The sequence below is a fragment of the Actinomyces sp. oral taxon 448 str. F0400 genome (assembly GCF_000220835.1).
Classification (GTDB): Bacteria; Actinomycetota; Actinomycetes; order Actinomycetales; family Actinomycetaceae; genus Actinomyces.
This window is the reverse complement of sequence record NZ_GL985606.1, coordinates 2543304-2600974: the sequence shown is the minus strand read 5'-3', so window position 1 is coordinate 2600974 and position 57671 is coordinate 2543304. Positions and strand designations below refer to the sequence as shown.

General features: G+C 70.4%; 44 protein-coding genes (1 of these 44 only partly in view). 27 read left to right on the top strand and 17 right to left on the bottom strand.

Annotated elements, in window-relative coordinates:
* The 7 genes from HMPREF9062_RS10950 to HMPREF9062_RS10915 form a co-directional block, all read left to right on the top strand.
* On the top strand, positions 1 to 1242 hold the 3' portion of the coding sequence (locus HMPREF9062_RS10950) for an SCO6880 family protein (protein ID WP_009750213.1). 264 nt of this gene lie to the left of the window's left edge; 1242 of the gene's 1506 nt are visible here — the last part of the coding sequence; its start codon lies beyond the left edge, outside the window; its stop codon occupies positions 1240 to 1242.
* Positions 1242 to 2945, top strand: a complete 1704-nt coding sequence (locus HMPREF9062_RS10945; protein WP_009750212.1) for an ATP/GTP-binding protein — start codon at positions 1242 to 1244, stop codon at positions 2943 to 2945. Before HMPREF9062_RS10950 ends, HMPREF9062_RS10945 begins: the two co-directional genes overlap by 1 nt.
* On the top strand, positions 2942 to 4738 hold the full coding sequence (locus tag HMPREF9062_RS10940) for a type IV secretory system conjugative DNA transfer family protein (protein ID WP_009750211.1): 1797 nt from the start codon (positions 2942 to 2944) through the stop codon (positions 4736 to 4738). The genes HMPREF9062_RS10945 and HMPREF9062_RS10940 overlap by 4 nt, the downstream gene beginning before the upstream one ends.
* Positions 4735 to 5295: a DUF4913 domain-containing protein gene (locus HMPREF9062_RS12675; RefSeq protein ID WP_009750210.1), complete on the top strand. Its 561-nt coding sequence runs from the start codon at positions 4735 to 4737 to the stop codon at positions 5293 to 5295. The genes HMPREF9062_RS10940 and HMPREF9062_RS12675 overlap by 4 nt, the downstream gene beginning before the upstream one ends.
* Positions 5296 to 5431: 136 nt before the next feature.
* A complete protein-coding gene (locus HMPREF9062_RS10925) occupies positions 5432 to 6088 on the top strand; it encodes a glycosyltransferase (RefSeq protein ID WP_009750209.1) in 657 nt (218 codons plus the stop codon).
* A gap of 232 nt (positions 6089 to 6320) precedes the next feature.
* Positions 6321 to 8315, top strand: a complete 1995-nt coding sequence (locus HMPREF9062_RS10920) for a DUF6541 family protein (RefSeq protein WP_009750207.1) — start codon at positions 6321 to 6323, stop codon at positions 8313 to 8315.
* A 70-nt stretch (positions 8316 to 8385) separates the two neighbouring features.
* Positions 8386 to 10245 (top strand): glycosyltransferase, encoded by a 1860-nt coding sequence (locus HMPREF9062_RS10915; protein ID WP_009750206.1) that lies wholly within the window; start codon positions 8386 to 8388, stop codon positions 10243 to 10245.
* 48 nt (positions 10246 to 10293) lie between these two features.
* Here the strand turns inward: HMPREF9062_RS10915 and HMPREF9062_RS10910 are convergent, their stop codons facing one another.
* Positions 10294 to 12255 (bottom strand): DUF6541 family protein, encoded by a 1962-nt coding sequence (locus HMPREF9062_RS10910; RefSeq protein WP_009750205.1) that lies wholly within the window; start codon positions 12253 to 12255, stop codon positions 10294 to 10296.
* Between the two features lie 81 nt (positions 12256 to 12336).
* Positions 12337 to 14319 carry a DUF6541 family protein gene (locus HMPREF9062_RS10905; protein WP_009750204.1) on the bottom strand — a complete coding sequence of 661 codons (1983 nt, stop codon included), beginning with the start codon at positions 14317 to 14319 and terminating at the stop codon, positions 12337 to 12339.
* A gap of 184 nt (positions 14320 to 14503) precedes the next feature.
* Here HMPREF9062_RS10905 and glf point away from each other — a divergent pair, with 184 nt between their 5' ends.
* From glf to HMPREF9062_RS13700, 6 genes are all read left to right on the top strand, one after another.
* The gene (glf, locus tag HMPREF9062_RS10900; RefSeq protein WP_009750203.1) at positions 14504 to 15691 is read left to right on the top strand and encodes a UDP-galactopyranose mutase; all 1188 of its coding nucleotides are present in this window, start codon (positions 14504 to 14506) and stop codon (positions 15689 to 15691) included.
* Complete coding sequence (locus HMPREF9062_RS10895) at positions 15688 to 17685, top strand: glycosyltransferase (RefSeq protein WP_009750202.1); 1998 nt, start codon at positions 15688 to 15690, stop codon at positions 17683 to 17685. Before glf ends, HMPREF9062_RS10895 begins: the two co-directional genes overlap by 4 nt.
* Positions 17682 to 18551, top strand: a complete 870-nt coding sequence (locus tag HMPREF9062_RS10890; RefSeq protein WP_009750201.1) for an ABC transporter permease — start codon at positions 17682 to 17684, stop codon at positions 18549 to 18551. Before HMPREF9062_RS10895 ends, HMPREF9062_RS10890 begins: the two co-directional genes overlap by 4 nt.
* Entirely contained in the window at positions 18551 to 19276 is a 726-nt protein-coding gene (locus HMPREF9062_RS10885) for an ABC transporter ATP-binding protein (protein WP_009750200.1), read from the top strand. Before HMPREF9062_RS10890 ends, HMPREF9062_RS10885 begins: the two co-directional genes overlap by 1 nt.
* Positions 19277 to 19440: 164 nt before the next feature.
* Positions 19441 to 21612 (top strand): acyltransferase family protein, encoded by a 2172-nt coding sequence (locus tag HMPREF9062_RS10880; protein WP_009750198.1) that lies wholly within the window; start codon positions 19441 to 19443, stop codon positions 21610 to 21612.
* 141 nt (positions 21613 to 21753) lie between these two features.
* Positions 21754 to 24174, top strand: coding sequence for an N-acetylmuramoyl-L-alanine amidase (locus HMPREF9062_RS13700; RefSeq protein WP_009750197.1), 2421 nt, complete (start codon positions 21754 to 21756; stop codon positions 24172 to 24174).
* A 177-nt stretch (positions 24175 to 24351) separates the two neighbouring features.
* Here the strand turns inward: HMPREF9062_RS13700 and rfbB are convergent, their stop codons facing one another.
* Positions 24352 to 25347, bottom strand: a complete 996-nt coding sequence (gene rfbB / locus HMPREF9062_RS10870) for a dTDP-glucose 4,6-dehydratase (protein WP_034254994.1) — start codon at positions 25345 to 25347, stop codon at positions 24352 to 24354.
* A 153-nt stretch (positions 25348 to 25500) separates the two neighbouring features.
* On the opposite strand from rfbB, the gene HMPREF9062_RS10865 reads away from it, so the two are divergent.
* Entirely contained in the window at positions 25501 to 26226 is a 726-nt protein-coding gene (locus tag HMPREF9062_RS10865; RefSeq protein ID WP_009750195.1) for a glycosyltransferase family 2 protein, read from the top strand.
* Positions 26227 to 26230: 4 nt separating this feature from the next.
* Entirely contained in the window at positions 26231 to 26596 is a 366-nt protein-coding gene (locus tag HMPREF9062_RS10860) for a DUF2304 domain-containing protein (RefSeq protein ID WP_009750194.1), read from the top strand.
* Here the strand turns inward: HMPREF9062_RS10860 and HMPREF9062_RS10855 are convergent.
* Positions 26582 to 27691 carry a glycosyltransferase family 2 protein gene (locus HMPREF9062_RS10855; protein WP_009750193.1) on the bottom strand — a complete coding sequence of 370 codons (1110 nt, stop codon included), beginning with the start codon at positions 27689 to 27691 and terminating at the stop codon, positions 26582 to 26584. The two genes, HMPREF9062_RS10860 and HMPREF9062_RS10855, sit on opposite strands and share 15 nt — an antisense overlap.
* Positions 27692 to 27730: 39 nt before the next feature.
* Complete coding sequence (locus tag HMPREF9062_RS10850; protein WP_009750192.1) at positions 27731 to 29062, bottom strand: hypothetical protein; 1332 nt, start codon at positions 29060 to 29062, stop codon at positions 27731 to 27733.
* Between the two features lie 183 nt (positions 29063 to 29245).
* On the opposite strand from HMPREF9062_RS10850, the gene HMPREF9062_RS10845 reads away from it, so the two are divergent.
* Both HMPREF9062_RS10845 and HMPREF9062_RS10840 read left to right on the top strand, forming a co-directional pair.
* On the top strand, positions 29246 to 30127 hold the full coding sequence (locus HMPREF9062_RS10845) for a glycosyltransferase family 2 protein (protein ID WP_009750191.1): 882 nt from the start codon (positions 29246 to 29248) through the stop codon (positions 30125 to 30127).
* Complete coding sequence (locus HMPREF9062_RS10840) at positions 30124 to 31578, top strand: sugar nucleotide-binding protein (protein WP_009750190.1); 1455 nt, start codon at positions 30124 to 30126, stop codon at positions 31576 to 31578. The genes HMPREF9062_RS10845 and HMPREF9062_RS10840 overlap by 4 nt, the downstream gene beginning before the upstream one ends.
* A 45-nt stretch (positions 31579 to 31623) precedes the next feature.
* On the opposite strand, the gene HMPREF9062_RS10835 is transcribed toward HMPREF9062_RS10840, so the two are convergent.
* The 5 genes from HMPREF9062_RS10835 to rfbA form a co-directional block, all read right to left on the bottom strand.
* On the bottom strand, positions 31624 to 32904 hold the full coding sequence (locus tag HMPREF9062_RS10835; RefSeq protein ID WP_009750189.1) for a lipopolysaccharide biosynthesis protein: 1281 nt from the start codon (positions 32902 to 32904) through the stop codon (positions 31624 to 31626).
* Between the two features lie 102 nt (positions 32905 to 33006).
* Complete coding sequence (locus HMPREF9062_RS10830; RefSeq protein WP_009750188.1) at positions 33007 to 33879, bottom strand: LicD family protein; 873 nt, start codon at positions 33877 to 33879, stop codon at positions 33007 to 33009.
* A 142-nt stretch (positions 33880 to 34021) separates the two neighbouring features.
* Entirely contained in the window at positions 34022 to 35011 is a 990-nt protein-coding gene (locus HMPREF9062_RS10825; protein ID WP_009750187.1) for a DMT family transporter, read from the bottom strand.
* A 10-nt stretch (positions 35012 to 35021) separates the two neighbouring features.
* Positions 35022 to 36848, bottom strand: coding sequence for a phosphotransferase (locus tag HMPREF9062_RS10820; RefSeq protein ID WP_009750186.1), 1827 nt, complete (start codon positions 36846 to 36848; stop codon positions 35022 to 35024).
* Positions 36849 to 36941: 93 nt separating this feature from the next.
* Entirely contained in the window at positions 36942 to 37814 is an 873-nt protein-coding gene (rfbA, locus tag HMPREF9062_RS10815) for a glucose-1-phosphate thymidylyltransferase RfbA (protein ID WP_034254991.1), read from the bottom strand.
* A gap of 97 nt (positions 37815 to 37911) precedes the next feature.
* On the opposite strand from rfbA, the gene manA reads away from it, so the two are divergent.
* Positions 37912 to 39105, top strand: coding sequence for a mannose-6-phosphate isomerase, class I (manA, locus tag HMPREF9062_RS10810; RefSeq protein ID WP_009750184.1), 1194 nt, complete (start codon positions 37912 to 37914; stop codon positions 39103 to 39105).
* Positions 39106 to 39144: 39 nt separating this feature from the next.
* Here manA and HMPREF9062_RS10805 read toward each other — a convergent pair whose 3' ends face one another.
* Positions 39145 to 39888, bottom strand: coding sequence for a TIGR03089 family protein (locus tag HMPREF9062_RS10805; protein ID WP_009750183.1), 744 nt, complete (start codon positions 39886 to 39888; stop codon positions 39145 to 39147).
* A gap of 422 nt (positions 39889 to 40310) precedes the next feature.
* On the opposite strand from HMPREF9062_RS10805, the gene HMPREF9062_RS10800 reads away from it, so the two are divergent.
* The 6 genes from HMPREF9062_RS10800 (at position 40311) to HMPREF9062_RS10775 (ending at position 47465) form a co-directional block, all read left to right on the top strand.
* Entirely contained in the window at positions 40311 to 40565 is a 255-nt protein-coding gene (locus HMPREF9062_RS10800) for a WhiB family transcriptional regulator (protein WP_172634881.1), read from the top strand.
* Positions 40562 to 44620: a glycosyltransferase family 2 protein gene (locus HMPREF9062_RS10795; protein WP_009750181.1), complete on the top strand. Its 4059-nt coding sequence runs from the start codon at positions 40562 to 40564 to the stop codon at positions 44618 to 44620. Before HMPREF9062_RS10800 ends, HMPREF9062_RS10795 begins: the two co-directional genes overlap by 4 nt.
* Positions 44617 to 46152 (top strand): DUF5719 family protein, encoded by a 1536-nt coding sequence (locus HMPREF9062_RS10790; RefSeq protein ID WP_034254222.1) that lies wholly within the window; start codon positions 44617 to 44619, stop codon positions 46150 to 46152. The genes HMPREF9062_RS10795 and HMPREF9062_RS10790 overlap by 4 nt, the downstream gene beginning before the upstream one ends.
* A 138-nt stretch (positions 46153 to 46290) precedes the next feature.
* Positions 46291 to 46734 carry a metallopeptidase family protein gene (locus HMPREF9062_RS10785; protein WP_083820064.1) on the top strand — a complete coding sequence of 148 codons (444 nt, stop codon included), beginning with the start codon at positions 46291 to 46293 and terminating at the stop codon, positions 46732 to 46734.
* An 85-nt stretch (positions 46735 to 46819) separates the two neighbouring features.
* Positions 46820 to 47266, top strand: coding sequence for a DUF3499 domain-containing protein (locus HMPREF9062_RS10780; protein ID WP_009750178.1), 447 nt, complete (start codon positions 46820 to 46822; stop codon positions 47264 to 47266).
* A 4-nt stretch (positions 47267 to 47270) separates the two neighbouring features.
* Positions 47271 to 47465, top strand: coding sequence for a Trm112 family protein (locus HMPREF9062_RS10775; protein WP_009750177.1), 195 nt, complete (start codon positions 47271 to 47273; stop codon positions 47463 to 47465).
* A 50-nt stretch (positions 47466 to 47515) separates the two neighbouring features.
* On the opposite strand, the gene HMPREF9062_RS10770 is transcribed toward HMPREF9062_RS10775, so the two are convergent.
* Entirely contained in the window at positions 47516 to 48334 is an 819-nt protein-coding gene (locus tag HMPREF9062_RS10770) for an RDD family protein (protein ID WP_009750176.1), read from the bottom strand.
* Between the two features lie 14 nt (positions 48335 to 48348).
* On the opposite strand from HMPREF9062_RS10770, the gene HMPREF9062_RS10765 reads away from it, so the two are divergent.
* A complete protein-coding gene (locus HMPREF9062_RS10765) occupies positions 48349 to 49344 on the top strand; it encodes a stage II sporulation protein M (RefSeq protein ID WP_009750175.1) in 996 nt (331 codons plus the stop codon).
* Positions 49345 to 49406: 62 nt separating this feature from the next.
* Here the strand turns inward: HMPREF9062_RS10765 and HMPREF9062_RS10760 are convergent, their stop codons facing one another.
* From HMPREF9062_RS10760 to HMPREF9062_RS10740, 5 genes are all read right to left on the bottom strand, one after another.
* Positions 49407 to 50699 (bottom strand): DUF58 domain-containing protein, encoded by a 1293-nt coding sequence (locus HMPREF9062_RS10760; protein ID WP_009750174.1) that lies wholly within the window; start codon positions 50697 to 50699, stop codon positions 49407 to 49409.
* 100 nt (positions 50700 to 50799) lie between these two features.
* Positions 50800 to 51810, bottom strand: coding sequence for an AAA family ATPase (locus tag HMPREF9062_RS10755; RefSeq protein WP_009750173.1), 1011 nt, complete (start codon positions 51808 to 51810; stop codon positions 50800 to 50802).
* Positions 51807 to 53030: a DUF4350 domain-containing protein gene (locus HMPREF9062_RS10750; protein ID WP_009750172.1), complete on the bottom strand. Its 1224-nt coding sequence runs from the start codon at positions 53028 to 53030 to the stop codon at positions 51807 to 51809. Before HMPREF9062_RS10750 ends, HMPREF9062_RS10755 begins: the two co-directional genes overlap by 4 nt.
* A complete protein-coding gene (locus HMPREF9062_RS10745; RefSeq protein ID WP_034254989.1) occupies positions 53027 to 53746 on the bottom strand; it encodes a DUF4129 domain-containing protein in 720 nt (239 codons plus the stop codon). Before HMPREF9062_RS10745 ends, HMPREF9062_RS10750 begins: the two co-directional genes overlap by 4 nt.
* An 80-nt stretch (positions 53747 to 53826) precedes the next feature.
* Positions 53827 to 55038 carry a glycerophosphoryl diester phosphodiesterase membrane domain-containing protein gene (locus HMPREF9062_RS10740; RefSeq protein WP_009750170.1) on the bottom strand — a complete coding sequence of 404 codons (1212 nt, stop codon included), beginning with the start codon at positions 55036 to 55038 and terminating at the stop codon, positions 53827 to 53829.
* 187 nt (positions 55039 to 55225) lie between these two features.
* On the opposite strand from HMPREF9062_RS10740, the gene mtrA reads away from it, so the two are divergent.
* Together mtrA and mtrB are read left to right on the top strand one after the other, a co-directional pair.
* Positions 55226 to 55909: an MtrAB system response regulator MtrA gene (gene mtrA / locus HMPREF9062_RS10735; RefSeq protein ID WP_009750169.1), complete on the top strand. Its 684-nt coding sequence runs from the start codon at positions 55226 to 55228 to the stop codon at positions 55907 to 55909.
* 99 nt (positions 55910 to 56008) lie between these two features.
* Positions 56009 to 57671: MtrAB system histidine kinase MtrB (mtrB, locus tag HMPREF9062_RS10730; RefSeq protein ID WP_034254219.1), on the top strand; the 1663-nt coding region annotated here is incomplete at its 3' end.

Below are 57671 nucleotides of genomic sequence, written 5' to 3'. Positions count from 1 at the left end.
TGGGCGCGCTCGCAGCGCACCAACGTCTACCGCTCCGGGCCGCTCGGCCGCTCGCTGTGGGGCACCTTCCAACTCCCCGGACTGGCGGCGTCCACCCGGTTGAGCGAGCACGAGGACTCCTACGGGCGCCTATTCGGCATGCTGTACACCCCGGCGACCAGCTCCTACTCGGTGGTCATCGGGACGGAGCCCGACGGCGCCGCACTGGTGGATGAGGAACAGATCGACGCCTGGGTGGCCGACTGGGGGCACTGGTTGGCCAACCTCGGGGACGAGCCCGGTATCGAATCCGCCTCGGTCACCATCGAGACGGCGCCCGACACCGGTACCCGACTGCACCGCGAGGTGATGCACAACCTGGATCCGGACGCGCCCGCGTTCGCCCAGGCCATGCTCGAACAGGTCGTCGACGCCTACCCGTCCGGCTCCTCGACGGTCAAGGCCTATGTGGCCATCACCTTCGGTGCGGCCAACCGCAAGGGCTCCAAGAAGCGTCAGGCCGAGGAGATGGGGCACGAGCTGGCCACTCGCCTGCCCGGTCTGACGGCCGCGCTCCAGGCCACCGGCGCCGGGGCCGCCCACCCGCTGACCGCCCAGGACCTGTGCGAGGTCGTGCGCGTGGCCTACGACCCCGCCTCCGCCGTGCTCATCGACGAGGCCCACTCGCTCGGGCAGCACGTGGAGCTGACGTGGCCCGATGTGGGCCCCGTGTCCGCGGAGGCCGCCTGGGACAGCTACCGGCACGACTCGGGCTACTCGGTCACCTGGGAGATGACCGAGGCCCCGCGCGGCACCGTCCAGTCCGGGATCCTGGCCCGCCTGCTGACCCCGCACCAGGAGATCGCCCGTAAGCGCGTCTCCCTGCTGTACCGGCCCATCGACGCCGCCCGTGCCGCGGCCATCGTCGAGGCGGACTTGCGCGCCGCCGAATTCCGCATGACCTCCTCCAACAAGCCCGCCGCTCGCGACACCCTGGCCGTGCGCGCCGCCTCGGCGACCGCCAACGAGGAGGCCACCGGAGCGGGCCTGGTGCAGTTCGGGATGCTGGTGACGGCCACGGTCATGGATCCGGCTCAGGCCGCGGACGCGCGCGCCGCCGTCGACAACCTGGCGGCCACGGCCCGCTTGCGGCTGCGCACCGTTTACGGCTCCCAGGACAGCGCCTTCGCCGCGGCGCTGCCCCTGGGCCTCAACATGTCCAAGCACCTGCGCGTGCCCTCCGAATTCAGGGAGAAGTTCTGATGCTGCTGCGCAACAAGCGCGTACCGGGCGGACGGGACGGGACGCGGGAGGATACGAGCCACTCCCCGTCGTCGGCCCCCCGCCCCTCCCTCCCCGACTCGCCCTCGACGCGCGGAGGCGCGAAGAAGAACGCGAAGAAGAAGGGGAGAGCCCGGCGCTCACGCGCCCGGGGGAGCGGCGGGCGCGAGGAACGGGACGAGTCCCAGCCCATCCGTCCCAGGCGGCCGCCCGCACGGGGCTGGCTGGGGCCCGGGCGGGGCTCGTCCACCTACATCCAGGCCCCGGGGGAATGGCGCGGCACGACCGTCCAGGTGTGCGGGCTGTGGCCTTTCGCGGTCGGCACCGGCACCCCCATGGTCGGGGTGCCGCTGGGCCGGCACATTCAGACCAGCGCCACCCTGTGCTGCGACCCGATCAGCTGGTTCCAGCGGGCCAAGCTGATCTCCAACCCCTCCTGCTTCGTCCTGGGCAAACCGGGCCTGGGCAAGTCCACCTGCGTGCGGCGCATGGCCCTGGGCCTGACCGGCTACGGAGTGATGCCGCTGGTGCTCGGCGACCTCAAGCCGGACTACGTCGATCTCATCGAAGCGCTCGGGGGACAGGTCATCACTCTGGGGCGCGGTCGCGGCTACCTCAACATCCTCGACCCGGGCGAGGCCGTCATGGCGGCCGAGAAGCTGCGCCGGGCGGGCGATGACCGCAGGGCCGTGGAGGTCCTCGCCGACGCCCACGGGCGCAGACTCACCATGGTCTCGGCCCTCCTGACGATCCTGCGCTCGTCGCCGCCCACCGACCGCGAGGAGACCATCCTCGACCGCGCCCTGAAGGTGCTCGACGAGCGCTTCACCCCTCAGGGGAAGGTACCCGTCCTGGGAGACCTGCTGGCCATCATCCACGAGGGTCCGGCGCAGGTGCGCGCCGTCGCCCTGGACCGCGGGAACGCAGAGCGCTACCGGGTCATCACCGAGGAGCTGGAGGCCTCGCTCATCGGACTGACTCAAGGCGGTCGGCTCGGGGAGACCTTCTCCCGGCCGACGACCAACCCGATGCGCCGCGACGCCCCCGTGGTCTACGACGTCTCCTCCATCGATGACTCCGAGATGGACCTTCAGGCGGCGGTTCTGCTGGCCTGCTGGTCCAATGGATTCGGGACCATCAACGTCGCCAACGCGCTGGCCGACGCCGGCCTGGAGGCGCGCCGGCACTACTTCGTCGTCCTCGACGAGCTCTGGCGCGCTCTGCGCGCGGGCCACGGCATGGTGGACAGGATCGACGCGCTCACCCGCCTCAACCGTCAGCGCGGCACCGGCATGGCGATGATCTCGCACACCATGAGCGACCTGCTCGCCCTGGCCGGCGAGGAGGACCGGATGAAGGCCCGCGGCTTCGTGGAGCGCTCGGGCATGGTGATCTGCGGAGGCCTGCCCAGCGCCGAGATGCCCCAGCTGACCTCCGCCGTCCCCCTCTCCCGCGCCGAGCAGCAGCTCCTCATCGGGTGGCAGGACCCGCCGGCCTGGGACCCGGCGACCGGGCGCGAGGCGGAGCCGCCCGGACGCGGCAAGTTCCTGGTCAAGGTCGGGGGGCGGCCGGGCATCCCCGTCTCCGTCCAGCTGACCGAGGCCGAGCTCGCCGTCAACGACACCAACCGCCTGTGGCATCAGAGGTCCCGCATCGGCGGGGCGTCGGAGGAGGAGAGCAGATGAGCACGTCGGCCAGCAACCGTCGTCGCGATCCGGGGGGCGTCAGCGAGGAGCTGATCCTCCTGTGGCTGGTCATCGGGCTGGTGATCGTCGTGGGCGCGCCCGTCTACGTCGCCATGCACGTGGGCCACGCGATCGCCGACGACGGCGTGAGCGTTCCGGCCAACCCCTTCGCGGTGCTGTTCGGTCTCATAAGTGGGAGCCTGCCCTGGCCGGGCGCTCCCGGCTGGGTGGGGCTGGGTCTCGCCGTGGCGCTCATGGCGGCATTGATCGGGCTGGTCGTCATGGCCGTGCGATGGCGCCGGGCGCGGCGCTCGCGCGTCGACGTCAGGGCCTCCTACCTGGGCCGCGGCGGCGAGGTCGTCGACCTCGGCCGCACAGCGGCCTCCGCCAAGGCCCAGCGGATGGGCGTGGACTCGCCCGGCGTGCCGATCGGGCGCACCGTCGCCGGCGACCAGCCGCTGTACGGGTCGTGGGAGGACATGCACACCGACATCTGGGGGCCGCGGACCGGGAAGACCACGAGCCGGGCGATTCCCGCCGTCCTGGACGCCCCCGGATCGGTTCTGGTCACCTCCAACAAGCGCGACATCGTCGACGCCACCCGCGACCCGCGCGCTCGAGCCGGTCAGGTATGGGTCTTCGACCCTCAGGGCATCGCCATGGAGAGGGCGAGCTGGTGGTGGAACCCGCTGTCCTACGTCACCGACGAGGTCAGGGCCGCCAAGCTCGCCGAGCACTTCGCCTCCGGCTCGCGCGATCCGGGCGCTCGTACCGACGCCTACTTCGACCCCGCCGGCCAGGACCTGCTGGCCGGGTTACTGCTGGCCGCCGCCGTGGACCGCCGGCCGATCACGGACGTCTACACCTGGCTGACCCGACCCACCGACGAGACCGCGGTCGATATTCTGCGCGACGGCGGCTTCCCCCTGATCGCCGACCAGGTGGCCGGCGTCGTCTCCGCCCCCGATAAGCAGCGCGGCGGCGTGTTCGGCACGGCCCAGCAGATGGCCTCGTGCCTGATCAACCGTCAGATCGTCGACTGGGTGACGCCCCAGGGCGCCGCGGACCCCCGCCCCCAGCTGCGTCCGGAGGCCTTCGTCCAGGTGCCCGGGGGCACCCTCTACAGTCTGTCCAAGGAGGGGCGGGGCACTGCCGGCCCGCTGGTGACCGCCCTGACGGTCGCCGTCGTCGAAGCCGCCGAGGATCTCGCCGCGCGCTCCCCCGGAGGCCGCCTGCCGACGCCTCTGCTCGGGGTGCTCGACGAGGCGGCCAATGTGTGCCGGTGGCGCGAGCTGCCCAACCTCTACAGCCACTACGGCTCGCGGGGGATCGTGCTGATGACCATTCTCCAGTCCTGGTCTCAGGGCGTCGAGGTGTGGGGGGAATCCGGCATGAAGAAGCTGTGGAGCGCCTCCAATGTGCGCGTCTACGGCGGGGGCGTCTCCGAGGCGGCGTTCCTGGAGGACATATCCCGCATGATCGGCGACTACGACCGGCTGTCCTCGTCCACCTCCCGTGACGGGCGCGGTCACCGGTCCGTCTCCAGGCAGCTTCAGCGCGAGCGCATCCTCGATGTCGCCGACCTGGCGGCTCTACCCCGGGGCCGCGCCGTGGTCATGGGATCCGGGTCGCGGCCCACTCTGATCCGAACCGTTCCGTGGATGAGTGGGCCGCACGCCACCGAGGTGGAGGCCTCCATCAAGGCGCACGACCCGGGCGCCGCGGAGACGATCCGCGGTGCGCACGACGATCTGGTCGTCGCGCAGGCGGCTCTGAGTGAGAGGAAGAGATGAGCAACGGACTCATGGATGACAAGGGCATGGGCGAGAGGGCCGCGGATGACAGCAGCGGCTCCGTCCACGATGCGGATGGGATCGTAGGAGGCTCGAGCGGTTCGGCCGGATTCGGCGGCCCGGAGGACTTCAGCAGCACCGAGGTCGCCGGCGGCGGGCTCGACGAGGCCGAGGCACGGGAGGGCGCTGGCGGTGTCAGGCTCGTCGGACCGCATTTCGCCAATGTCAATGAGTTCCTGCGCGACTACCTGCGTTTCGCCTACCGGCGTCGTATTGATGGGCGGAACCGGGTGTGGGCGGGGCGGTGGTGGCTGTATGACGAGGCCGTGCTGCGTCTGGACAGCATATGGCGGGCGTGGGAGAGCCTGCGGCTCGACCCGGATACCGGTATGAGTGTGTGGTTCCGTGATCATGCCGACCCGCACATGGCCGTTCTCATGGACCCGGACGGCCCCTTCGCCGGTGCCACGAGCGAGGAGGACGTCAATCGGCGGGGGGATCCGCTTCCGTACATGGAACCGCCGGAGGATATGTTCTTCGACTGGTCCGCCGGATGACCGGGTAGCCGGATAGGACGTCGGCGGGCCGGCCGGGGCGCCGACGTCCCGTGCGGCGCCCGCTCCGAGTGCGACAATATCCACGAACGGGGTGACGCGCCCCGTCCTGCACTAGTGACGACGTCGGGAGCCACCCATGCACATCCTCTTCCTCTCGTCCGGCTGGCCCGAACCCTCCATCGGCGGCTCCGGCCGTCCCCTTCCCGAGCTCGCCGCCATGCTGCGGCACGCCGGTCACGAGGTCGGTGCCATCATCCTGCGGCCGGTGCCCTTCACCACGCGCCGTGACAGGCTCTCCACCCGTCAGGAGGACGGCGTTACGGTCGTGGAGGGCAACGCCCCGACCTTCCGCGTGGGCGGCATGCCCGGCTCGCGCGCCCTCATCCGCCGTCGCACTCAGGCGGCCCTGCGCGCCTATCTGCGCGCTACGGGCAGACGGCCCGACGTCGTCCACGTCCACGGGGCCTTCCCCGGCCTGCATATGGGCGGGTACGCGACCGGATTCTTCGACTGCGGCTTCGTCTACACCGTCCACGACACCTCCGCCCTTCTCGGGGAGGTCGCCGGGTTCCGCAACTCCGAGCTGCGCGCGGACATGTACAAAGTCTCCGTGCGCAGCGCCATCGATGAGCCGTTGCGCGACCGCCTGTCCCGTTACTGGCGCGTGGGCGTGTGGTACCTGCTGCCGCTCGATGACGAGGAGATGTTCGTCAAGACGGCCGTGCGCTACTACGACCTCGCCAACGGGGCCGTGCAGACCAAGAAGATCCAGACCGACCTCATCGACTGCTGAGGCCCGGCGTGCGGCCCGCCCGACGCACCGGTGACATACGATGACCTCCTGAGTCGGCCGTGGCGGAAGGAGCCTGCATGCGCATGGAGGCCGTCGCCGTGCGAGCCGACCCCGATCCTCATGCGCCGGCCCCGACGGACCGGTCCGGCACCGGGGCGCCCCCCGACGGACGCCGAGCCGCCGGCCGGGTCCCACGAGCCGGGGCGCCGCACCATGTCGTCCGCGAGGTCCGGTGATTCACATCGTCGCCGACCTCCTCCTCGCCGCCGCCCTCCTGTTCGCCCCCGGGCTGCTTCTGGCCCGAGTGGGGGGCGTGCGCGGCTGGGGCGCGGTGAGCGCCGCGGTGCCGCTGAGCTGCGCCGTCATCGGCACCGCGGAGCTCATTGCCGCGGCCGTCGGGCGGGCCTGGGTCCCCTGGGGATGGGCCGTTGCCGCGACCTCGACCGCCGCGGCCGCCTGCGTGCTCGCCGTCGCCCGCAGTCTGCGCCGCGGGGATCGGCCCGGCGTCAGGCAGCGGCCCGGCACCAGGCGCATCGACCTGCGCGTGCTCGCCGGGGCGGCGACGGCCTGCCTCCTCCTGGCCGCCGGGATGCTGGCCGGCACGGGCTCGATGTCCGCCCCGGCCCAGGCCTTCGACATCGTCTTCCACCTCAACGCCGTCCAGGCCATTCGCCAGGGGGGGAACGCCTCCAGCCTCGGGGGCGTGGCGGCGCTCTATCAGGGGACGCCGGTCTACTACCCGACCGTGTGGCACGGGACGGTTGCGCTGCTGCCCGCCGGAGCGGCCCTCGCCTCGAACGCGATGGTGCTGGTCGTCGGCGCTCTGGCCTGGCCGCTCGGCGTCGCCGGCCTGCTCGTCGAGACCCTCGACGGCGGTGAGCCCTCCCGCCCCGACCCCCGCCGCCGTACCGCGGCCGCCCTGGGAACGGTTCTCAGCGCCGCCACGGTCGGCGTTCCGACAGTGCTGCTGGGCACGCTGGCCGTGTGGCCCTACGCCCTGAGTGTGACCTGCCTCCCCGGCGTCCTCGTCCTGGCCCTGCGTCTGCTTCGGGCCCTGCCCGCCGGCGCCACTGACGCCACTGACACCGCCGACGACGGCGAACGGGAACGGACGGCCTCGGCCCCCGGCCCGCTCGCCGGAACCCTGCTGCTCGTCGGCGCCGCGGGCGGGGCTGTTCTGGCCCACGGGGCGGAGGCCTTCAACCTCATGGTGCTCCTCGTGCCGCTGGCCGCCGTCCTTATCGCGCGTGCGGTGCGCGCGGGGGGGCGACGTCGGAGGACTGCGCTCGCCTCTCTGACAGCGGTCGCCGTCGTCGTCCTGGCCGGGGCGTGGATCATGCGCGAGGCCCTGGCCGGGGTTCTCGGCTACGACCGTCCCGGTGGGAGCCTTCCGGGAACCTTGGGGCAGGCGCTGCTCGACCTGCCGCAGTACGGGCCGCTCGCCTCTCACGGGCTGCCCGTCGGCGTCGTGGTGTGCGCGCTGGCCGTGGTGGCGGCGGCGCGCGTTCCGCGGGCCCGCCCGTGGCTGGCGGCGGCGGCGCTGGCCCTGTGCCTCGTCGTGGTCGTCGGCGGGCCGCAGTGGTGGGGGCGTCAGCTCGGCGGCCCGTGGTACCTGCAGAAGGCGCGCGTGCAGCCGCTCCTGATCGTCCCCGCCCTCGTGCTGGCCGCCACGGGGCTCGATCATCTGCTGCGTGTGCGGCCCGGGCGCAGGACGCTCGCCGTTCTCACCGCGCTCGTGTGCGCTGCCGCCGTCGGGCGCCTGCCGTTGCAAGCGGATCTGGTGAGATCGGTCCACGACGCCGACCGGATCGCCTACGGCACGCTCGTCACCCCCGAGGAGGCTGATTTCTACGCGAGCCTGGGCGATCGGCTCCCCGAGGACGCGGTGGTCGTGGGAGCCCCCTCCCGGGGCGCGAGCTACCTGCTCTCGCTCGGGGGCGTCGACGTCGTCTACCCGCTGCGATCGGACCCGACGACCGGGTCGGCCGCCGACCTGCTCGCCGAGCGGGCACCCGATCTGCGTCCGGGCTCAACGACCTGCGAACTGCTGGACGAGGTCGGAGCCGAGTACTACCTGCGGGTCGACCGCGCTGGAACCGTGTGGGAGGAGCGGCAGGCGCCCGTGCGTTGGGATCGGCTCGTGGCCGACTGGCCCACTGACGGCATGGAGCCGGTGGCCTCCACGGGCACGGCCTCCCTGTGGCGGATCACCGCGTGCGGGAGCTGACGCGGCTCGGCCACCGGCGGTCCGCGCCCCGGATGGGGCACACTTGAGCTCAGTCCACGGAAGGATCCCAGTGAGCCGTACGAACGTCGTCGCCGTCGTCGTCGCCTACAACCGCCAGGAACTGCTGCGCCGATGCCTGGACGGCCTGGCCGGGCAGACCGCCCCGCCGGCCGGCACGGTGGTGGTCGACAACGCGTCCACCGACGCCTCCGCCCGAGTCGCCGCGGGTCATCCGCTGGGGGCCCACGTCGTCTCCCTGCCGGTCAACACCGGTGGCGCCGGCGGATTCGCCGCCGGCATCGCCCGCGCCCTGACCCGCTTCCCTCAGGCGGAGTGGATCTGGCTCATGGACGACGACACCATCCCCACCGCCACCGCCCTGGAAGCGCTCGTCGGGGCCGCAGTGGCCTACCCGGGCAGCCCGGCGCTGCTCGCCTCCCGGGCCGTGTGGGCCGATGGCACCGAGCATCCCATGAACCGTCCGCGCACCCGGCCCGGACTGCCGGCGCTGCTGCACCGGCATGCGGCGCTGGCTGGTGCCCGTCAGATCCGCACCGCCTCCTTCGTGTCGATCCTGATCGACGCGCGCGCCGTACGCGAGGTCGGTCTGCCGCGCGCCTCCTACTTCCTGTGGAACGACGACTTCGAGTACACCTCCCGGATCCTGCGGGGCCGCATCGGCCTGTACGTACCGGACTCGGTGGTCCGCCACCTCACCAGGGCGCTGGGCTCCTCGGACGCCGACCCGGGGGAGCGGTTCCGCTTCGAGGTGCGCAACAAGATCTGGACCTTCCGCGACTGCGAGGGGCTCGGGCCCATCGAGCGGGCCGCCTACGAGGCGGCCACGGCCCGCCGATGGCTGCGCGCGGCCGCGAGCTCGGCGGACCGCGCCACCCTGTGGCGGGCGGGCCGGGAGGGCCTGCGCGAGGGTCTGGCGCGTCCGGCCGACAATATGACGATCTTCCTGGGCACGCCCGTCCAGGACGACGTCGCCGCCGTCGAGGCGGCTGCGAGAGCCTCGGCGGGACCGACGTCGCCGTCGCCGGGTCCGCCCTCGCCGGCGACAGCGGATCCGGCGGGGACGCCAGCGCCGCCGTTCAGCGTGCTGCTGCCCGTCTACCGGGGTGATCGCGCCGACTTCCTGCGCCGCTCCCTGGCCTCGGTCACCGTCGAGCAGACCCTGCCCCCCGACGAGGTCCTCATCGTGCGGGACGGGCCCGTGCCCGGTGAACTGGATGATGTCCTCGCCGCGGCCCGCCGGGGCGAGCTGAGCGGGGGAGTGCCCGTGCGGGTGCTCGAGCTGGCCGAGAACGCCGGGCTGGCCCTCGCCCTGGATGCCGGGTTGGAGCACGTGGCCCACGAGGTGGTCGCCCGCCAGGACGCGGACGACATCTCCGTGCCCGAGCGCTTCGCCACCCAGCTGCCGCTCCTCGCGGCCGGGTACGATCTGATCGGTTCGGCCATCCGGGAATTCTCCGAGGAGACCGACACCGGCGGCGTCGTGCGCCGTCAGCCGGCCGACCCCGAGCGGATCCGCCGTGCCATGACCCTGCGCGACCCGTTCAACCACCCGTCGGTCGTCTACCGGGCGTCGGCCGTTCGAGCGGCCGGCGGGTACGAGCCCCTCGACCTCATGGAGGACTACTGGCTGTTCGCCCGTATGATTCGCGACGGCGTGCGCGCCACCAATGTGCCGGACGTCCTTGTGCGCTACCGGGTGGGCGCCGGGGCGTACGCCAGACGCGGGGGCGGACGCCTGCTGCACAGTGAACTGGAGCTGCAGGCCAGGATGCACCGCGCCGGCATCACCACGACCGCCCAGTACGTGCGCAACATCGCGGTGCGGGCCGGCTACCGCCTGGTGCCGACCGGCGTCCGGCGGACCGCCTACCGCACCGCCCAGAGAGCCCTGCTTAAGCGCACGCGCTGAGGCCGACGTCCGATAGGCCGGTGCCCGCTCGGCCTCGGGCCGCGGGACCTACCCGCAGGCGGTGATGCGGTAGAGGGCCGCCCGCCCCTGGTTGGCGACGAGCTCGAAGCCGGGGGCGGTATTCAGGGAGGCGAATCCGGGGTAGGGCCTCACATCGGAGATCGATTTGCCCGGGAAGTAGAGCGCGTAGTCGGCGCCGAGGTCGGCCAGCGCCGGGCAGACCGCCGGGTCCGTCTCCGCCCGGTTGAGCTTGGCCTGGACGATGTCGAGGTCGGTGTCGTCGCGGTGGAAGAGGTGCTTGATGGTCGTGTCGGTGCCGGAGAGCGCGTAGGCGAGCGCCGCACCGGATGCGGGGTCGACGGCCACTACCGCGTCGTCGCCGATCAGGGACGGCAGCTCGTCGATCAGGGCGCGCTCGTCGGGCGTGAGCGACGGGGAGTCGGCGGCGATCAGATAGGCCCGCTCCATGGGTTTGACGCAGGCCGACATCGCTCCTGACAGCGGTCCGGTCAGGGCCAGGATGAGGACGATGACGGGGTAGGCGGCCCACCGCGCCCACGGCTGCTGCGAGGAGGCGCGGAGACGATCGATCGAAGTGAGGCGCTCGCGCCCCCATCGGGCGATCGCCTCCGCGCCGAGCACGGCCAGCGGCACCCCCGTCAGCGGGAGCAGGGCGGCCAGGCGGCTGGCGTCGGTGTACCAGATACCGGTCAGGAAGTGACGCAGGTCGCCCGTCGGGGTGGACCGGGCCACGACGTAGAGGGCGCACGTGCTCAGATGAAGCACCGCCAACCATCTGTACCGGGCGACGCGCAGGGCGACGACGAAGCCGAGGAGGGCCAGGAGGGCCGGCACCCAGATGACGGAGAATTGCACGGGCGTGCTGGTCACGGCCTCGCCGACGGCGCCGCTGGTCGCATAGCTCGGGCCCCAGGTGGCGGCTCCGCGGGGCGGCCGCATGGCGAACCACGTGATGACGAAGACGAGGAGCATCCCGCCCGTGGTGAGACCGCATCGGCGGACGGCGTTTACGGGGCGCTCGTCGGGCGGAGTGCGCACGGTTGCGATGAGTCTTCCCGCGCTCAGGATGACGAGGGCGATCAGCAGGGTGACGACGGCGTTCGGCTGGGCCAGCCCGGCACCTCCCGCGGCGATGATTCCGGCGGGCAGGAGCAGACCGGTCCGCCGGCCGCCGGCGCCGGACGGCACCAGTTCGCGGGCTGCGGCCAGCAGTGAGGGGAGCAGGCAGATGGCGAGGTAGTTGGAGTAGAGGACGCCCCAGGACAGGAGGTTGAAGGGGAAGGCGACGAAGCCGCCGGCCAGGGCGGCGGCCGTCAGCAGGGCGAGGGGGCGGGCACGGAACAGGACATGGGCCAGCGTCAGGCAGCCGGAGGTCCATACGAGACCGCCTGCGGCGAACACCGTCGCATTGACGGCCGCGGGCACGTCGCTCGCCCCGCACACCCTCATGACCAGGGCGACCAGTGTGTGCCACCCGACCGGGTAGACGCTTCCGCTCGGGGCCTCCAAGAGGAAGTGCAGGGAGGAGGCGTTGCCCGTCCGCAGGATCCATTCGACGGCGTTGAGGTGGAAGACCGCGTCGAAGGTCTGCGAGATCGCGTCGGGCGTGTTCAGGATGCGTCCAATGGTCAGCGCGGTCAGGACGGCGGACAGGGGCCATGAGATGCACCAGGCGGCGATGGCGGCGGGCTGGAGCCGGGGCCGTGCCCACGGTCCGCCGTCCTCGGGGTGCCGTCTGGCGGCCAGGAGTCTGGCCGCCAGGGCCGCGCCGGCCAGGAGCACGACCGCCGCCGCGATCGGGACGGGGCCCCAGGAGATTCCGAGCATGGGCGCGACGACCCCGGTCCCGGCGATGACGGCCACGGAGAGCGCTGGCGCCAGCCCGACGATGAGGGGCACCCGCAGCCCTGCGGCGGCGGCGAGGAGAGCGCCCGGGATGAACAGCAGCGCTGTCGCCGCGAGGAGGACCGGGATGAGAGAGGACCACACGGGGGCAGAGCCTACCCGCGCGTGCGGTGCGGACGGCCCAGCCTCGCGGCGGGGCGCCGCTCGAGCGCTCCGCCGCTCGCATCACCCGCAGGCAGTGACGCGGTAGAGGGCCGCCCGCCCGTACTGGGCGACGAGTTCGAAGCCCCCGGCGGTGGGCAGGTTCACGAACCCGCTGAACGGACGCCTGTTGTGCAGGGTCCGCCCCGGGAAGTAAAGGACGTAGCGGATGCCGAGATTGTTGACGGCCTCGCACACCTGCGGGTCCTTCCCGGCCAGACGGAGCTTCTTGTCGACGACCTCCAGGTCCGGCGTGTCGTGGTAGAAGATGTGCTTGATCGTGGTGCTGGTTCCCGCCAGGGAGTAGGCCAGGGCGGCGCCGGTGGACGGGTCGATGGCGACGGTGTCGTCCTCGCCCACCAGCCCCGGGAGCATCCTGATCAGTCCCAGCTCGTCGGGCGTGAGCAGCTCAGAGCCGGCGTTCATCGTGTACGGGGCCTCGAGCTTGTGCAGGGCCTGGGAGGTCGCCGTACTCGCGGGACCCAGGAGGACGAGGTTCGCCACGAGGACGGCGTAGGCGATCCGTCTGCGCGCGCCGGGCTCGTGCAGCCGCAGGGTCGTCAGGCGCTGCGCGGCCCGATCCGCGATGACGCAGGTGCCCAGCGCCGCCAGCGGTATCGCTCCCAGGGGGATGAGGGCCGCGAGCCGGTTGGTGTCGGAGTACCAGGTGCCCACCACGTAGTAGCGCAGATCCCCCATGGGCATCGTCTTGGACGCGAGGTAGAGGAGGCAGCCGACGGCGTGGAAGATGACGAGCCACCGCAGCCGTCGCCGCCTCCAGGCGGCGACGGCGCCGACGATCGCGGGGACGGCCACCACCCAGGCGATGGGCAGCCCTTGGGGAGTGGAGGTGAGGATCTCGCCGATAACCGCGCTCATGACGTTGTTGGGCCCCCACGTGGCCGAACGCTGCGGGGGTCGCACCCCGATCCACACCCCGACCGTCGCGAGCGTCGTGATGGCGCAGACGATGATGCGCGTGCGGATCTGACGGGCGGGTCCGCCGCGTTTGGCGCCGTTGACGGCGCGCATGATCCACGCGCCCATGAGGATGATCAGGGTGATGAGGAAGGTGACGATGGCGTTGGGCTGGGCCAGTCCCAGACCCGCGACGGCCAGGACCAGCGCCGGGATGAGCAGCGGCGGCGCGGACGGCTCGTCGTGGGCGGGGAAGAGGTCCAGCAGGCTCGCGATCATCCCCGGCAGCAGGGCCAGGGCCAGGAAGTTGGGGTAGAGCACGCCGAAGCTGATCACCAGCAGGGGGAAGGACGCCGTCGCCGTGCACAGGAGGGCCGTGGCGATCATGGCGAGCCGGCGCCCGTTGAAGAGCCGACTGGCCAGGGCCAGGCATCCGCCCGGCCACACGAGAGCCGATACGGCGATCGTGGTGGCGTTGGTCGCCAGCGGGATGCTGGTCGAGTGCGCGACCTTCATAGTCAGCGCCACTAGCGTGTGCCAGCCCATGGGGTAGACGCCCCCCTCGGGGGACTCCAGGTGGCACTTGATGGAGGATGCGTTGCCGGTCCGCAGGATCCACTCGACGGCGTTGAGATGGAACACGGCGTCGAAGGTCTGGGAGATGGCGTCGGGGGTGTTGAGCTCGCGCGCCACCAGCCATGTCATGATTAGGGCCGAGAATCCCAGCAGCACCAGGCCGGTCAGGACGTCGGCGCGCGATGGGCGAGAGGTCGGCGCCCGCGTCGCGGCACCGTCCGCCGACCCCGCGCGACGGGCGCGGACGCGGGAGACGATCAGACGCGCGAGAGCGGCGGCGAGCGTGAGGATCGCGGTGAGGGCCGCCACGAGGGGGACGCCCCAGGGCACGCGGACCAGTGGCGCCACCACGCCCGCGCCGGCGATGATCGCGACGGACGCGGCGGGCGCTAGCGGCGCGGCCGTGCGCAGCGGCAGGCCCGACGCCGCGGTGGTCAGCAGACCCGGCAGGATGAGGAGCCCGCAGACCGTCACGATCAGGGGAACGAGTGATATCCACACGAATCGCCACATTATCAGGTGATGAGGCGGGCGCCGCGGGGACGCGGGAGTATGGTGCGCCCGCCCGTCGCCGATCCGCGGTCGCGCCGTCCGGCCGGCCCTGGAGCGGGAGGCGAGCAGGATGGGACGGACCGGCCGCGCAGGGCCGGCGCGCGATCGGTTACGATCGAGCTACTGCCTACGGAGGGACAATACGGTGAACCACGACCTCGTCATCGTCGGCTCGGGCTTCTTCGGCCTGACGATCGCGGAGCGCTGTGCGAACGAGCTCGGACTCGAGGTGCTCGTCATCGACAAGCGCGACCACATCGGCGGAAACGCCTACTCCGAGCCGGACCCGCGCACCGGCATCGAGATCCACAAGTACGGCGCTCACCTGTTCCACACCTCGAACGAACGGGTGTGGAGGTATGTTAACCGCTTCACGTCCTTCACACCCTACGTGCACCACGTCTACACCACCCATGACGGTGTGGTGTATCCCATGCCGATCAACCTGGGTACGATCAACCAGTTCTTCTCCGCGGCCTACAGCCCCGACGAGGCCCGTGCCCTCATCGCCGAGCAGGCCGGCGAGCTCGCCGGCAAGGACCCGGCCAACCTCAACGACAAGGGCATCAGCCTCATCGGGCGCCCGCTGTACGAGGCCTTCATCAAGGACTACACCGGCAAGCAATGGCAGACCGACCCCAAGGACCTGCCCGCCTCGATCATCTCGCGCCTGCCCGTGCGCTACACCTACGACAATCGCTACTTCAACGACACGTACGAGGGTCTGCCGACGGACGGCTACACCGCCTGGTTGGAGAGGATGGTCGAGAGCCCCGCCATCGAGGTCGTCCTCGGCACCGACTTCTTCGACCAGTCCCAGCCGTACAACAAGGCGGCGCTGCGGGGCCGGGTTCCGATCGTCTACACCGGCCCGCTGGACCGTTACTTCGATTACTCGGCCGGGGCGCTGAGCTGGCGCACCCTCGATTTCACCACCGAGTACCCCGCCACCGGCGACTTCCAGGGCACGAGCGTCATGAACTACCCCGACGTCGATCGCGACTACACTCGCATCATCGAGCCGCGCCACTTCCACCCCGAGCGCGACTATCCCGAGGACAAGACCGTCATCATGAAGGAGTACTCGCGCTTCGCCGATGAGGGCGATGAGCCGTACTACCCGGTCAACACCCCGGAGGACCGGTCCAGACTGCTCGCCTACCGCGAGCTCGCCGCCAGCGAGGGCGGCGTCGTCTTCGGCGGCCGCCTGGGCACCTACAAGTACTTGGACATGCACATGGCCATCGGCTCGGCCCTGTCCGTGTTCGACAACACGATCGCCCCCCACTTCCGCGACGGGGCGGCCCTGAACGGAGAGGGGATCGAGGCATGAGCACTTCCACGCGGGTCCTGCAGCGCTTCGTCATGCCGGCGGACGGCGATGCCGACATCCTGCAGCTGTACGCCGAGGGGGAGATCATCTCCGTGTCCTCCGCACCCGTCAACGCGCGGGACGACGTCCCTGAAACCGGCATCGCGGAGACCGCCCGGCAGAGCGGCGGTCAGATCGTCTCGCGCTACAGCTATCGCATCCCGGCCCAGTCCCGTTCCTCCTTCGGCACCTACTTCAACGCCTTTCCGGCCGCCTACTGGCGGCGCTGGACGATCGTGGAGGAGGTGACCCTGCGGGTCACGGTGTCGGGCTCGGGGTCGGTCATCGTCTACAAGTCCAACGCCCGCGGCGCCTCGCACAGGGTCGACTCGGCGCGCATCGCCCCGCAGGCCGCCGAAATGGTCTTCAAGCTCCCGCTGAACACCTTCGGCGACGGCGGCTGGTACTGGTTCGACATCGCCGCCGACTCCCAGGACGCGACCGTCGAGGCCGCCCGATGGGAGGCCGAGGTCCCCGCCGAGACCCGCGAGGGCCGGGTGACGATCGGTGTCACCACCTTCAACCGTCCCACCGACTGCGCCACCATGCTCGGCCAGCTGGGGGCCTCCGACACGCTGCCCGGCGTACTCAACGAGGTTGTCGTCGCCGACCAGGGCGACAAGAAGGTCGTCGACGACGACCGCTTCCCCGCCGCCCGGGAGTCGTTGGGCGAGCGGTTGCGCGTGATCGACCAGCCCAATCTGGGTGGGTCCGGCGGTTTCTCGCGCGGCATGTACGAGGCCCTGCAGGACGGCGTCGATTACGTCCTCCTGCTCGATGACGACGTGCGCGTCGACCCCGAGGGCATCGTGCGGGCCGTCACCTTCGCGGACTTGACCCGCGTGCCCACGATCGTGGGCGGGCACATGTTCTCCATGTACGAGCGCACCATGCTGCACGCCTACGCCGAGCACATCCAGCCCTGGCGCTTTTGGTGGGAGGCCTCCAAGGGCACCGAGCACGACCACGACCTGGCCAAGGCGCCGCTGCGCACCACCCCCTGGCTGCACCAGCGCGCCGATGCCGACTACAACGGCTGGTGGATGTGCCTCATCCCGACCTCGGTGGTCCGTCGGATCGGTCTGAGCCTGCCCTTCTTCATCAAGTGGGACGACTCGGAGTACGGTCTGCGCGCCCAGGGCGCCGGCGTGCCGACCGTCTCCTTCCCCGGAGCCGCCGTGTGGCACGTGCCGTGGACGGACAAGGACGACTCGCTGGACTGGCAGGCCTACTTCCACGAGCGCAATCGCCTGGTGGCGGCTCTCATCCACTCCCAGTACAAGCGCGGAGGGCACTTCGTCGCCGAGTCCATGCAGGGGCAGGTCAAGCATCTGCTGTCCTCCCAGTACTCGGTGGTCGAGCTGCGGCTGAAGGCCCTCGAGGACGTCTTCACCGGTCCCGGCCACCTCCAGGCCGGCATCGCCTCCATCGTGCCGCGGGTGAGGGCACTGCGCACGGGCTTCGACGACGCCGTCGTGGAGACAGACCCCGACGCCTTCCCGATGGTCTACCGCGAGAAGCTGCCCCGTAAGGGCGAGGACCTCGGCTACCCCAAGACCATCGTGGGACGCATCGCCATGGCCGCCAAGGGATCGATCAAGCAGGTCCTGCCGGTCAAGGCGGCCTCCCGAGCGAATCCCGAGGCGCGCGTGCCGTGGACCGAGGCCCGCTGGTGGATGCTCTCCCAGTTCGATTCCGCCATCGTGTCCAACTCCGACGGCTCGGGCGCATCCTGGTACCACCGCGACCCCGCCCGTTTCCGCGATCTGCTGGCCCGCTCGATCGTTCTCCACAAGCGCCTGTACCAGGAGTGGGACGCTCTCCAGGCTGATTACCGGGCGCACGTGTCCGAGGTCGTCGGCCCCGAGGCGTGGGCCCGGACCTTCGGCATCGCCGACGCCGCCCGGTCCCAGGAGCGGCCCGATGCGGCGTCCGCCACGAAGGAGCCCCGGTGACTCAGGCCGTCACGGCCGGGAGCGACGAGCTGATCGTCCCCGGCCACTCCAAGGGGCTGTTCGACGTCTTCCGGCAGCGCTTCCTGCTGTCGCTGATCGTCAAGAAGGAGCTCCGGGTCCGCTATCACGGGTCCGTGCTGGGCATGGCCTGGTCCTACATCAAGCCGGCCGTCCAATTCATCGTCTACTTCCTGGCGATGGGCGTCTTCCTCAGACTCAATAAGACGCTGCCGGCCTATCCGATCTACCTCTTCTCCGGGATGGTCGTCATCACCTACTTCTCGGAGGTGATGGGCAATGCGACGCGCACTCTCATCTGGAACGCGGCCCTGATCAAGAAGATCTTCCTGCCGCGCGAGATGTTCCCCGTGGCCAGCGTTTACGTGGCCATCGTGCATTTCTTCCCCCAGCTGCTCGTGCTCCTCGTGGGCTCCCTCTACTACGGTTGGAGGCCGACTCCGGAGGGTCTGGCGGCCATCGCGGCAGGGTTCATCATCGTGACCGTGGCGGCCCTGGGACTGGGGCTCATCTTCGGGTGCCTCAACGTCTTCTTCCGGGACGCGGAGAACCTGGTCGACCTCATCCTCATGGTGGCCACATGGGTCTCGCCCGTGCTCTACCCGGCGGCCGCCGTCGAGGAGGTCGTCCCGCGCTGGGCGTGGCACCTTTACCAGACCAATCCGGTGACCGTGGCCGTCGAGCTGTTCCACTACGGCTTCTGGTCCACCGCCTCCGGTCAGTACGTCCAGGTCCTGGGCTCCCTGCCCGTGCTCACCCTCATCGGCCTGGTCGGGGCGCTGGTCGTCCTGGCCCTGGGACAGATCGCCTTCAAACGCACCGAGGGCAAGTTCGCGCAGGAGCTGTGATGGACCCACGCATCGAGATCGCCGGGGTGACCAAGCAGTTCACTCTGCGCCACCGCCGCTCGCTCAAGGAGCTCGCCGTCGCCGCCGTGCGCCGGCAGGACCTGGGCATCAACACCTTCAAGGCCCTGGACGACGTCACTTTCGACGTTCACCAGGGCGAGACCATCGCCCTGCTGGGCTTCAATGGCTCGGGTAAGTCCACCCTGCTCAAGCTCATCTCCGGGGTGCTGCGCCCTGACGGCGGCCGGGTCCGCACCCGCGGTCGGGTCGCGGGTCTCATCGAGGTCGGGGCCGGCTTCCATCCGGACCTGACCGGCCGGGAGAATGTCTTCCTCAACGGCGCCATCCTGGGAATGACCGAGAAGCAGATCGAGGACGCCTACGATTCGATCGTCGACTTCGCGGAAATCCCGGACTTCATGGAGACTGAGGTCAAGTTCTACTCCTCGGGTATGTTCCTGCGTCTGGCCTTCGCCGTGGCCGTGCACTCCGACCCGGAGGTCTTCCTCATCGACGAGATCCTCGCCGTGGGGGACGAGCCCTTCCAGCGCAAGTGCCTGGGGGAGATCCGGGGCCTGTCGGACCAGGGCAAGACCCTGGTCATCGTCAGCCACGACCTCGACATGGTCTCAGACCTGTGCGAGCGCGGCGTGCTCCTGGAGAAGGGCGTCAAGGTCGCTGACGGCCCCTCGAAGGACGTCGTGCACCGTATGCGCGGGGAGTGAGCGACTCGTGCTCACCGTCGATCCCGCGGGGCGTCCGTCCGTGATCCCGACCGAGCTGCGCAGGAACCGTGCGATCCGGATGCTTCCGCCCCGTCTTTCGCCCCTGGCGGCCGAGGCCGCCCGGTCGCAGGGCTCGCCGTCCGTCGCTGCGCGTGAGGATCATCATGTCCGTCACGACTGAGCGTCCGCAGGTCGGCGAGAAGCAGGTCTCTCCTCGCCCGCGGGGGATCTCGCATCCGCGGAGGGCCGCCGCGGGCGAGGGACGCGCGGCGGGTCCGCGCGGACTGACCAGGACCTGGCGGGAGGCCGCCCGTCGGCCGCGCCCTTCGGGGCGTCGTCGGCGCCTGGACATTCAGGGTCTGCGCGCCGTCTGCATGATCCAGGTGCTGGGCTTCCATGCCTGGAAGATCGGTTCGCCGATCGGCGTGGACGCGTTCATCATGATCTCGGCCTATCTCATGACGGGGGCCTTCGTGCGCCGGGCCGAGGCCGGGCGCACGCCCTGGTTCGTCGAGCGCTGGCTGCACACCTTCAAGCGCCTCATGCCGCCGCTGGTGGTCACCGTCGTGATCACGGTGACCGCCTCGCTGCTCATTCTGCCCCGCAACCAGTGGATCGAGGTGCTCGTCCAGGGCGCCGCCTCGGTGACTTACTGGCAGAACTGGCGTCTGGCGGCGGTCAGCGCCGACTACTTCGCGGACAACCACGCGGCCTCCTCACCGCTGCAGCACCTGTGGTCCATGTCGATGCAGGGGCAGGTCTTCCTGCTGTGGCCGGTCCTCATGGCGGTGTGCGCGGTGATCGCCTCGCGTACCCGCCGGTCGGTGCGTCGCGTGGTGACGATGGCCTTCGCGGTTCTGGCGGTGGCCTCGCTGACCTGGTTGGTCACTTCGGCGCCGACCGATGGCTCGGTCTACTTCGACACCCGCGCCCGGATCTGGGAGTTCGCTCTCGGATCGGCGATCGCCGCGGCCGCACCGCGTCTGCGGCCGCGCAACGTCTACGTGCGATGGTTGGGGTCGTGCCTGGGCCTGGGCGTCCTCGTGCTCTTCTGCCTGGTGAGCATCGGCGCCTACCCGGGTCCCGTGGCTGCGGTGCCCATGCTGGCGGTGGCGGCGATCCTCCTGTGCGACACCCCGCCGCGACTCGGCACCGTCTCGCGTCTGCTGTCCCGACGCCCCCTGGTCGCGCTCGGCGATCGCTCCTACGCCGTCTACCTGGTGCACTGGCCGCTACTCGTCCTGTACCTGGCCGCGACGCACCGGGACCGGCTCGACCTGGAGTCCGGGGTCGCCGCCATCGCCGTCGCCCTGGCGGTGGCTGCGGTGATGACGCGGTGCGTGGACCGGCCGGCCCAGGTGCTCCCGCGCTCGGGCCGCGGTCTGCGCGCGCAGGCGGTGATGGTGATCGTGAGCCTCGTGGCCGGGGCTCTCCCGTTGGGCGTGGCCGGAGCCGCCATCGCCTACCAGCGTCGTGCGGAGATCTCGCAGGCGGTCCAAGTGGGTGTCGATCCCGAGCATCCGGGCGCGCTCGCCCTGACCAACGGGCAGGCCTCCGACTGGACGTCGCCCCCGGTGCCGGGGCCGTTGACGGTGGACACCGAGTGGGCGGACCTGTCGGATACCAGGTGCGATGCCGCGGTGGCCGCGCTCGTCGAGTCGGAGAATTCCACATGCCGACGTCTTCCGTCCGCCTCCGGCCAGGGAGTGCGGGCCGTCGTCGTGGGGGACTCCCACATCGCTCAGAACGCTGTCCCGACGCTGCGCCTGCTCAACGAGGAGGACTGGGATGTCACGGCCTACCTCAAAGGGGCCTGCCCCTTCGCCCCGGACGGCTACTACAAGAACGACTGCCAGAAGCGCAACCGCGCTGCTCTGGCGCAGATCGAGGCGAACCCGCCGGACGTCGTCCTGCTCCAGACGACGGTCACGGCGGAGGACTCCCCGGCCGAGGTGCTGCGTCCCGGAATCACCGAGCTCGTGGAGCGGCTCACCAATGAGGGCATCACGGTTATCGGCCTGCGCGACAATCCGCGTTCGAACCAGAGCCTGTATGAGTGCGCCAGCGCCGTCGGTCCCCAGACCCTGGTCGGCGGGTGTCTGTTCCCCAAGAACGGGGCCATGGCCGACAATGATCCCGCGGAGTCCCTGGGGGCGATCCCCAACTTCCATGAGATCGACGTCAGCGACATGCTGTGCCCCGACGGCACATGCGGAACGATCATCGGCGACGTATTCGTCTACATCGACGACAACCACGTCTCGGCCACCTATTCGCGCACGATGGGGCCTGAGATCGCCTCCCGCATCAAGAGGGCCATGAGCATCGGGCAGTGAGATCGCCGATATCCACGGGTGAGGGATGAGACGGGGTGTGGGCGTGGGAGCGCACCGGGTAATCTCATCCATGGGATTCTGCTCGTCTACGCCTACCGGTACCAGATGCCCCGGTGCGTCGCCACACGCTGAAAGGACCGCATGCCGCCCCTCCGTTACGCAGGCCTCGGCGCCGTGACGGCGCTCGCCGCCGCGGCTCTCACCCCCGCCACCGTCGCCGCAGCCGGGCCGGATCCCGCCCAGGCGGCGTCGCCCGTTCAGATCCTCCAGCTCACGGACTCCGCCGGTCGGGCCACTGAGGCGGCCGAGGCCGGTGTGGACGGCGCCGAGCCGATGCAGTCGGCTTCGCCGGCCGCGTCGCCGGCGTCCTCCTCGGCCTCGCAGGACGCGGCGAACGGGGCGGGTACGTCCAACGGTCCTACGATCCTGCGGCCCGACGTCGTGCACGCCGACGGTGTCGCCGCGGAGGGCGATCTCGATCCTCAGACGGACGCCACCGTGCTCACCGACCCGCTCGACGTCGATCCCTTCCTGGTCGCCGGCTTCAGCTGGCAGGGTTCGAGCGAACTGCCCGAGGGCGTGGCGATCTACGTGCGCGTCCGTGAGGACGGCGTCTGGTCCGACTGGTACCGCGATGAGCCCAGTGCCGCCGGTCGTGATGACGGCGCCGGCGTCCCCGGCACCGAGGAGTTCATCACCGGCGGCGCCGATGCGGTCCAGGCCAGCGTCACCGGCAGTGACTCCGCGCTGCCCGCCGACCTCAGGCTCATTCTCGTTCCAGGCGAGCCGACCGGTGAGGAGGTCCTCGACGTCGCCGATCTCGAGACGGCTCCGGCCGGTCCCACCGCCGTGGCCCCCGACGTCGACACCGGTGCGGGACACACCCCGGCTCCCGCCGGCGGCGTGCAGGCGGACGACGCGTCCTACAGTCCGAGGACCGAGGGACCGGCCTTCGTGCCGACGCGGGGACGGGCCGGAACGGTCCCGGCCGCTGCGACTGCGGAGGGCCCGCCGGTGGCGATCACGAGCCGTTCCGAGTGGGGCGCGGATCCTGCGTACATGAGTTGGGATCCCCAGGACGCGGAGGCCCGCCACGTCATCGTGCACCACACCGTGGGGACCAACGACTACGACGCCGACCAGTCCGCTTCGATCGTGCGCGGCATCTACTACTACCACGCCGTCACACTCGGTTGGGGGGACATCGGCTACAACTTCCTGGTGGACAAGTACGGCACTGTCTTCGAGGGCCGTGACGGCACTCTCAGCGCCTCGCCGGGGACAATGACCGTCGGCGCCCACGCCTACGGCGCCAACACAGGAACCATGGGCATCTCCATGATGGGGACGTACACCTCCGTGAGCCCCTCGGACGCCCAGCTGACCAGTGTCGGCGCGGTCGCCGGATGGTTCCTGGACCGCGCCGGCGTGGACAGCGCCGTCGGCTCATCCCCCTTCACCTTCCATTCCACTCAGAAGTACTCGGCGGGGCAGACAGTCGATCTCGCTACGATCTCCGGCCACCGCGACGTCGGCCGTACCCTGTGCCCCGGTGATGTCGGCTACGCGAAGCTGGAGCAGATCCGTTCCATCGCGCAGGCGCAGCTCGGACATGCGAGTCGCTGGGTTCAGGAGGATGGCGTTTGGTACTACCGAGGCGCTGATGGCACGGCGGTCACCGGCTGGCTCTTCGACGGCGGGAGGTGGTACTGGCTCGATCCGGCCGACGGCGCCATGGCTACCGGCTGGGTCAGGGATGGCGGCTCCTGGTACTACCTGGGCACCGACGGCGCCATGGTCACCGGCTGGCTCTTCGACGGCGGGAGGTGGTACTGGCTCGATCCGGCCGACGGCGCCATGGCCACCGGCTGGGTCAGGGATGGTGACTCCTGGTACTACCTGGGCACCGACGGCGCCATGGTCACCGGCGTCGTTCTCATCGACGGGCGCTGGTCCGGGTTCACCGACACCGGCGTGTGGACCGGCTACACGACCGCGCCTCAACAGGGTCTGCGCGAGATCCTCGTGGGCCCCACGGCCGAGCGGGAGAGCCTGATCGAGACGATGACGTCGGTTTATGAGGACTCCGGCCGCACCTACCCGACTCAGGCGCTCGCGGCCGGCGGCGCGCCCACGCCCAGGGACTTCTTCACCATCCTGTACGACGAGGCGGTCGCGGAAGGGGTGAGTCCCGAACTGCTCTACGTCCAGGTGCTCAAGGAGACGGGCTGGCTGCAGTTCACCGGAGACGTGAAGGCGGATCAGTTCAACTTCGGCGGTCTGGGGACCACCGGGGACGCGATCGCGGGTGCGAGCTTCCCCGACGTGCGCACGGGGCTGCGCGCCCAGGTGCAGCACATGCGGGCCTACGCCGATCCGGACGTTTCCGCGGCCTCCCTCGCCAACCCGTTGGTGGATCCCCGGTTCGACTACGTGCGCAAAGGGTCGGCCCGCTACGTCCAGTACCTGGGGGCCCAGGAGAACCCGGACCGCACCGGTTGGGCGACGGCCCCCGGCTACGGGGACGACCTCGTGTCCATGATGGACCGGTACTTCGGCTGAGCTCGGCGACCGTATCCGCCCGATATTCGCGGCGCGAAGCCCGTTGATGATGGGGAGATGACGGCGGGGGGGGCGAGGAGCTCCGGGCCCGGGCCGGCCTTGATCCGCGATGATGCTGGGAGTGCTCGAGCGAGTCGGGATGTGTTCGTCCGAGGACAGCCGATCGCCGCCGGCCGCCTACTGCCCCTGAGCGGCGTACTTCGCCTCGACCTCCGCCTTGAGCGGACGCCACCAGGCCTCGTTGTTCCGGTACCAGTCGATCGTCGCCCGGAGCCCCGAGCGGAAATCGGTGTACTGCGGGGTCCAGCCGAGTTCAGTGACGAGCCTCCTGCTGTCGATGGCGTAACGCATATCGTGACCGGGCCGGTCGGCGACATGGTCGTAGTCGTGCGGGTCGCGGCCCATGAGGGACAGAATGAGTTCGACGACCTCCTTGTTGCTCTTCTCGCCGTCGGCGCCGATGAGGTAGGTTTCGCCGATGCGGCCCCGCTCGATGATGTCCCACACGGCGTTGTTGTGGTCGCGCACGTGGATCCAGTCGCGCACATTGCGCCCGGCGCCGTAGAGCCTGGGGCGCACGCCGTCGATGAGGTTGGTGATCTGGCGGGGGATGAACTTCTCGACGTGCTGGTAGGGACCGTAGTTGTTCGAGCAGTTCGAGATCGTGGCTTCCACGCCGAAGGAACGTACCCAGGCTCGTACGAGCAGGTCGGAGCCGGCCTTGGAGGAGGAGTAGGGCGAGGAAGGGTTGTACGGCGTCGTCGGGGTGAACTTGGCCGGATCGTCCAGGGCGAGATCGCCGTAGACCTCGTCGGTGGAGATGTGGTGGAGGCGGACCCTGTGGCGGCGCACCGCCTCCAGCAGGGTGAAGGTCCCCACGAGGTTGGTGCGGATGAAGGGGGACGGGTCCCGCAGCGAGTTGTCGTTGTGGGACTCGGCGGCGAAGTGGACGACGATGTCGGAGCGCGCCACGAGCGGGTCCACGACGTCGCCGTCGGCCACGTCCCCGACGACGAGCCGGATGCGCTCGTTCAGATCCGCCAGGGAGTCGGGGTTGCCCGCGTAGGTGAGTTTGTCGAGCACGGTCACATTCGCGTCCGGATGACGCAGGAGGCTCTCGTGAACGAAGTTGGCGCCGATGAAGCCGGCGCCGCCGGTGACGAGGATGTTCATGGACATGACGGCTCCGTGGTGCGTGAGGTGAGGGGCGCTGGTTCGCGTCGACCCGCGTGCATCATGCCACGCCCCGAATCCCGGGGAGGGCAGGCCCGCTCTTGATTCAGCCGGTAGAATCCTGACGATTCATCGCCCTTGTGAAGGAGAGTCATGGCGCCGCCAACGCATGACACGCTGGTCATCATCCCCGCCTGGAATGAGGCGGATGTGCTGAGCGGCGTTCTCCAGGAGGTGCTGGAGACGGTCGGCTCCTTCGCCGATGTAGTGGTCGTCTCGGACGGGTCGACCGACGGGACCGCAGACATCGCCCGATCCGTCGGGGTTCCGGTGCTGGACCTGTCGATCAACCTCGGCGTCGGCGGTGCGATGCGGGCGGGCTACTTGTACGCCCAGCGTCAAGGATACACGTACACCGTCCAGCTCGACGCCGACGGCCAGCATGCGCCTGAGGAGATCACGAGTCTTCTCCACGAGGCCGAGGAGGCCGGGGCGGATGTCGTCATCGGCGCGCGCTTCGCCGGCAAGGGGGACTACTCGGTCCGCGGCCCGCGCTGGTGGGCGATGCGGCTGTTGTCCTTCATTCTGTCCAGGGTGTGCGGGACCCGGCTGACCGACACGACTTCCGGTTTCAAACTCTCGGGGCGGCGGGCTATCGAACTTTTCGCCAGAGAGTATCCGGCCGAGTACCTCGGCGACACCATTGAGGCTCTCGTCGTCGCAGCGAGATCCAACCTGGTGGTGAGACAGGTTCCAGTGGCGATGAGACCCCGAGCGGGCGGGACCCCGTCGCAGAATCCGCTCAAGGCCGCGAAGTTCCTGGGACGGGCATTCGTGGCGCTCGGCATCTCCCTGACCCGTCCTACGCAGAGGAAGTGACCTCATGGAACGCACGTACTGGATCGGCCTCCTCTTCGCACTGATCGTCCTGCTCGCGGTGTTCTTCCGGATGCGGAATGCGGGCATGAAGGAGCGCTACGCGACGTGGTGGGTGGTCATCGTGGTGGGCACGACCATCGTGTCGCTGTTCCCCGGGCTGCTCAGTCTTCTGGCGGGCGCGCTGGGTGTCAGGGTCCCGTTGAACCTGGCATTCTTCGTGGCGGGCATCGTGATGATGCTCGTTTCGTTGCAGCTGAGCGTCGACGCCTCGCGGGCGGACGAGGAGCGGCGCAGGCTCGTCGAGGAGATCTCCATCCTCAATCTGCGTATCGAGGAGCTCGAGGCCGAGTCGCGCTCACACCGGCCGTGAGGGCTCCGGAGCCCCCGAGCAGTCGGGGCGCGCTCTCCGAGCGGTGCATCCGGTGCCGGTCGCCGCTGACGGGGCGGCCGCCCCGCTGCGCGCGTCATCCGACGAGGCGATGCCGTAGGCCCGCTCGACATATGCGCGGTAGAGGAACCGGTAGAGCCGGTGGTTCATCTTGAACAGGAGGGCCGCGGCCCCGACGGTCGGCCTGGCCCGCAGTGCTCGTGCGACATCGCTCCAGGAGATCCTCCTCCTGTACGCCTCGAGGTCCGACGTCGTCCCGAAGCCGTTCGACGCCATGACCTGCTGCGCATTGTTGAGGTAGGTCAGAGTCGTCGAGGTCGCCAGCGCGCGGCGCACCCGCGCGCCGTCGCGCATTCTGCGTGACGCCAGCGTCATCGCCGAGACCAGCCGGTCGGACTCGTCAACGGGTGTGATGTGCCCCCAGGTCAGGCCTCCGGCGTCCACCGTGTAGTCGTACAGGGGGTCCGTGATGACGATGAGGGTCCGCGCCCGGGTCAGCGTCTCCAGGACGACCAGCGCATCCTCGGCCCGCTTAATGTCCACGGCGAAGCGGACGTCGTCGAACAGGGACGCCCGGAACAGCTTGTCCCACACGTAGGGGGTCAGCGTGTCGGCGAGCAGCCGCAGCGCCGCCTCGTAGCCCGTCATGCGTCCCGGGCCGACGCGGATGCGCTCGCGCGGGGCGTCCCCGAGAGCGGTGATCCGGTGGGCGCACAGCGCTATGTCGGCATTCGCGTCCGACACCGCCCGGTGCATGGAGGTGAGGAAGTCGGGACGATAGGCGTCGTCGGAGTCGATGAATGAGATCCACTCGCCGCGGGCGGCTGCGAGCCCCTGATTGCGCACGGCCGACACGCCTCTGTTGACGGTGTTGTCGAACACCCGCACGCGGGCGTCGGGGTTGTCGGACAGGAACTGGGCGATGCGTTCGGAGGAGTCGTCGGGGGAGGCGTCGATCAGAATGAGGAGTTCGAAGTCCTCGTCGGTCTGAGCGAGGACGGAGCGGATCGCGTCGACGACCCGGCCGCCGGTGTTGTAGACGGGCATGATGATGGATGTTCGGGGCGTGTGCGTCATGGATCCTCCCGAGTGCGGTGCCGATTCGATGGTGTGACGTCATGGTTTTCCCGTGCTGGCGCGGACGATCGCGCACAGGTGGATGCAGATTCCGATCAGGGGGGCCAGTCCCAGCGCGAGCACTGCGCGGGGGCTGACGCCCAGTGGCGGTAACCGTAGAAGGAGAACGGCCGCGACCGCCGTCAGGATCCACCCGAGCGTGTAGGCCCGGTGGTTGTTGAGCGCGATCGTCGAGGCTCCCGTGAGAACCAGGGACGCCATGCTCACGGCGGCGAGGGTGAGGAGACCGAGCAGCAGCGGCGACGGGTCGTACTGGGGTCCGTAGATCGTCCGGATCAGCCACGGGCCGGCGCCCGCCACGGCGAGAGCGAGGACGAGGCCGACCCCTAGGAGGATGCCGAGGATCCTGGCCACGGTGGCCAGGCGGCGGGACGCCCGGGCGTCGGCGATGGTCGTGATGAGCACGCCCTGGAAGGCCTGGAGGGGGATCATGATCGGCGAGCGCGTGATGCTGACCGCCAGAATGACAATCGCCAGCTCGGCGGCATCCGCCCCGGGGGAGGTGATCTCCAGCAGGGTGGGGAATCCGGTGACGAGCACGGCCCAGGAGGCCGAGCTGACCATGGCCTGGAGGCTGAAGGACGTCAGCCGGGGCGGGCCGACGTCGGCGCGGGATCCGGCGAGCGTTCGGACCGTGGGGATCAGGAGGAGCAGGATCCACACCGCGGCGGGCGCGGCGGCGGCGGCCTCCAGTCCGATGAGGCTGGCGGTCAGGACGGCGATGACGAGCGTGAGCAGGAGTCGGAGCAGCGCCTCGGCCGCCATGAGGGTCGAGTAGAGGTTCCAGTGCCGGGTTCCGGCGAGCACCCCCGACAGCGACGCCTGGCCGGCGTACCCCCACACGCCGGCCGCGATGAGAACGATGGTCGGCGCACCGGTCGACGGGGTCAGCCGCGGTGCCCACGCCGGGGCCGCGGTCAGCGTGAGCAGACCGATGACTAGACCGATGAGCAGGGAGGTGGCGAGGATGCGGGCGCGGCGGGTCGGCTCATCGGCCGGGGCGAGGCGGCGGCCGGCCAGGGCGGCCCGGGTGGACTCGGTCTGAATGCCCGAGATCACGCCGAAGATGCCGAACATGAATCCCCAGAAGACCAGGAACTCCTTGTTCTGCTCGACGGTGAGAGTCCGGGCGGAGATCACGGTGATGAGCAGGCTCGATACCGCGGCGGTGATCGACGCCGCCATGATTCCCGCGGCGCGTCCCGCGGTGACGTCACCGCGGGGGGCGTCGCCCTCAACACCGGCGTCGCCCTCCACGTCATCACTCGCGTCGTCCCCGGCGAGGGTCGACGGTCTGCTTTCTTCCAGCACCCCGCCAGAGTAGGCGGAGGAAGGACGGATTTGACGAACGCGAGCTGTGGCGAAGCTGTGAATGAGGGCGTGATGCCGGTGGGCGTCCCGCTCCGACGGCGGACCGGCACCCGGGTTGCCGGAGTGGGACGGCCGGCGATGCTACCCTGGCCTGCGACGCACTGCTTCGCGGAAGGCCCTTTCATGACTGTTGACATCCTCTTCCCCTTCTACGGCGATGTGGCCATGATGAAGGAGGCTGTCAGGTCCGTCCTGCGTCAGACGAATCCCAACTGGCGGCTGATCGTCGTCGACGACGGCTACCCGGACGAGTCGATCCCCGGCTGGTTCGACTCTCTGAAGGACTCCCGTGTCACCTACATGCGCAACGAGACCAACCTCGGAGCCAACGGCAATTACCGCAAGTGCCTGACCTTCGTGGAGAATCCGCTCGTGCAGGTCATGGGGGCCGACGACGTCATGCTTCCCAACTACGTCGATTGGCTCGTCGGGGCGGGCGCGCGTCACCCGGACGCGACCATCTTCCAACCGGGCGTCTTCGTGATCGACGAGCACGGTGCGCCGTCCCACACTCTGGTCGAGAGGATCAAGGGCTTCTACATGCCCTCCAAGAAGGTCCCTCAGGTTCTGCGCGGCGAGACGCTCGCGATCTCGATCCTGCGCGGCGACTGGCTCTACTTCCCATCGCTGGCCTGGCGGGCGGAGACGATCCTCGGCATCGGCTTCCGGGAGGGCTATGACGTGGTCCAGGACATGGCGCTCGTATGCGACGTCGCCATGAAGGGCGGCGGCCTGCTCTACGATCCGATCGCCGCCTTCCTCTACCGCCGCCATTCGGGCTCCGATTCCTCCTGGCGCGCCCTGGAGGGCACCAGGTTCGATGAGGAGCGCCGGTTCTTCCTCCAGATGGCCGCCGAGATGGACCGACTCGGCTGGAAGCGCGCCGCGCGCGTCGCCCGTCTTCACGTCTCCTCGCGCCTGCATGCGGGGTCCCTCCTCCCCAAGGCCGCCCTGACCGGGAACTGGGCCGGGGTGAAGAACCTGGGGCGCCACGTCGTCGCATGATCGCCGCATCCGCTTCCCCGAGGCCGGGGCCCTTGGCCGTCCGGTCGACGCCGATCCCCGGCTTCCTGCGCCTGGACCTGACCGTTCACGGGGACAACCGCGGGTGGTTCAAGGAGAACTGGCAGCGCGAGAAGATGATGGCCCTCGGCCTGCCGGATTTCGGCCCCGTTCAGAACAACATCTCCTTCAATGATGAGGTCGGCGTGACCCGCGGTATTCACGCCGAGCCGTGGGACAAGTTCATCTCGGTGGCCACCGGCCGCGTCTTCGGCGCCTGGGTCGACCTGCGCGAGGGTTCTTCCTTCGGGACGGTCTACACCACGGTGATCGACCCGTCAGTGGCCGTCTACGTGCCGGCGGGCGTGGGCAACGCCTATCAGACGCTCGAACCGGCTACGGCCTACACCTACCTCGTCAACGATCATTGGTCGCCCGACGGCGACTACACCTTCCTCAACCTCGCCGATGAGACCGCGGCCATCCCGTGGCCGATTCCGCTGGATGACGCGATCGTGTCCGACAAGGACCGGACCCACCCCCGCCTGAGGGATGTGACGCCCGTTTCCGCGACCTCCCGGTTCGGGGGCGGGGGGCAGGGACGACGCGTGCTGGTCACCGGTGCGAACGGCCAGCTGGGCCGGGAGCTCCTGGCCCGCCTGCCGAGGGCGGGATTCACCGCTACCGGCGTCGATCTGCCCGACGTCGACATCTCGGAGGCGGCCGCCGTGGCCGCCATCGACTGGTCGGCTCACGACGTCGTCGTCAACGCCGCCGCGTGGACCGATGTCGACGGCGCCGAAACGCCCGAGGGGCGTCGCCTGGCCTGGCGGGCCAACGCCACGGGGCCCGCCAATCTCGCCCGCGAGGCGGTCCGCCACGATCTGACTCTCGTGCACATTTCCAGCGAGTACACCTTCGACGGCACCATCGAGCCTCATACCGAGGACGAGGCCCCCAGCCCCCTGGGCGTTTACGGCCAGTCCAAGGCCGGCGGCGACGCCGCCGTCGAGGCCGTCCCCGAGCACTACCTTGTGCGCACCAGCTGGGTGGTCGGTGACGGGGGGAACTTCGTGCGCACCATGGCCTCGCTCGCCGGGCGCGGCGCCGCCCCGAGCGTCGTGGCGGATCAGACCGGTCGTCTGACTTTCACGGTCGACCTGGCCGCCGGCATCATCCACCTGCTGTCCGCGGGCGCCGAGTACGGCACCTACAACATTTCCGGTCGGGGCCCGGTCGTCTCCTGGTGCGATGTGGCCGGGCGCGTCTACGAGCTCCTCGGACACCGCCCCGACGAGGTGTCCCCGGTCACCACCGCCGAGTATTTTGCCGGCCGGGAGGGCGTCGCGCCCCGGCCCCTGCACTCCGCTCTGGACTTGTCCAAGATCGAGGCGGCCGGGTTCATCCCCGGCGACTCCATGGAGCGGCTGGAATCCTACGTGCGCGCGCTGTAATACGCCCTTTCCCGCCCCGGGGTGATCCGTATCGCCGGGCAGCGCTCAGGCGTCGGAGGCCTCGGGGAGCTTGGAGCTTCTGGGAGCGCTCGACGACGGCCCGCGGCGCCGCAGCGCCACGTACATCTCCAGCATGAAGACGGCGACGAGACTCGTCATCGCCCCCGTGTACGCGAGGGAGGCCCCCAGCAGGGCGTGGGCGGGGACGAGCAGGAAGCATAGGAGGGTGATCGCGGCAGCCGCGATCATGTACCCGACGAAGACGAGTCTCTGGAGCCGCATGGTCGTCAGCGCGTAGTAGAGAATGACGCTGGCCGCGTTCATCGCCCCTCCGGTGACCAGCACGATGAGTTCGAGCATGGAGCCGGAGACGTCCGTGCCGTAGACGAAGCGGAGGATCGGGGCGCCGACCGTGTAAGTGACCAGTGCGACCGCCGCGAAGGCGGCGATCGTGCCCAGCAGGCCGCGTCTGACGATCGCCGTGAACCCCGACCGATCCGCACCGACCCACCGGTCGGCCATCTGCGTCAGCAGCGGGCGGAAGATGACGAAGGAGAGCAGATTGATGGTGAAGGCCGGCATGAAGATGATCGCGAAGTAGCCCTGTCGCGCATTGTCGAGATAGCGGTCGATGGCGAACCGCGGCGCATTGGCGAGGTACAGCGCGATGAATGAGGCGAGGGCCAGCGGCAGGCACTCCGTCAGGACCTTCCCGACCGAACGTGGGTCCCACAGGGGACGCAGGGAGAATCTGCGTCCGGCGGGCGGGAGGTAGGCGCCCAGCAATGCGATTGTCGAGGCGATCAGGGTGATGACCGCGGCCATGAGCATGCTTCCGCCGAGCGCGAGCACCCCGGAGAAGACGCAGATGGTGACCAGGGTGCGCAGGAAGCAGGCCTTCCCGGCGATGTCCAGCCGGCCCACCCTCTGGAGTTCGCAGTAGAAGACGTCCTCCGAGGCGTCGAATACGCGCAGGCAGGCGATCATGGCGATGAGCACTGCGGCCATGAGATCGTCCGCGGAGAATGCTGCGTACACGATGATGCCGATGATCATTGCGGCCACGGTCACGATCCGGGCGGCCAGGTAGGTGCCGAAGGAGAATCGGTGGCGGGTGTCGGTGACATGGTACGTGCGCACCTCGTACATGCCCAGGGCCTGGAATTGCTGGCCGACGGTGTTGGCGATGGTGAACACTCCGGCGGCTTCGAGCCCGGCCGTGCGCTTGACGACCAGGAGCAGGACCGCCGTCGTCAGGGACAGCATGAGGGAGGCGGTGGTGTTCCAGAAGTAGTCGCGGGCCTGCGACGTCTCCGGTGCGGACATGCTCGTGTCTCCTGAGGGCGGGGGGCCGGGGCGGGGCCTGTGGCGATGGCGCGGGCCGCCGTGACTCGCGGACGCCGCGGGGCGTCGTCGCGGCGAACTCCCTCAGGGGAGGGTACTCGCGTAGGGTCCGAAGTCGATAACGTGCGGCTTGTGGTTCCTGCGCTGGTCCGGCGGTGGCAGCTCCATGTAGTCGCCGTAGCCGCGGCGCAGCAGGACGTCGTACTTGTGCGGCAGCATGACGGTGATGTCCTCGAAGGGCGCCTCGATGAGGGGGAAGAGCTCGTCCTTCGTCAGCGCCCAGTTCTCCGGGTCGCGCATGGAGAAGTCCGCCATGCGGTCGGTGTCCGCGTGCTCGTAGCGGCGGGCCGCCTTCTCCCAGCGGGACTGGAGGAGGCGGGGGGTGATCCCCAGGCCGCGCATGATCCAGTGGATGGTCGAGGTGGCGGCGTAGATCGCCGTTCGTCGCGGTCCCGTGATTCCGATGAGGTAGGGCCGGGGCGTGCCGCGCAGGAACAGCAGGCGCCCCCACAGCCAGGTGCTTCGGCTCATGGCGCGGAAGGCGCGCGGAGAGGCGGGGACGTTGTCGACCGGGAGGATGTCGAGGGAGATCGGCATGCGGTAGGTCGAGTCCTTGGCGAACTCGGGGATCAGCAGCGTGTCCTTGAGGACCAGCTTGGAGAACATGAAGGGGTAGTCGCGGATCGTGCGGGTGTTGTCCACCCGGAATCGCTCGCCGAGCAGGTCGGGCGCCTGGCTGAGGAATCGCTCGTAGTCGCGCCGCGGCATCAGGACGTCGACATCGTCGTCCCAGGGTATGAAGCCCTTGTGCCTGACCGCGCCGATGGCCGTTCCGCCGTATGCGGCGTAGGAGACCTCGAGCCTCCTGCAGACGCGATCGAGCTCTGCGAGCATTCTCGTCAGCAGCACGTGGATCCTGCGCAGCATCTGCGGGTCGGCGCTGTCATCAGGCGTCATCCGTGCGGCTCCCATCGATGTCGATCGGCCCCGACTTCGAGGGGCACCGGCGACTATCCTCTCACAGGATCCTCACAGCGGCCTAACCGGGGCGGCCCACGCCGACTGACGAGGGCCGCCCCGGTCCGGATCCGGTGCGCGGTCAGGACCGCACGGGCGAGGAGGATGCCGCGCTGGGGTCGGTCTGTTGCGATCCGGTCTCGTCCGGCGGACGGCGGGTGATCAGCTCCTTCCAGTCGGGGGTGGCGGCGAGCACAGTACCGACGAGGATGACGATGCAGCAGACTATCTGGAGGATGGAGGGCACCGACCCCTGGAGCACGAGCTCGAAGACGACGGCCCATGCGGAATAGGAGATGTTCAGAGCCATCCCGCGTGAGGCGCCGATGACATCGATGGCCTTGTAGTAGAAAAGGTAGGACACCGCTCCGCACAGCGCCGCGAGGACGACGACGGCGGTGGCCGGTGTGGGGATGGCTCCCACGGCGAACCGGAACGCGCCTGCCAGGGGGAGCACGACGAACAGGTAGGTCAGGCCCGAGGTGGTCTGGCGGATGTGGAGCGCTGTCTCATTGTCGACGGTCTCGTCCCTCATCCCCCAGGCCAGGAGGACCGCCTCCGAGCCCCAGCCGATCACGCACGCCAGTGCCGCGAGCACGCCGATGATCGGCGACCCCGGGGTCTCGGCGCTGGAGGACGACCAGCCGATGAGGATCACAGCGGCCAGCGCTGTCATGAGCGCGACGATCTGACGCGACCGCATGCGCTCCCCCAGCAGGAGGAAGGCGAACAGCGTACCGACCGCCGGGTAGAACGAGGAGATGATCGCCGTGTAGCCCGGTCCGATGTTGTTGATGGCGATGAGGTATCCGGTCATGCCGACCGGCCCGCCCAGCAGGGCCGCCAGCATGACGGCCTTGCCGCTGCGCGTTCTGACCGCCGCCGCCGTGTCCCGCAGCCGGCCGCGCACCCCCATGTAGGTCAGGAGGATGAGCGCGCTGGAGGCGTCGTGGAGGCATGCGCTCGCCAGTGAGGCCTGATCCGAGCCGAGGAACGGCGCGAGCAGGATGGCCATGCTGAGGACGACCGTGTCCAGGCCCCACAGCATGCCGCTGAAGACTCCGTACTTCATGATGCGCTCCTCACTCCGACGGCGCAGCGGGCTCGGCGGCCTGCGCGTAGGCGGACAGGAGGCGATCGATATGATCGACGGCGTGGCGGTAGTAGATCAGAAGCCACTCGCCGACGTCGTCGCCTTCGGCCTCCTTGGCCAGAGCCCACACGTACCAGCACCAGCCGGCGAAGACCACGTAGGACCAGAAGTGGCGGTTCTCGAGCTCGGTGGGCGTACGGCCGAAGTAGAACCCGAGCGCCTGGTCGGCCTTTTCACGGGGGAGCTGGGCGCACACCACCATGGTGCCGAAGTCGGCGGCGACGTCGGACATGCCGGCGTATTCCCAGTCGATGAGATCGAGATGGCCGGTGGAGTCGACGAGGAAGTTCAAGGGGAAGAAGTCGTTGTGACTCGGCGCCTTGGCGAACCCATCGGCGTCGGCGAGCTCCTTCAAGCGCAGGACCTTCTCGCGCAGTTCGTCGTAGCCGGGCACGTCGATGGGGCCGTACTGTTTGAGGATCCGCTCGTACTTGATGCCTTCGGTGATGAAGTCGAAGTTCCGGGACAGCGCGGTGCCGGATTCGTGCAGGCTCCTGTCCATGCGCATGGCCTGCTCGAGCTCGTCGGGACGGGATGCGTCCAGGTTCCGCGAGTCGGAGATGAAACGGGAGATCTTCCAGCCCTTGTCGGGGTCCCCGGTGACGAAGGTGCGGTCGATGCCGAGGTCCCGGGCCAGGCTCAGAGCTTCGAGCTCGGCGCGGCGGTCGACGATCTTGTCTGTTCCGATGCCCGGGTGCCGGTAGACGTACTCGGCCGCGTCCTCGGCGTCGCCCACGGTGAAGTGGCATGAGAGGTTCGTGATGCCCTGCTTGAGCGGGTAGAAGTCGTGCACGTCGCTCTTGCGGCAGCCCAGGACCGCGGAGATGTTCTCGAAGATCTCCGAGTCGAGGTTCTCCATGAACATGGGGTCGAAGCCACGGACTTCATCGAGGGAGTCGAACTCGTTGATTACCCCCGACGGGTAGCGGCGGATGACCATGTCGAGCTCCTTGATGTGGTCGATGTAGATCGATTCCCACAGCTTCGGCTCGGTCTCGGGCAGCGCATAGACGTCCTCGAGGATGCGTCGGAAGGAGGTTGAGAACGCCCGGTCGAAGTAGACGTGGCCCAGCATCGTCCAGGCGTCGGCGCCGCCGACCGTCACCCCGGTGATCCGTCCGCCGGGGCCGGTGGTCAGGCACCACTCCTGGGTGGGACCCTCGACGTACTGGGCCGAGTAGTAGGCCTGGTAGACGTGGGAGTCGAAGGGATTGGTTGTGAAGTAGTCGTCGGAGGAGCACACGTAGGTGTTGCCCAGCTTCTCGCGCACCGCCCACAGCGAGCCGTTGTTGTTGCGGTTCACGTAGTCGTCGTTGACGGCGATGGCGACCCCGAATCGGTCGGCTAGATGGAAGAAGTACTCCTTCTTGTAGCCGACGATGACGGTGATGTCCGTGATCCCGGCGGCGTGCAGCTGCTCGATCTGCCGCTCGACGAGGACCTCCCCGCGCACGCGCAGCATGCCCTTGGGACGCTCGTAGGAGATGGGGGCGAAGCGCTGGGACAGGCCGGCGGCCATGATGACCGCGTTGTTGACCCGATAGGGTTCCAGAGCCTCGATGCCGGCCGGTGTGATGCGCCGATCGGCGATGTACCCGGCCGCCTCGCAGGTGCGCACGGCGGTGTTGACGCCGCCCAGGGACATCCCGGTCGATTCCTGGATCTGTCGCTGCGTCAGCGGGGCGTCCGCCCGGTGGAGGGCGTACAGGACGTCGAACTGCGGCTGTGAGAGCGTGTCGATGGCCGATTCCACCATTGTTCACTTTCTTGTCGAGGATCGATGCGTTCGATCATAACAAGATGATCAAGAATCATGAACTCAGGGGGAGGTGGGCTCCTGAGGCACTGGTCACTGCCGAGCGCGGTCCAGCAGTCCTAGAAGGTAGCGGCCGTAGCCCGACCTGGCCAGCGGTTCGGCTCGGGAGCGCAGGCCGTCGTCGTCGATGAAGCCCATGCGCCAGGCGACCTCCTCGGGGCAGCCGATGTTGAGGCCCTGCCGGTGCTCGACGGTGCGCACGAAGCCGGTCGCATCGGCCAACGAGTCGAAGGTGCCCGTGTCCAGCCAGGCGGTGCCGCGGGGGAGGACCTCGACCGCCAGGCGGCCCGCTCTCAGGTAGGCGCGGTTGACATCGGTGATTTCGTACTCGCCGCGCTCCGACGGCTCGAGGGCCGCAGCGATCCCGACGACGTCGTTGTCGTAGAAGTACAGGCCGGGAATCGCGTAGTCGGAGCGCGGGCGGACCGGCTTCTCCTCGATGGAGACCACCCGGGAATCGGCGTCGAACTCCACGACGCCGTAGGCCGTCGGGTCGGCCACCTGGTAGGCGTACACGATGCCGCCCTCGGGACGGGTGTGGCGGCGCAGCCGGGTCCCCATACCGGGGCCGTAGAAGATGTTGTCGCCCAGGACCAGGGCGACCGGCTCGGAGCCGATGAACTCCGCACCGACCACGAAGGCCCGGGCCAGGCCGTCGGGGACCTTCTGGACGGCGTAGGAGATGGACACCCCCAGGCGCTCCCCATCGCCGAGCAGACGATGGAAGGCGGGAGCATCGTGCGGCGTCGTGATGACCAGGACGTCCCGGATGCCTGCGAGCATGAGCGTGCTCAGCGGGTAGTAGATCATCGGCTTGTCATAGACCGGCAGGAGCTGCTTGGAGGTTCCCAGGGTGATCGGGTTGAGTCGTGAGCCGGAGCCTCCGGCCAGGATGATGCCTCGCATGGACACAGTGTGACTCATACGGGGCGCGCCACGCCGCGTCGAGCCCCTCGCCCCGCGTCGGTCTCGCCGGGCGGGGCTATGGGTTAGCGTGCGCGTTATGGAACGACTCATCGGTGCACGCCAGTCATACGACTGGGGCTCGACGACAGCCATCCCTGAGCTGCTCGGCGAGCGCCCTGACAACCACCCGTGGGCGGAGCAGTGGTACGGCTCCCACCCATGCGGACCGACCCGGCTCGCGGTTGGTCCGCGTACGCTGACCGATCTCATCGATGCGGACCCGCAGCGGCTGCTGGGCGAGGACGTCGTCCGTCGGTTCGGTCCCCAGCTGCCCTTCCTCCTCAAGCTCATCGCCCCCGACCAGGCGCTGTCGCTGCAGGTCCACCCCTCCCTGGAGCAGGCGACCGAGGGCTTCCAGCTCGAGAACGAGGCCGGCCTGGCCCTGGACGATCCCGCCCGTTCCTACAAGGACGCCAATCACAAGCCGGAGATGGTCCTGGCGCTCAGTCGCTACGAGGCCGTCGCCGGCTTCCGCGCCCCGCGCCGCGCCGCCGAGGTCCTGGCGGGACTCGACTCCGCCCTCGCTCACCGCATGCGGCGCACCCTGCGCCTGAATCCCACCCGCTTCGGCATCCGTCAGGTCTTCACCGACCTGGTATCCGAGGACGCCCGTCCCACGACTGTGGAGATCGATGAGCTCGTCGCCGAGATCGCCGCGCGCATCAGCCAGGGGGCGTCCCCGTCGCCGCGCGTGGACGCCAACGCCGTCGTCATGGCCCGTGCCTTCCCGGGAGACCCCGGGGTCGCCGCAGCGCTGCTGCTCAACCCGGTCACGCTGCAGCCGGGGGAGGCCCTCTTCGTGCCCGCGGGCAGCGTGCACGCCTACATCAGCGGGCTCGGAGTCGAGATCATGGCCTCCTCCGACAACGTGCTGCGCGCGGGGCTGACCAGCAAGCACGTCGACGTGCCCGAGATGCTCGCCTGCGTCGACTACGTCGCCGCCCCGCCGGTGCGCCCGGCGCCGGAGTACCTCTCGCACGCCACCCGCGCCTACTACGCGCCCGTGGACGATTTCGAGCTGCTCGTGACCACGGTCGTCCCGGCGGACGGCCGGGTGCAGGTGCCCGGGCGGGGACCCAGGATCCTGTTGGCGACCCAGGGGAGGACGACGGTGACGAGTCCCGCGGGTCGACAGACGCTCGCGTGCGGCCAGGCGCTGTTCGTCGGCGCCGACGAGCGCGTGCTCACCATCGAGGGGGAGGGCGTGGTCGCTCAGGCCGACGTCCCCTGACCTTGGGGCGGTGGTGGCGCCGAGCTCCTCAGGGCTCTCTCAGGCGCCCGCCGCGCCCTCCTGCCGCACCGCCGCGGCGATCAGGGAGGCATCGGCGTCGGGAGATGCGAGCAGGGCCGTCAGCCCCGTCTGCCATGCAGCCAGAACCCCGAGCATCGCCCGCTCAGTGGTCTCCTCCCGGACCAGGAGGGCCCGTGCGCCCGCCGCTCGCGCCGCCTCGGCCGCGGCGCGTGGCGTGCTGGCCGCCAGGGCGTCCCTGCTGACCGTGCGCAGCCCGCCGTCGTGAACGACCAGCAGCGCGGGTTCGTCCCCCTCGGCGGGGAGGGGGTCGAAGCGGTCGGCGTAGGACATGGCCTCGGCGATTCCATCGAGCGCGAGGGGCGGGAGGGCTGTCGGCCAGCACGTCGCGAAGGACTCCTTTGACACAAGAACCTGAACGTCTGCTGGGGGGAACAACCAATGATTCCTGAATGTCACCGACAGGTTGGGAGTCGTCGTTGGTAGCTTTTCTACAAGCGCTCCGTCGGTGGGAGGCAGAAGGATGGCACCCCGCGTCAGCCAGACGCCTGCGCACCACGTCACCGTCCGCCAGTGCGGCGTCATCTCCAGATGCACCGTCGCATCCGGTCCGACCTCCGCGGCGACCAGGCCCGCGCACTTGGCCTGCCACATGCTCACGACGTGCCCGGTCAACTCGATGCGCTCGTCGGGGGAGTACCACGTCAACCACGGGCGATCCGAGTCAGTGGTGGAGGGCAGAGCCTGGGCGAGGGCGTCGATCATGGGGTGATTCAAGCAGAAACGGGTCGTTGTTCAAGCGTCCGTGCGGGCCGCCTCGCTCCGGTGCGAGCGGGGCGAGGCGGCCTCGCCCGAGGGGGCGCAGGAGGCCTGCGGAACGAGTGCGGTGACCCCCGTGCGATCCACGCCGAGCCCTGTGCGAGAGGTTCTCCTCGGGGCGTGTAGAGGAACCCTCAAAATCCTGTCTCGAGAGGCGTCGTTATCGTTCCGTTACATGGGTTTTTCCTTGGAATCACGCCGAAGATCACGATTGGGTGACATATCCCTCCCCGGCTTGACTCTCTTCGCTCACACCCGTGTAATTCATGCGTAGTTACCTGCCCCTGACCTGAAGGGAAACCATCGTGTGGAACATCCTCGGAGAGGGTCCGCTTGCGCAGACGGACGAAGCCGACGACCAGACTCTACTGTTTCTCTTCGGTGGTGATGAAGGAGACAAGGGTCCACTCGCCTGGCAGGAGCGCGCCCTGTGCGCGCAGACCGACCCCGAGGCGTTCTTCCCCGAGAAGGGCGGCTCCACGCGCGAAGCCAAGCGCGTGTGCGCCTCCTGCGAAGTTCGGGAGGAGTGCCTTGAGTACGCGCTCGCCCACGATGAGCGGTTCGGCATCTGGGGCGGCCTGTCCGAGCGGGAGCGTCGCAAGCTCAAGCGTCGCGCTGTATGAGCCCGGCCGACGCCGACCTGCTTCCCTCGAGCCCTCCCGGAGCGGATGCGCTCGCGGTCGTCGTCACCGCCGGGGTCACGCCTTATCTGCGTCGCACTCTGCGGGCGGTCGCCCGGCAGACGCGGGCGCCTGGGGTCGTCCTCCTCATCGACGTCGCTTCGCGTGGCAACGGCCTGGGCGACGGAACCCCCGTCGAAGAAGCCGTCTCCGGTTCGGGACTCGATGCGCGCTCGCGGGCGCGCATCGTGCGCGTTCCGGAGGCTGAGGGGTTCGGGGACGCGGTCGTCCGGGGGCTGGACCGGTACGCCGACCTCGTGGAGACGGGCGTGCGCCGGAACTCGCCTGCGGCCGATCGCTCATCGCAGGACGTCGGCGGCCCGGAGGACTCGCGCGCACCCGAGGACATCGAGGCGCCGGCCGCCGGGGAGACCGGCTCTCGGGGTGCGGTCGACGGCGGGCACCGCTGCGATTGGCTCTGGCTGCTTCACGACGACGCCGCGCCCGCACCGACCTGTCTGGAGGCTCTGCTGACGGCGGTCGCCGAGGCCCGTTCCGCTGCGCTGGTCGGCCCCAAGCAGGTCGACTGGAACCGCCCCGAGCGCCTGCTCGAAGTCGGGCTTCGCACCACTGTCTCGGCGCGCCGGGCCAACGATGTCGTGCCCGGCGAGATCGATCAGGGTCAGCATGACGACCGCTCCGACGTCCTGGCGGTCGGGACCGCCGGAGCCCTCATCGACCGTGCCGTCTGGGAGGAGCTGGGCGGTACCTCGCCAGCCTTCCCCGTCTTCGATGACGGCCTCGAGCTGTCGCGGGCGGTCCGCCTGGCCGGGCATCGCGTCGTTGTCGTCCCCCGGGCCGTGATCCGGCATCGGCGTGCCAGCTACCTGGGTCTGCGCCCCTCCCAGAACGACGGACGCGGGCGCTCCGGCGTGCGCACACGCCTCTCGGCTCCGCGAGTTCGCGCTCCCGACCCGGATCCCGAGCGCTCCTTCCGGGCGCGCCGCACCGCCCAGCTCACCGCCTGGGCGACATTCTCCACTCGCCCCATCGGCCTGCTGCTGATCTGGTTCCTCGTCCTGGGAGTCGTCCGGGCCGGATGGCGTCTGCTGACCAAGTCCCCCGCCCTGGCCCGTGATGAGCTCAGAGCCGCCCTGACGGTCTCTCGTCGCGCCGGTGCCGTCAGACGGGGCCGCAGACGCCTGGCGGCCCACGCCACTGTGCGCCGTTCGGTTCTGACCCGGTTGTATGTCGACCCCGTCGAGATCCGCTCGGTGCGTCGAGACCGCGCACGCCAGGAGCGCGAACGCTCCACCCGCGCCACCGCTCCCAGCGAACTCGAGGTGCGCGAGCTGGCGGCGCTGGCCCGTCGCCGCCGACTCGTACTGGCCGGCACGCTCGCCGTGGCCGTTCTGGCGGCGGGAGTCGGCCTGAGCCGAGTGCTCATGACCCGCACCGTCACCGGCGGCGCCAGCGCCGGTCTCGATTTGACGGCGCGCGCTCTGTGGAACGCGGCCTGGGCGACCTGGGCCGCTTCGGGCGACGGTTACACGGCGGCCGCCGACCCTCTGCTGGCGATGCTCGCAGCACCCGTGGCCGTCGCCGGCCGCCTCGGACTCGACGGTAACGGTCTGGTCCACCTGCTGTTTCTGGCGGCCGTGCCTCTGGCCGCCCTGGGCGCCTGGTTCGCCGCCGGGACCGTTACCCGGCGCACGAGCCTGCGCGCCTGGGCGGCGCTGGCCTGGGCGCTGGCCCCCGCGCTCCTGCTGGCCGTGGGGCAGGGGCGTCTGACGGCCGTGCTGGTCCATCTCGCCCTGCCGTGGGCGCTGACCGCTCTGGCGCGGGCGGTCGGGGCCGACCGGCGCGACGTGGTCCTGTCGGGTCTGGTCGGGGCCCACCACGCCACCGCCCAGGAGAAGGCGGACCTCGACCGCTTCGCCTCCGAACGCATCGAAGACCTCGCCGAACTCGCCGATGACCCGCAGGACGAAATGAGTCCGAGTGCGCGGACCGACGACGATGACGGGGCGCCTGCTGTCGACATCCCCGGCGCCGTCGGGGGCGGGGCCGCCGCATCAGGCGATGCGGCGGCCCCGCGTGGACGCGCTGCCGCCCTCGCCCGGATCGTCGAGGAGAATGATGCCGAGTTCGGCGCGCCCGAGCCGACGACCGGGACCGTGGCGCGGCGCTTCGAGGAGCGGGACGGGTCCGACGAGGCCGGGGATGGCGGGGAGGCTGCCCCGCCGACCATGTTCGAGGAGCTCGAGAGGCTCGCGGAGGGCGGATGGTCGGGGGTCTCCGGGCCCGTCGCGAGCCGCGACGACGAGGGGCCGACCTCGCCGACGACCGGCGTCCCCGACGACGACGCCGCCTCACCGGCGATCGCCCGCGGTGCGGCCATTGAGGAGTACGGGCCCGGTTCGGCGACGGCCGCCGCCGTCGCCGGACTCCTCCTGGCCCTTCTCGTCGCGGCCGCCCCGGTCACCGCCGCCGTGGTGGTCCCCTGCCTGCTGGTCCTCATGGTCGTGGTGCGCCGCTCCGCGGTGCGGCTCGTACTCACCGTACTGCCCGTCGTCGCCACCGCGGCGCCCGCGTGGTGGAGGGCCGCGAGCACCGCCTCGGCCGACAGCGTCACTGCCGGCCTGCGCTACCTGCTCACGGACACCGGCGTCCCCGTGTCCGTCCCCCCTCCCTCCGCCGTCGATACGCTCCTGGGCGTGCCCGTGGACATCGATGCACTGACGGCCAGCCCGACGCTCGCGCTGGCGGTCAGGGCGCTCCTGGCGATTCTGCCCGCGCTCGCGCTGTGCGGCCTGGTGACGACAGGGCGGCGTGGCCACCGCGCCCGAGCGGGCGTGCTCGCCGCCCTCGGCGGCCTGGGCCTCGCCCTCCTGGCCGTGCGTGCGACCACCGCGATGGGCGTTCTGCCCGACGGGACCGGCTCCGTGACGGTCGCCGGGTGGGCGGGCACCGGCATCTCCCTCGCGACGGCGGGACTGCTCACGGCGGCCCTGGCCGGCATCGACGCCGCTGGCGCCGGTCGTACGCGTCGCGGCCTCGGGGCTCGTCGCCTCGTGCTGGTCGCGGTAACGGTTCTCGTCCTGGTCATCCCGCTCGCCGTCGGCACCGCCTGGGCACTGGCCGCCCGGACCTCCACCGCGGTCGGCTCCGACGCCATCGTTATGGCCCTGCGGGCCGGCGGCCAGCGGATTCCCGTGATCGCCGAGGAGACCCAGCGCTCGGCGTCCGCCGGGCGCGTCGTCGTCCTCACCTCGACCCCCGAGGGGCTCGTCGTGCGCACCTGGCGCGGCGCCGGCACCCAGCTGACCGACGTCGTCCCCGACGTCCTGGCCGCCCAGCTGCGCAGCCGCCTGACGGCCGCCGCCGGCAGCGCCGACCTGCCGGCGGCGACCACCCGGCCCGCGGCTGGTGCGACGCTGAGTCTGGAGCCGACCGACCCGGCCGACGCCGAACTGGCCGACATCGTCACCCGCGCCGCTGCGGGGCAGGACGCGAGCGCCGCCGACGGCCTCGCCGCTCACGGCGTGGCCGTCGTTGTGCTGGCCGACGTCCCCGACGACGAAACCACCGCGCTGGCGCGCGCGGGCCTGGACTCCACGCCCGGTCTCGATGAGCTCGCGCAGACCTCCGCAGGCGCCTCCTGGCGCGTCGCCCCGAGCCGAGCCTCCGAGTCCGCCCGCGCCAGTCTCGTGGCCGGCGACGGCACCGCCACGCCCCTGCCCACTCCTCCGGGCGCCGCCACCGAAGTCGTCGCCGACCTTCCCGACGATGGGTCGGAGCGCACTCTCGTCCTGGCTGAGCGGGCGGATGCGGGTTGGTACGCGACCCTCGACGGCGAGCCCCTGGAAGCGGTCGGCCTCCTTCAGAACACTGCCGGTGCATGGCGGCAGGCCTTCACCGTGCCGCCGGGCGGAGGCGAACTGGTCGTGGCTCACGGATCCGTCGCGGACACCGTCGTCACCCGTCTGATATGGGTGGCCTGGGGTGTCACGGCACTGGCCGCGCTACCCCTGAGACGCAGGAGGGCATCCGTATGACCGATGAGGGCGAGGGGACGAACACCGTTTCCCGGCACCCGGGCTGGCCCGGCGTCGTCGGACGCACCGCGTCTCTGACAGCCTCGGCTCTTCTCGCGGCGGGGGCGGTCGGGCTGACCTGGCTGGGCGTCCGCGCCCCCGCCAACCAGAGCGCCGACGTCGCCGCGATGGACGTCCCCATGCCTGCCGACGACGTCGTCTACGCTTGCCACGGCGCTCCGGGAAACACGCTGGGCGCCGTCGACGTCGGCAGGACGACTGCGACCACGACGCTGAGCAGTCTCGACGGGGATTCCACCCTGACCTACGGGGGCAAGACTTTGACTGAGCCCGTCACCACGCTCGCCGAGGCCTCCGACGGGCTGCTGAGCGTCGCCCGGGCCGACCGCGCGCCCACCGGCGCCGTCGGCGTGACCACCACGCTGAGCGCCGACGGCGATCTGCGCGGACTCACCGCAGCGCCCTGCACACCCCCGACCGCCATCTCCTGGATCGTGGGCGGATCGACCCAGCTCGGCTCTTCGGCCGAGCTGCGCTTGACCAATCCCGGCACCACGTCGGTGACGGCCGCCATCCGCCTCTACGGGTCCGTCGGCGAGCTCCTCGCGCCCTCGGGCGGCCGGGTGGTTGTGCCCCCGGGCAAGACCATGGGCTTCCTGCTGGAGGCGGCCGGCACCGACTCGCGTCTGGCTTTGAGCGTTGAGGCCACCGGTGGCACCCTCGTGCCCGCGCTGGTCACCGAGGCCCTCGATGGCGAGACGGCGGCGGGTACCGAGGTCACGACGGCGGGCGCGGCCCCCTCGACGGACCTGACCGTGCCCGGAGTCGTCCTGACCGACGCGGCCGAGCAGGGGGAGAAGGCCTCCGACGCCGCCGAGGGCGCCCCGGTCTCCTCGGACGCGCCGGTGGTACGCGTGGTCAACCCGGGCGACGAGCCCGCCACCGTGGCGGTGTCGATGGTCGGGCCGGACGGGACCCAGCCCCTGCCGGGGGCGGGCTCCCTGGTCGTGGACCCGGGAGCCGTCTTCGATGTCTCGCTCGGCGGCGTGCCCGCGGGGGCCTACGGCGTGCACGTGGGCTCCGACGCGCCGGTGACCGCGGGCGTTCGACTCGTGCGCAGCGCGGGGGAGTACCCCGAGCGCTCGGGTGCGCTGCTGCACGACGTCGCCTGGTCGCAGGCGACCGCATCCGACGCCGGCGAGGCCGGCTCCATCGCCCTGCCCCGCGGCGGAGAGATGTCCTCGGACCTGGTGCTGACCAACTCGGGACGCTCGCCCGCCGCAGTGAGTCTGACTTCGGCGGACGGGACGTGGAGTCGGGATGTGGAGGTGCCGGCCGGCACTACCGTGACGCCGGAGGTTCCCGACGAGATCGCGGCGCTGACGATCGCGGGGTCGGGGTCCCAGGAGGTCGCGGCGGCGGCCGTGGTGACGACACGGGTGACGGGGAGCGCCGCCGGGACCCTCATCGCGGTCGTCCCCGCGGTGGCCGACTCCACGGCTCTGTCCGAGACCCGCCTGCTCCTGCGCTGACGCGCCAGGGGAACGTCCGGCGCTGGACCCCGTTCGGCCGAGCCCGACGAGTCGCGCACCCCGCCCCTCAGGGCGAGACGGACTCGCCCGGCACGCGGCCGACACGATCCGCAGGAACCGGTCGTTTAGAGTGCGCTCGTGCCCGATCCGTCCCGCCGCGCCCCGGCCCCCGCGCCCGCCTCCGCCCACCGGCGGGATCGGCACGGGCGCGGCCTGCGGGGCCCGCTCGTGCCTCCCCACCTGCCGGCGTGGCGCACGCGCGCCGAACGCTTCGACGAGCTCGTCGTGGCGGCCGCCGACGACCTTGCCCGCCACTGCCCCCAGGTCGGCTCTATCCAATTCGCCGTCGAGGAGGTGCCGCCCTCGGATCCGGCCCCGTGGGAGCACGGCGTCGTCCTCGGCCGGGGATTCGCCGCCCAGCCGCGCGCCGGGCTTCCCTCGCGCATCGTCGTCTACCGTCGACCCGTCGCCTCCCGCGCCCGAGAGGACGCCGAACTCGCCGGGCTCGTGCGTCGTGTCGTCGTCGAGCAGGTGGCGCTCGTGCTGGGACGAGGCCCCGACGAGATCGACCCGCAGGCGTAAGACCGCGTCCCTCACGAACGCGCCCGACGCGATCGGATCCGTCGGGCGCCTCGGCCACGGGCCCCGAGCGCGATAGCCTGCGCACGTGAAAAGAGTCCGACGCTGCCGCAGGCCCGGCTGCGAGAACCCTGCCGTCGCCACCCTGACGAGCGTCTACGCCGACTCCACCATCGTGCTGGGTCCGCTGGCCACCGAGGCGCAGCCCGAGGCCTACGATCTGTGCGCCAGGCATGTGGAGTCCTTCACCGCGCCGCGCGGCTGGCAGGTGATCCGCCTGGCCACCGACTTCACACCCGCCCCGCCGTCGGACGACGATCTGACCGCCCTGGCCGACGCAGTACGCGAGGCCTCGCGCGCTCCACGGCCCAAGCCTCAGCCCGCCGAGCGCACCGGACGCCCCGGCGGCATCATGCCCGGTCCGTTCACCCATGACGCCCCCGACACCCTGCCCGACCATCTCACCGGCCTGGGCGACGGCGAGATCGCGCGTCGCGGCCACCTGCGCGTCCTGCGCGGCGAGAAGGAGGACTGAGCTCGTGTCCGAGACCGCCCCCGCCGGCATCGAGTTCTGGTTGCGCCGGGCCCTGCGCTGCCCTGTCACCGGCGGTGAGCTCGTCGACGGCATCGGGCCCGACGGCGCCCAGCGGCTGGAGTCCCCCTCCGCCGGCCTGGCCTATCCGGTGCGTGAGGGCGTGCCCGTCCTCCTGGCCCACGAGGCGACCCGCCTCTGACGCTCCACCACCGCTCCACCGCGCGGGACGATGCGACCCTGGATACGGCTCTACTCCTTCTGATCGGCCCGCCTGCTGCGCAGCTCGAGAATGAACTCGCGGTCCCTGCGCTCGGCGAGGACCGCCGCTAAGAAGCGCTCCGGGTGCGTTCCCGCCGGCGCCGGCGGCGCCACATGGGGTTCGACCGCGGCCGCCAGCTGCACCGCCAGACGCGTTCGCGGCGCGGGCTGCATTGTCGAGGCCCGTTGCAGGAAGGTCCGCGCGACCAGCGCGAGAGACCCCGGTAGCGCGCGTATATCCGCTTGCGACGCCCACGCGGCCAATTCCGGAGGCATGAGCACCGGGGGCGCCCCCCGCGTTACCGAGCGGACGTGCACCACGTAGGTGCCCGCCAGCAGGTCGCCCAGCCGTTTGCCGCGGGGCGTGGCCGCACAGGTCAGGCTGGCCAGGGTGCCGGCCGTCGCCCAGATCTCGATCAATGCCAGCAGGGTGCGCACAAGGCTGTGCCGCAGCCGTATCGCGCCGCCGTCGTCGCGCACCACCCTGGTGCCGGTGATGAGCCTGCCCGCCGACAGCCCGCGAGAGAGGACCTCGATCGTCAAAGGGAGCACCAGGGTCCACAGCAGCAGGATCAGCGAGAGCTCGACCATCGCCATCGGTCCGGACAGGGTGATGTCCGCGGGGGCGATCGCCAGCCACGTGTTGAGGGTCATCACGAGCCCACCCGTGTACAGGGTGTAGTCGACCAGGCCCGACAGGATGCGCATGCCGGCCGACGCCGCTCGCACCTCGAGGGCGACGGCCTCGCCGGTGACCACCACATCCGGTGTCATCATCCGCTCGGACGAGGCGGGCGGCTCGGTCACCATGTCAGACTCCTTGCGTGGACATCGATGCGTATGCGGCCGCGCACCGCGACCAGTGGGACCGGTTGGATCAGCTCACGCGTCGGCGCCGGCTGGACGGTGCGGAGGCCGACGAGCTCGTGAGCCTCTACCGCGCCGCCGCGAGGCACCTCTCGCGCATTCGCGCGGGCGCCCCGGATCCCGAGCTCATCGCCGAGGTCTCGACTCTCGTGGCCGCGGCCCGCGGCCGGATCACCGGAACCAGGGAGGCCCGTCTGAGCGATCTGCGCCGTTTCTGGCTGCGGTCGGCTCCGGCCGCGCTCTACCGGGTGCGCTGGTGGACGGCGGGCGTGATGACCGTGGAGATCGTCATCGCCGTAATCGTGGCCGTGTGGACACTGCGCAGTCCCGAGGCGATGAACGCCGTGGGCACACCTGAAGAGCGCGACGCCTACGCCGGCTCCATGTTCGAGTCCTACTACTCCCAGTACGAGCCCAGCGAGTTCGCCGCTCAGGTGTGGACGAACAATGCGCGCCTCGCCGCCATCTGCGTGGCCAGCGGCATCACGGGGGCCCTGCCCGCATGGGTGTTGTTCGCCAACGCCCTGAACATCGGCAGAGCCGCGGCCGTCATGGCCGACCACGGCGTGCTGAGCCTGTTCTTCGCACTCGTCACGCCCCACGGCCTGCTCGAGCTGACCTGCGTGTTCGTCGCCGGAGGCGCGGGGCTGCGCCTGTTCTGGACGCTGCTCGTACCGGGTCCCAGGTCTCGCGGGGTCGCGCTGGCGGCGGAGGGCCGGGCCCTGATCACGGTGGCGGTCACACTGACGGCGGCCCTGGCCGTCGCCGGCCTCATCGAGGCTTTCGTAACGCCGTCCCAGATGCCGTGGGCGGTCAAATTCGTTGTCGGGGTGCTCGCAGTGACGGCGCTGTGGGCCTACACCCTCGTGCTCGGGCGCCGCGCCGCCGATGCCGGGCAGACGGGGGACCTGGACGAGGAGGAGGCGGGCGTCGCGCTGCCTGAGGCGGGCTGATCCGATCGAATCCGCCGGCCTCACCGGTCCCACGACGCGGGGCGGAGCGCACGCACCGGTCATCACAAGCGCCCCGCGGCCTTGAGCATCAGGTAGGCGTCGGCCAGCGCCGGAGCGATGGCGGCCGGCTCAGCCTCGACCACCTCGATCCCGCGGCGGCGCAGCCTGTTGCGCATCCGGACGAGTTCGACGGTGTCGCGCTCGACGGCCGCCGCCGTGTACACGGCCTCGCTGCTCGCATGATCGGCACGCAGCTCGGCCAGGTCCGGGTCAGTGGGAGAGGCGAGGAGCACCGCGTGGTCGCGCGCCACCGCCCCCAGAGCATGCACCATCGGCGATTCGCCGTCCGCCCCGTCCAGCGCGGTGAGAACGATGACGAGCGCGCGTTGCGAGAGCGTGGAGCGCACCGTGGATGCCAGAAGCGTCCAGTCGGTCTCCACGAGTTCGGCGTCCAGCGGGGTGAGAGTGTCCGCCAGAGCGCTCATGAGCGCAGGACCCGACTGCCCTCGCACCTGTGCGCGCACGGCGACGTCGAGGGCGACGACTTCGACCCTGTCCCCGGCTCGCGAGGCCAGGGCCGCCATGAGCAGGCAGGACTCGATATGGGCGTCCAAACGCGGACCGTCGCCCAGGCGCGCGGCCGACAGGCGCCCGGTATCGATCATGATGAGCACGCGCCGGTCCCGCTCGGGCCGCCAGGTGCGCACGACGATCTCGCCTCGGCGCGCCGTCGACCTCCAGTCGATTGAGCGCACGTCATCGCCGACCACGTACTCGCGCAGAGAGTCGAATTCGGTTCCCGACCCGCGGACCATGACGGCGCTGCGGCCGTCCATCTCCCGCAGGCGCGCCAGGCGCGAGGGCAGGTGGCGGCGCGAGGTGAACGCCGGAAGGACCCGTAGCCGCGCCGGCGCGATCAGCGACGCCTGACGTCCCGCGAGTCCGAGAGGGCCCGATATCCGCACGGTGACGAAGTCGGCCGGGCGGATGCCGCGACGCGTCGGCATCAGGACCATACGGGTCCGACGGCGCTCACCCGGAGGGATCGTCAGTCGGGCTCGCTCGTGGCTCGCCCCGGCCGACGGCGGCCATGCGTCGCGCACCTGCACCGTTACTCTCCGGCGGCCGGTGCAGGTGACCGTGAGCGTTGAGGTGGTGGTCTCCCCCAGGCGGACGGCGCGTGCGGTGGAGCGCTGAATGCGCAGGCTGCGCGGCGAGGGCGCGGCGATCACGTCGAAGCAGACGAGGACCGCCACGACAGCCGTCCATCCGATCGCCGTCGCGGGCCGGGGCGCGGCGATCGCGAGCAGGCAGCCGACGCTCAGCAGCCAGACGGTGCGCATCGTGAGGTACACGCCTCCTCCTCCCCGGGTTGTTCCTCAGCTTGAGCTTGTGTCCTGGTCCGCATCCGGGCGTTCGCACGGGCAGGCGCGCTCGACGGACGACTCGGGGCGGTCAGCGGGGCACGGGCACCGACCGCAGGACGCCGTTGATGACGGACTCGGTCGTCACCCCCTCCATCTCTGCTTCGGCGCGCAGCTGGACGCGGTGGCGCAGCGCGGGCGTGGCGAGCGCCTTGACGTCGTCGGGCGTCACGAAGCTCCGTCCCGACAACCAGGCCCATCCGCGGGCGGCCGCCAGCAGTGCGGTAGCACCACGGGGCGAGACACCTAGGGTCACCGACGGCGAGACGCGCGTGGCCCGCACCAGGTCCACGATGTAGCCCAGTACCTCGGGGGAGGCCCCGATGGTGCGCACCTGGTCCCGAGCGGCGGCCAAGTCATTCGGAGCGGCCACAGCCCGCACCCCCGCACTCCTCAGATCACGAGGGTCGAAGCCCGAGGCGTGCCGTGAGAGCACCTCCACCTCCTGGGCCCGCTCGGGCAGGGGCAGGATCAGCTTGAGCAGGAAACGGTCGAGCTGGGCCTCCGGCAGCGGATAGGTGCCCTCGTACTCGACGGGGTTCTGGGTGGCGATGACCATGAAGGGGTCGGGCAGCGCGCGCGGCTGTCCGTCGGCCGAGACCTGGCGCTCCTCCATGGCCTCCAGCAACGCCGCCTGGGTCTTGGGGGGCGTTCGGTTGATCTCGTCCGCTAGAAGCAGGTTGGTGAACACCGGCCCCTGTCGGAAGGAGAAAGCGGCGCTGCGCGCGTCGTAGACGAGAGAGCCCGTCACGTCGCCCGGCATGAGGTCGGGGGTGAACTGCACGCGTTTGGTGTCCACGTCCAGTGCCTGGGCCAGTGAGCGCACGAGCAGCGTCTTGGCGACGCCCGGCACTCCCTCGAGCAGGACGTGGCCTCCGGTGAGCATGGCGATGACGAGCCCCGTCACCGCGGGGTCCTGGCCGACGATGGCCTTGGCGACCTCGGAGCGCACGGCCGTCAGCAGTGTGCGCGGGTCGCCGGTTCCGACCGGTGCCGGTTCGCGGGCGGCCTCGGGTCCGGTGGACGTGGTGGGAGTGCTCATCTCGCAAGGACCTCGCTCTCGAGTCGGTCGAGCTGGACGGCCAGGTCAGCGAGGACCCGGTCGCTGGATGGGACGGGACCGCACAAGAGCTCGTGGACGAGCCGGGGCGGGTACCCGGTGGCCTGGGCGGCGGCGTCGGCGACATCGGCGGGGCGGGCCTGCGAGGGCAGGCCGAGCCTGGGGGCCAGACGCAGCGCGGTGGCGGTGCGCAGGGCCCGAGCCGCGCGGTCGCGGGCTCCCGCGCGACGATACAGGCGGCCCCGTCCGCGTGTCGTCTCGGTCGCCCGGACGACAACGGGCAGGTTCTCGACAACGATCGGTCCGAAGCGCCGTCCTCGGACCGCGGCCAGCGCGCAGACGATGATGGCGCCCTGGAGAATCAGAACCGGCATCCAGCGCGGCACCGAGTCGGTATCCCACACCGCCCGGGGCTGCTGCTGGGAGGCGTCGAACCACACCACGTGATCGTGGTGCCCGAGCGCGCGCACCGCCAGGGACGCATGGCCCGCGTCGGTCAGCCGCGAATTGGTCGCCATGCCGGCGTCGGCGATGACGCGCAGCGCGCCGCCGCCTCCGGTGGCGGCGGTCGCGTAGGCGTAGCCGCCCTCGTCGACGGGGAAGCAGCCGATGGCGCCGGAGGAGCCCGGCCGCACTGAGCCGTGCGGGCCGAGCACGGAGACGGCCGCCGTGGCGTCGGCGTCTGCGCACTGGGCCGTCAAAAGGACGTCGGTGGGAGCCGACTGCTCAGAGGCGGTCAGCCCGGCCGGTTCGCTCAGCCCCGTCAGGTCCTGGTGGAGCGCACCGAGGACGACGATGTCGGCGCCGGCGTCCGACAGCTCCTCCCGCTCGTGGTTGTCCAGGTCCCCGGCGTTGAGCAGGACTACCGTCGTATTCGGCCCGGCCGAGCGCACGGCCGCATCGGTGGAGCGGACGGTTTCGACCGACACCCCCTCATCGCGCAGAAGCCGGGCGAGAGCCTGCGCCCCGTTCCGCCCCGGGTTGTCGATCGCGAGCGGGCGATCGGAGTGCTGGGGTTTCAGCAGGTTCACGACGACGGTGACGATCAGGAGCAGTCCCACGGCCAGGATGAAGGGGCGCCACCGACGCACTCTGGCGGCCGGGGGCTCGCCGGCCACCTGGTCGCCGGCTCCCGGGGGGTCCGTTGGGCGCCTCGTGCGGGGCTCGGTCGGCTCGGGGCGCGAGGACACGGAGGTCGTCATGGCAGGCCCCCGTCCCCCCAGGCGGGGATGCCCATGGGCGCGGTCTGGGGCGCCAGGTGTGCATGCGCGACGGCGTCGGCCAGGGTGCGCATCCAGGAGTCCTGCGCCGGGGTGGAGACGACCTCCCCGTAGCGCACGGCGTCGAAGAGCGTTCCCGCGTGCAGGAGGTCATCGGCGTGATCGACGACGGCGGCGGACGCGGCCGCCGCCGCCTCGTGAGCGGTCATCCCGGGATAATCGTCGATGGCGCCGCGTTCGTCGAGGGAGCGGATGATCGCCCGGAAGCGTTCGACAATGGCGGTGGTCCAGTCCCCGCGGACGGCGGCGCCGTCGGCGGCCACGTTCAGAGCGGCGGAATCGCGGTCGTCGTCCTCGAACAGGTCGTGGCCGGTGCGGATGCGCTGCACTCGGGTGATGCGCGTGAGCAGGAGGATCAGGACCGTGACAAGGGCGAGTGCGATGACGACGACGATGAGGATGGATAGCCAATCGGGGCCTGCGGGGACGACGCCGCGCAGGTTGAGATGCTCCGACAGCCATCGCCAGAGCCTCCCCAGCAGGCTCTCGTCCCGGTATTCCGGGCGGGCGAGTTCTCGCTCGGCGGCCCGGCGGGCCTCGTCGGCGTCCGGAGTGGCGGGCGCGTCGACTCCCCGGGCGCCCGCGTGCGCGGGCGACGCGGATGCCCGGGCCGCGCTCATGATGCTCGCGGTGCTCATGATGCTCACCGCGCTCACAGCGCGCGCATGGGGAAGGGCCGGAAGGGTTGCGGACATGACGGAGCTCGATCAGGTCGGCGTCACACCTTGGCGGCTTGACGCAACTCCACGTCCAGGCCCTCGGTGCGCATACGCAGGTCGATGTAGGTCAGCGCGTTGACCGCCGAGGAGAACGGCAGGATCGCTGCTTGAAGGAGCGAGGTGGCGAAGGCCGTCACAGCTGAGACCGTGGCGTACATGCCCGCCCCGGCCGACATGGCCAACTGGCTGGCGATGCTCATGGCCGACATGATGGCCCCGAGGAGGACGAGAGTGATGAGCGTGGTCAGTACCAGGATGCCGAGCACCCTCCAGAAGCTGCCCTTAGTCAGGTGCCACGAGCGGCGTATGCCCTCCCACACGCTCACGTTCTCCAGGATGAGGGCGGCGGCCGCCAGGTAGAGGCGAACCGCGAAGAAGCAGCTGGCGATCATGATGATCGCGACCAGGATGAGGACGGCGAGGAGACCGAAGATGATGGTCGCGAGGCTTGGATTGTTGCTGCTCGAGCTGAACAAGGCGAAGAGGATGACGAACCCGATGGCCAGTGAGGCCAGGCTCATCACGGCGGTGATCAGTTCGATGAGCAGAGACTGGCCGATGAGCGGCCAGATGCGCGAGCGCACTCTCTGCCAGACTGCGCCCGGAGTGGCGATGCGTCCGAGCACGGAGCGGGAAACCGCCACGATGAGCAGACCGGTCAGGATTGTGGTGGCCAGGGCCAGAAGCAGAAAGTCGATGAGCTGAGCCGCGCCGGCGGAGCCGGTGAGCTGGAGGGCGGAGAAGATCTCATCCGGTGACGGATCCTGCGAGGCCGACAGAGCCTGCATGGTGTCGTACTGAGTGTGTGAGCTCATGTACGTCAGGGCCCCCGAGATGAGGCCGATGACGCTCATGATCACGAGGGAGGGCAGGAACATGGCGCGCGGGTTGGCGCGCAGCGCCTCAAAGGCGCCGCCGATGATCTCGGTGATGCTCAGCGGGCGCAGGGGCACGATGCCCGGCTTGGGGGCGAGGAAGAACGCCCCCCGCTGGCCGGGACCGGTCGCCCCGAAGGCGCCGTAGGCCGCCGCCCGGCCAGCGTACTGGCCCGCGGCGCCCGGGTCCGGCTCCTGCGGCGCGGAGCCGGACCCAGGCGGCTGCGCGCGAGCTTCGCCGTAGGCGCCGTAGCGCGGAGGCTGCTGGGGCTCCTGGGATTCCTCGGAGGGCGGCTGCCACGGCTGGTTCGGGGTCCCACTGGTCTGGCTGGTCATGGGCACACTGTGACATGCCGGTCCGGAGGCGCTCCTCCGCCCCGAGGAGGAGATGAGACGGCATGAGACGGCTCGGGTCCTCTTGCGCGAAGATCGGTTCGGGGTGGTAAGGTCACGGATCAGACACGGTGCCGGCGCGTGCTGCACAATGCCACGCCGCGGGCTTCTTCGTGCCAAGATACGTTCCATGAGCACCCGCATCCTGGTCGTTGACGACGACACGGCCCTGTCAGAGATGATCGGCATCATGCTCACGGCCGAGGGTTATGAGCCCTCGTACTGTGCTGACGGGGCCTCCGCTGTCAACGTCTTCCACGATTCCGACCCCGACCTCGTCCTTCTGGACCTCATGCTTCCCGGTGTCGACGGGGTCGAGATATGCCGGCATATTCGAGAGGAGTCGGACGTTCCCGTCATCATGCTCACCGCTCGTACGGATACCCAGGATGTCGTCTCCGGTCTGGAGGCGGGGGCCGACGATTACGTCACCAAGCCCTTCAAGTCCAAGGAGCTGCTGGCCCGTGTGCGCACCCGCCTGCGCCGCACCTCCGACGGCGGCAACGCGGAGCACGTGCGTGCCGGCGACCTCGACATCGACGTCGCCGGCCATCAGGTTCGCCGCGGGGAGACCAAGATCAGCCTGACGCCCCTCGAGTTCGATCTGCTGGTCACACTGGCGCGCACTCCCTGGAAGGTGTTCACTCGCGAGGAGCTCCTCGAACAGGTGTGGGGCTACCAGCACGCCGCCGATACCCGGCTGGTCAACGTGCACGTCCAGCGGCTGCGCGCCAAGATCGAGCACGACCCCGAGCATCCGGCGATCGTCGTGACCGTCCGCGGCGTCGGTTACCGCGCCGGCGACGCGGCCTGATCCGCGGGCGGCACCCGGCTCGTGGCCTTCTCCCACCGATCCGCTCGCGCGAGCTCACCCGCAGCCTCGCGCAGGACGCCCGAGGACGAGCCGGCGCCCGTGAGCAGTCCCGGACTGCGCCGGCGCGATGGCGTCATGCCGTCCCTGTCGGCCATCCGGCGGAGCCTGGCCACGCGGATGGCGCTGTTCGCCATGGCCGCCGGCATCGTCCTGATCGTTATCCTGCTGGTCGTCGTTACGGCCCGCATCCGCGACGACGTCTTCGAGGACCGTCGTGAGGTCATCCTGGCGGACGCCCGCCTGAGGGCGGCCACCGCTCAGGCGGCTTTTGACACCTCCGGCGCGACGACGGCGGACCAGGTGGCCGCGGCCGCCCAGGCGCAGGTCTCGTCCATCGGGGAGTCCTGCGCCGGGGCGGGCTGCGTCGGCGTCATCCTGAAACGGAGCGGCACCGAGACGACGACCAATGTCATCAACGATCTGACCACCGATGCCAGGCTCACGGATCTGGTCTCCGACAGGCTCACCGAGTCCATCGCCCAGGGCGCCAACGAGCACCGGCCGTACTTCCAGTCCGTCTCCGTGGACTCCGACAACGGGACCAGTCCGGGCATCATCGTCGGGCAGAGGGTGTCACTGCCGCTGGCCGGCGACTACGACCTCTTCCTGGTCTACACCCTGGCCCCCGAGCAGAACGTCATCGACCTGGCCTCCCGGGCCGTCGTCATTGCCGGCTCGGGATTCCTCCTCATGCTCATCCTGGGCATCTGGGCCATGACCTGGCGCGTGCTCATCCCCATTCGGCGAACCTCGCTGGCCTCCCAGCGCCTGGCCGGCGGACGCCTGAGCGAGCGTCTGCCCGTTCACGGGGAGGATGAGATCGCCACCCTGTCGCGCTCCTTCAACGAGATGGCGGCCTCCCTGGAGGCGCAGATCGAGGCCTGGGAGAAGCTGTCGAAGATCGAGAGGCTGTTCGTCTCCGACGTCTCCCACGAGCTGCGCACGCCGTTGGCCTCGATCCGCCTGGCCAGCGAGCAGATCTGGGAGGCGCGCGAGGAGATCGAGGATCCTTTCGCCGCACGCAGTCTCGAGATCCTCATGCGGGAGATCGACCGTTTCGAGTCCATGCTCACCGACCTGCTGGAGATTTCGCGCATCGACTCCGGGCGCGTCCAGCTGCGCGCCGAGGAGGCCGACATCGTCGCGCTGACCCTGGGTGTGCTCGACCTGGTCGCCGTGCACATCGAGGCCAAGGGCTCGCAGGTGGTCCTCGACGCGCCTGCGACTCCGGTCGTCGCCGAGGTCGATTCCACGCGCGTCGAGCGCATTCTGCGCAACCTCATCGTTAACGCCCTCGAGCACGCCGAGGGCTCCCGCATCGACATCGCCATCGCCGAATCCGACGACGCCGTGGCCGTCCGGGTGCGCGACCACGGCGTCGGCATGAGCCCCGACGTCGTCAAGCAGGTCTTCGACCGGTTCTACCGGGCGGACCCCTCCCGCAAGCGGACCCTGGGCGGGACGGGGCTGGGTCTGTCCATCTCGCTGGAGGACGCCACCTTGCACGGGGGCACCCTCGTCGCCTGGGGATGGCCGCAGGAAGGGGCTTCCTTCCTGCTGACTCTGCCGCGCCGCCTGGGCCCGGACGCCACCCCGGGGACCTTCACCCGTCCCGGTCCCCTCGGTGTTGTCCCCGAGGACGCCCCCGCCGTCGCCCGCGTGGCCGTGCGCCGCGGGCCGGAGCCGAAGGCGACGACGGCGC

What these genes read in the sequence shown, in the direction of transcription:
- HMPREF9062_RS10945 (WP_009750212.1), top strand. Translation starts at nt 1,242, where the DNA reads ATGCTGCTGCGCAACAAGCGCGTACCGGGCGGACGGGACGGGACGCGG.
- HMPREF9062_RS10940 (WP_009750211.1), top strand. Translation starts at nt 2,942, where the DNA reads ATGAGCACGTCGGCCAGCAACCGTCGTCGCGATCCGGGGGGCGTCAGC.
- HMPREF9062_RS12675 (WP_009750210.1), top strand. Translation starts at nt 4,735, where the DNA reads ATGAGCAACGGACTCATGGATGACAAGGGCATGGGCGAGAGGGCCGCG.
- HMPREF9062_RS10925 (WP_009750209.1), top strand. Translation starts at nt 5,432, where the DNA reads ATGCACATCCTCTTCCTCTCGTCCGGCTGGCCCGAACCCTCCATCGGC.
- HMPREF9062_RS10905 (WP_009750204.1), bottom strand. Translation starts at nt 14,319, where the DNA reads ATGTGGCGATTCGTGTGGATATCACTCGTTCCCCTGATCGTGACGGTC.
- HMPREF9062_RS10895 (WP_009750202.1), top strand. Translation starts at nt 15,688, where the DNA reads ATGAGCACTTCCACGCGGGTCCTGCAGCGCTTCGTCATGCCGGCGGAC.
- HMPREF9062_RS10885 (WP_009750200.1), top strand. Translation starts at nt 18,551, where the DNA reads ATGGACCCACGCATCGAGATCGCCGGGGTGACCAAGCAGTTCACTCTG.
- HMPREF9062_RS10880 (WP_009750198.1), top strand. Translation starts at nt 19,441, where the DNA reads ATGTCCGTCACGACTGAGCGTCCGCAGGTCGGCGAGAAGCAGGTCTCT.
- HMPREF9062_RS13700 (WP_009750197.1), top strand. Translation starts at nt 21,754, where the DNA reads ATGCCGCCCCTCCGTTACGCAGGCCTCGGCGCCGTGACGGCGCTCGCC.
- rfbB (WP_034254994.1), bottom strand. Translation starts at nt 25,347, where the DNA reads ATGAACATCCTCGTCACCGGCGGCGCCGGCTTCATCGGCGCCAACTTC.
- HMPREF9062_RS10865 (WP_009750195.1), top strand. Translation starts at nt 25,501, where the DNA reads ATGGCGCCGCCAACGCATGACACGCTGGTCATCATCCCCGCCTGGAAT.
- HMPREF9062_RS10860 (WP_009750194.1), top strand. Translation starts at nt 26,231, where the DNA reads ATGGAACGCACGTACTGGATCGGCCTCCTCTTCGCACTGATCGTCCTG.
- HMPREF9062_RS10855 (WP_009750193.1), bottom strand. Translation starts at nt 27,691, where the DNA reads ATGACGCACACGCCCCGAACATCCATCATCATGCCCGTCTACAACACC.
- HMPREF9062_RS10845 (WP_009750191.1), top strand. Translation starts at nt 29,246, where the DNA reads ATGACTGTTGACATCCTCTTCCCCTTCTACGGCGATGTGGCCATGATG.
- HMPREF9062_RS10840 (WP_009750190.1), top strand. Translation starts at nt 30,124, where the DNA reads ATGATCGCCGCATCCGCTTCCCCGAGGCCGGGGCCCTTGGCCGTCCGG.
- HMPREF9062_RS10835 (WP_009750189.1), bottom strand. Translation starts at nt 32,904, where the DNA reads ATGTCCGCACCGGAGACGTCGCAGGCCCGCGACTACTTCTGGAACACC.
- HMPREF9062_RS10830 (WP_009750188.1), bottom strand. Translation starts at nt 33,879, where the DNA reads ATGACGCCTGATGACAGCGCCGACCCGCAGATGCTGCGCAGGATCCAC.
- HMPREF9062_RS10825 (WP_009750187.1), bottom strand. Translation starts at nt 35,011, where the DNA reads ATGAAGTACGGAGTCTTCAGCGGCATGCTGTGGGGCCTGGACACGGTC.
- HMPREF9062_RS10820 (WP_009750186.1), bottom strand. Translation starts at nt 36,848, where the DNA reads ATGGTGGAATCGGCCATCGACACGCTCTCACAGCCGCAGTTCGACGTC.
- rfbA (WP_034254991.1), bottom strand. Translation starts at nt 37,814, where the DNA reads ATGCGAGGCATCATCCTGGCCGGAGGCTCCGGCTCACGACTCAACCCG.
- manA (WP_009750184.1), top strand. Translation starts at nt 37,912, where the DNA reads ATGGAACGACTCATCGGTGCACGCCAGTCATACGACTGGGGCTCGACG.
- HMPREF9062_RS10805 (WP_009750183.1), bottom strand. Translation starts at nt 39,888, where the DNA reads ATGATCGACGCCCTCGCCCAGGCTCTGCCCTCCACCACTGACTCGGAT.
- HMPREF9062_RS10795 (WP_009750181.1), top strand. Translation starts at nt 40,562, where the DNA reads ATGAGCCCGGCCGACGCCGACCTGCTTCCCTCGAGCCCTCCCGGAGCG.
- HMPREF9062_RS10790 (WP_034254222.1), top strand. Translation starts at nt 44,617, where the DNA reads ATGACCGATGAGGGCGAGGGGACGAACACCGTTTCCCGGCACCCGGGC.
- HMPREF9062_RS10770 (WP_009750176.1), bottom strand. Translation starts at nt 48,334, where the DNA reads ATGGTGACCGAGCCGCCCGCCTCGTCCGAGCGGATGATGACACCGGAT.
- HMPREF9062_RS10755 (WP_009750173.1), bottom strand. Translation starts at nt 51,810, where the DNA reads ATGAGCACTCCCACCACGTCCACCGGACCCGAGGCCGCCCGCGAACCG.
- HMPREF9062_RS10750 (WP_009750172.1), bottom strand. Translation starts at nt 53,030, where the DNA reads ATGACGACCTCCGTGTCCTCGCGCCCCGAGCCGACCGAGCCCCGCACG.
- HMPREF9062_RS10745 (WP_034254989.1), bottom strand. Translation starts at nt 53,746, where the DNA reads ATGAGCACCGCGAGCATCATGAGCGCGGCCCGGGCATCCGCGTCGCCC.
- HMPREF9062_RS10740 (WP_009750170.1), bottom strand. Translation starts at nt 55,038, where the DNA reads ATGACCAGCCAGACCAGTGGGACCCCGAACCAGCCGTGGCAGCCGCCC.
- mtrA (WP_009750169.1), top strand. Translation starts at nt 55,226, where the DNA reads ATGAGCACCCGCATCCTGGTCGTTGACGACGACACGGCCCTGTCAGAG.